The sequence below is a fragment of the Myceligenerans halotolerans genome, from assembly GCF_054782975.1.
Genome location: NZ_BAAGRL010000034.1, coordinates 115,343 through 173,013 on the forward strand (window position 1 = coordinate 115,343; position 57,671 = coordinate 173,013).

Annotated in this window: 49 protein-coding genes and 1 pseudogene (1 of these 50 cut by a window edge); 8 read left to right on the forward strand and 42 right to left on the reverse strand. The window is 70.8% G+C overall.

From position 1 onward, the window contains the following. On the reverse strand, nt 1-620 hold the 5' portion of the coding sequence (locus ACYVK5_RS20610; RefSeq protein WP_460707855.1) for a hypothetical protein. The gene continues 403 nt to the left of window position 1, outside the view; 620 of the gene's 1,023 nt are visible here — the first part of the coding sequence; it begins with the start codon at nt 618-620; its stop codon lies off the left edge, out of view. Continuing rightward, nucleotides 617-2,098: a hypothetical protein gene (locus ACYVK5_RS20615; RefSeq protein ID WP_460707856.1), complete on the reverse strand. Its 1,482-nt coding sequence runs from the start codon at nt 2,096-2,098 to the stop codon at nt 617-619. Before ACYVK5_RS20615 ends, ACYVK5_RS20610 begins: the two co-directional genes overlap by 4 nt. 262 nt (nt 2,099-2,360) lie before the next feature. On the opposite strand from ACYVK5_RS20615, the gene ACYVK5_RS20620 reads away from it, so the two are divergent. After that, the gene (locus ACYVK5_RS20620; protein ID WP_460707857.1) at nt 2,361-3,857 is read left to right on the forward strand and encodes a DivIVA domain-containing protein; all 1,497 of its coding nucleotides are present in this window, start codon (nt 2,361-2,363) and stop codon (nt 3,855-3,857) included. Between the two features lie 90 nt (nt 3,858-3,947). Here the strand turns inward: ACYVK5_RS20620 and ACYVK5_RS20625 are convergent, their stop codons facing one another. The 3 genes from ACYVK5_RS20625 to ACYVK5_RS20635 form a co-directional block, all read right to left on the reverse strand. Beyond that, nucleotides 3,948-4,754 carry an alpha/beta fold hydrolase gene (locus ACYVK5_RS20625; RefSeq protein ID WP_460707858.1) on the reverse strand — a complete coding sequence of 269 codons (807 nt, stop codon included), beginning with the start codon at nt 4,752-4,754 and terminating at the stop codon, nt 3,948-3,950. A gap of 157 nt (nt 4,755-4,911) precedes the next feature. Beyond that, nucleotides 4,912-5,673: an alpha/beta hydrolase gene (locus ACYVK5_RS20630; protein ID WP_460707859.1), complete on the reverse strand. Its 762-nt coding sequence runs from the start codon at nt 5,671-5,673 to the stop codon at nt 4,912-4,914. 79 nt (nt 5,674-5,752) lie between these two features. After that, the gene (locus ACYVK5_RS20635; protein ID WP_460707861.1) at nt 5,753-6,052 is read right to left on the reverse strand and encodes a hypothetical protein; all 300 of its coding nucleotides are present in this window, start codon (nt 6,050-6,052) and stop codon (nt 5,753-5,755) included. Between the two features lie 136 nt (nt 6,053-6,188). On the opposite strand from ACYVK5_RS20635, the gene ACYVK5_RS20640 reads away from it, so the two are divergent. After that, nucleotides 6,189-7,247: an FKBP-type peptidyl-prolyl cis-trans isomerase gene (locus ACYVK5_RS20640; RefSeq protein WP_460707862.1), complete on the forward strand. Its 1,059-nt coding sequence runs from the start codon at nt 6,189-6,191 to the stop codon at nt 7,245-7,247. 172 nt (nt 7,248-7,419) lie between these two features. On the opposite strand, the gene nrdF is transcribed toward ACYVK5_RS20640, so the two are convergent. From nrdF to ACYVK5_RS20665, 5 genes are all read right to left on the reverse strand, one after another. Further along, nucleotides 7,420-8,400, reverse strand: a complete 981-nt coding sequence (gene nrdF, locus ACYVK5_RS20645; RefSeq protein ID WP_460707863.1) for a class 1b ribonucleoside-diphosphate reductase subunit beta — start codon at nt 8,398-8,400, stop codon at nt 7,420-7,422. 99 nt (nt 8,401-8,499) lie between these two features. Then, a complete protein-coding gene (nrdE, locus tag ACYVK5_RS20650; protein ID WP_460707864.1) occupies nt 8,500-10,635 on the reverse strand; it encodes a class 1b ribonucleoside-diphosphate reductase subunit alpha in 2,136 nt (711 codons plus the stop codon). Next, nucleotides 10,632-11,084: a class Ib ribonucleoside-diphosphate reductase assembly flavoprotein NrdI gene (gene nrdI / locus ACYVK5_RS20655; RefSeq protein ID WP_460707865.1), complete on the reverse strand. Its 453-nt coding sequence runs from the start codon at nt 11,082-11,084 to the stop codon at nt 10,632-10,634. The genes nrdE and nrdI overlap by 4 nt, the downstream gene beginning before the upstream one ends. Before the next feature lie 26 nt (nt 11,085-11,110). Then, complete coding sequence (nrdH, locus tag ACYVK5_RS20660; protein WP_460707866.1) at nt 11,111-11,353, reverse strand: glutaredoxin-like protein NrdH; 243 nt, start codon at nt 11,351-11,353, stop codon at nt 11,111-11,113. Nucleotides 11,354-12,114: 761 nt separating this feature from the next. Then, nucleotides 12,115-13,563, reverse strand: coding sequence for a GH1 family beta-glucosidase (locus ACYVK5_RS20665; protein WP_460707867.1), 1,449 nt, complete (start codon nt 13,561-13,563; stop codon nt 12,115-12,117). Between the two features lie 180 nt (nt 13,564-13,743). Here ACYVK5_RS20665 and ACYVK5_RS20670 point away from each other — a divergent pair, with 180 nt between their 5' ends. After that, nucleotides 13,744-13,983 (forward strand): hypothetical protein, encoded by a 240-nt coding sequence (locus ACYVK5_RS20670; protein ID WP_460707868.1) that lies wholly within the window; start codon nt 13,744-13,746, stop codon nt 13,981-13,983. 18 nt (nt 13,984-14,001) lie between these two features. On the opposite strand, the gene yicI is transcribed toward ACYVK5_RS20670, so the two are convergent. The 5 genes from yicI to ACYVK5_RS20695 are packed head-to-tail and all read right to left on the reverse strand — an operon-like array spanning nt 14,002 to nt 21,597. Continuing rightward, nucleotides 14,002-16,308: an alpha-xylosidase gene (gene yicI, locus ACYVK5_RS20675; protein WP_460707869.1), complete on the reverse strand. Its 2,307-nt coding sequence runs from the start codon at nt 16,306-16,308 to the stop codon at nt 14,002-14,004. A gap of 55 nt (nt 16,309-16,363) precedes the next feature. Further along, nucleotides 16,364-17,248, reverse strand: coding sequence for a carbohydrate ABC transporter permease (locus ACYVK5_RS20680; protein WP_460707870.1), 885 nt, complete (start codon nt 17,246-17,248; stop codon nt 16,364-16,366). A 1-nt stretch (nt 17,249) separates the two neighbouring features. After that, the gene (locus tag ACYVK5_RS20685; RefSeq protein WP_460707871.1) at nt 17,250-18,218 is read right to left on the reverse strand and encodes a carbohydrate ABC transporter permease; all 969 of its coding nucleotides are present in this window, start codon (nt 18,216-18,218) and stop codon (nt 17,250-17,252) included. Further along, complete coding sequence (locus ACYVK5_RS20690) at nt 18,211-19,515, reverse strand: ABC transporter substrate-binding protein (RefSeq protein WP_460707872.1); 1,305 nt, start codon at nt 19,513-19,515, stop codon at nt 18,211-18,213. The genes ACYVK5_RS20685 and ACYVK5_RS20690 overlap by 8 nt, the downstream gene beginning before the upstream one ends. Nucleotides 19,516-19,551: 36 nt before the next feature. Continuing rightward, a complete protein-coding gene (locus ACYVK5_RS20695; RefSeq protein ID WP_460707873.1) occupies nt 19,552-21,597 on the reverse strand; it encodes a beta-galactosidase in 2,046 nt (681 codons plus the stop codon). A gap of 232 nt (nt 21,598-21,829) precedes the next feature. On the opposite strand from ACYVK5_RS20695, the gene ACYVK5_RS20700 reads away from it, so the two are divergent. Beyond that, on the forward strand, nt 21,830-22,843 hold the full coding sequence (locus ACYVK5_RS20700; RefSeq protein WP_460707874.1) for a LacI family DNA-binding transcriptional regulator: 1,014 nt from the start codon (nt 21,830-21,832) through the stop codon (nt 22,841-22,843). Nucleotides 22,844-22,981: 138 nt separating this feature from the next. Here the strand turns inward: ACYVK5_RS20700 and ACYVK5_RS20705 are convergent, their stop codons facing one another. The 3 genes from ACYVK5_RS20705 to ACYVK5_RS20715 are packed head-to-tail and all read right to left on the reverse strand — an operon-like array spanning nt 22,982 to nt 26,596. Further along, on the reverse strand, nt 22,982-23,914 hold the full coding sequence (locus tag ACYVK5_RS20705) for a carbohydrate ABC transporter permease (RefSeq protein ID WP_460707875.1): 933 nt from the start codon (nt 23,912-23,914) through the stop codon (nt 22,982-22,984). Next, nucleotides 23,901-24,929 carry an ABC transporter permease gene (locus ACYVK5_RS20710; protein WP_460707876.1) on the reverse strand — a complete coding sequence of 343 codons (1,029 nt, stop codon included), beginning with the start codon at nt 24,927-24,929 and terminating at the stop codon, nt 23,901-23,903. The genes ACYVK5_RS20705 and ACYVK5_RS20710 overlap by 14 nt, the downstream gene beginning before the upstream one ends. Next, on the reverse strand, nt 24,926-26,596 hold the full coding sequence (locus ACYVK5_RS20715; protein WP_460707878.1) for an extracellular solute-binding protein: 1,671 nt from the start codon (nt 26,594-26,596) through the stop codon (nt 24,926-24,928). The genes ACYVK5_RS20710 and ACYVK5_RS20715 overlap by 4 nt, the downstream gene beginning before the upstream one ends. 199 nt (nt 26,597-26,795) lie before the next feature. Between ACYVK5_RS20715 and ACYVK5_RS20720 the strand changes: the two genes are divergently transcribed. Continuing rightward, nucleotides 26,796-29,297 carry a glycoside hydrolase family 3 C-terminal domain-containing protein gene (locus ACYVK5_RS20720; RefSeq protein WP_460707879.1) on the forward strand — a complete coding sequence of 834 codons (2,502 nt, stop codon included), beginning with the start codon at nt 26,796-26,798 and terminating at the stop codon, nt 29,295-29,297. A gap of 97 nt (nt 29,298-29,394) precedes the next feature. Here the strand turns inward: ACYVK5_RS20720 and ACYVK5_RS20725 are convergent, their stop codons facing one another. The 24 genes and pseudogenes from ACYVK5_RS20725 to secA all read right to left on the reverse strand — a co-directional run. Beyond that, on the reverse strand, nt 29,395-30,012 hold the full coding sequence (locus tag ACYVK5_RS20725) for a ribonuclease FAU-1 family protein (protein WP_460707880.1): 618 nt from the start codon (nt 30,010-30,012) through the stop codon (nt 29,395-29,397). Between the two features lie 103 nt (nt 30,013-30,115). Continuing rightward, entirely contained in the window at nt 30,116-31,369 is a 1,254-nt protein-coding gene (locus tag ACYVK5_RS20730) for an N-acetylglucosamine-6-phosphate deacetylase (protein WP_460707881.1), read from the reverse strand. A 119-nt stretch (nt 31,370-31,488) separates the two neighbouring features. Then, a complete protein-coding gene (gene nucS, locus ACYVK5_RS20735) occupies nt 31,489-32,184 on the reverse strand; it encodes an endonuclease NucS (RefSeq protein ID WP_460707882.1) in 696 nt (231 codons plus the stop codon). 34 nt (nt 32,185-32,218) lie between these two features. Beyond that, nucleotides 32,219-32,629, reverse strand: coding sequence for a DUF2550 domain-containing protein (locus ACYVK5_RS20740; RefSeq protein WP_460707883.1), 411 nt, complete (start codon nt 32,627-32,629; stop codon nt 32,219-32,221). Between the two features lie 11 nt (nt 32,630-32,640). After that, nucleotides 32,641-32,901 (reverse strand): F0F1 ATP synthase subunit epsilon, encoded by a 261-nt coding sequence (locus ACYVK5_RS20745; protein ID WP_460707884.1) that lies wholly within the window; start codon nt 32,899-32,901, stop codon nt 32,641-32,643. 130 nt (nt 32,902-33,031) lie between these two features. Then, nucleotides 33,032-34,498 carry a F0F1 ATP synthase subunit beta gene (gene atpD, locus ACYVK5_RS20750; RefSeq protein WP_460707885.1) on the reverse strand — a complete coding sequence of 489 codons (1,467 nt, stop codon included), beginning with the start codon at nt 34,496-34,498 and terminating at the stop codon, nt 33,032-33,034. Between the two features lie 49 nt (nt 34,499-34,547). Next, on the reverse strand, nt 34,548-35,450 hold the full coding sequence (locus ACYVK5_RS20755; protein WP_460707886.1) for a F0F1 ATP synthase subunit gamma: 903 nt from the start codon (nt 35,448-35,450) through the stop codon (nt 34,548-34,550). Between the two features lie 3 nt (nt 35,451-35,453). Next, entirely contained in the window at nt 35,454-37,079 is a 1,626-nt protein-coding gene (gene atpA, locus ACYVK5_RS20760) for a F0F1 ATP synthase subunit alpha (RefSeq protein ID WP_460707887.1), read from the reverse strand. Between the two features lie 57 nt (nt 37,080-37,136). Continuing rightward, the gene (locus ACYVK5_RS20765; RefSeq protein ID WP_460707888.1) at nt 37,137-37,949 is read right to left on the reverse strand and encodes a F0F1 ATP synthase subunit delta; all 813 of its coding nucleotides are present in this window, start codon (nt 37,947-37,949) and stop codon (nt 37,137-37,139) included. After that, complete coding sequence (locus tag ACYVK5_RS20770; protein ID WP_460707889.1) at nt 37,949-38,554, reverse strand: F0F1 ATP synthase subunit B; 606 nt, start codon at nt 38,552-38,554, stop codon at nt 37,949-37,951. The genes ACYVK5_RS20765 and ACYVK5_RS20770 overlap by 1 nt, the downstream gene beginning before the upstream one ends. Continuing rightward, a complete protein-coding gene (locus tag ACYVK5_RS20775; protein WP_192861434.1) occupies nt 38,554-38,790 on the reverse strand; it encodes an ATP synthase F0 subunit C in 237 nt (78 codons plus the stop codon). Before ACYVK5_RS20775 ends, ACYVK5_RS20770 begins: the two co-directional genes overlap by 1 nt. Before the next feature lie 142 nt (nt 38,791-38,932). After that, nucleotides 38,933-39,739, reverse strand: a complete 807-nt coding sequence (gene atpB, locus ACYVK5_RS20780) for a F0F1 ATP synthase subunit A (RefSeq protein ID WP_460707890.1) — start codon at nt 39,737-39,739, stop codon at nt 38,933-38,935. Nucleotides 39,740-39,940: 201 nt separating this feature from the next. Continuing rightward, nucleotides 39,941-40,363, reverse strand: a complete 423-nt coding sequence (locus ACYVK5_RS20785; protein ID WP_460707891.1) for a hypothetical protein — start codon at nt 40,361-40,363, stop codon at nt 39,941-39,943. After that, on the reverse strand, nt 40,356-41,609 hold the full coding sequence (locus tag ACYVK5_RS20790) for an MraY family glycosyltransferase (protein ID WP_460707892.1): 1,254 nt from the start codon (nt 41,607-41,609) through the stop codon (nt 40,356-40,358). Before ACYVK5_RS20790 ends, ACYVK5_RS20785 begins: the two co-directional genes overlap by 8 nt. Further along, nucleotides 41,606-42,271: an L-threonylcarbamoyladenylate synthase gene (locus ACYVK5_RS20795; protein WP_460707893.1), complete on the reverse strand. Its 666-nt coding sequence runs from the start codon at nt 42,269-42,271 to the stop codon at nt 41,606-41,608. The genes ACYVK5_RS20790 and ACYVK5_RS20795 overlap by 4 nt, the downstream gene beginning before the upstream one ends. A 13-nt stretch (nt 42,272-42,284) precedes the next feature. Further along, complete coding sequence (locus tag ACYVK5_RS20800; protein ID WP_460707894.1) at nt 42,285-43,334, reverse strand: N5-glutamine methyltransferase family protein; 1,050 nt, start codon at nt 43,332-43,334, stop codon at nt 42,285-42,287. Nucleotides 43,335-43,419: 85 nt separating this feature from the next. After that, entirely contained in the window at nt 43,420-44,520 is a 1,101-nt protein-coding gene (gene prfA, locus ACYVK5_RS20805) for a peptide chain release factor 1 (protein ID WP_460707895.1), read from the reverse strand. Between the two features lie 117 nt (nt 44,521-44,637). Then, on the reverse strand, nt 44,638-44,853 hold the full coding sequence (rpmE, locus tag ACYVK5_RS20810; protein WP_123813364.1) for a 50S ribosomal protein L31: 216 nt from the start codon (nt 44,851-44,853) through the stop codon (nt 44,638-44,640). Between the two features lie 305 nt (nt 44,854-45,158). Then, a complete protein-coding gene (rho, locus tag ACYVK5_RS20815) occupies nt 45,159-47,072 on the reverse strand; it encodes a transcription termination factor Rho (RefSeq protein WP_460707896.1) in 1,914 nt (637 codons plus the stop codon). Nucleotides 47,073-47,369: 297 nt separating this feature from the next. Next, entirely contained in the window at nt 47,370-48,344 is a 975-nt protein-coding gene (gene thrB, locus ACYVK5_RS20820) for a homoserine kinase (RefSeq protein ID WP_460707929.1), read from the reverse strand. A gap of 83 nt (nt 48,345-48,427) precedes the next feature. Then, on the reverse strand, nt 48,428-49,528 hold the full coding sequence (thrC, locus tag ACYVK5_RS20825; protein WP_460707897.1) for a threonine synthase: 1,101 nt from the start codon (nt 49,526-49,528) through the stop codon (nt 48,428-48,430). A 2-nt stretch (nt 49,529-49,530) separates the two neighbouring features. Then, entirely contained in the window at nt 49,531-50,814 is a 1,284-nt protein-coding gene (locus ACYVK5_RS20830; RefSeq protein ID WP_460707898.1) for a homoserine dehydrogenase, read from the reverse strand. Between the two features lie 16 nt (nt 50,815-50,830). Beyond that, the gene (locus tag ACYVK5_RS20835) at nt 50,831-51,181 is read right to left on the reverse strand and encodes an SEC-C metal-binding domain-containing protein (protein WP_460707931.1); all 351 of its coding nucleotides are present in this window, start codon (nt 51,179-51,181) and stop codon (nt 50,831-50,833) included. Nucleotides 51,182-51,324: 143 nt separating this feature from the next. After that, a pseudogene (gene secA / locus ACYVK5_RS20840) lies at nt 51,325-53,818 on the reverse strand (preprotein translocase subunit SecA); the annotation flags it as partial. Between the two features lie 316 nt (nt 53,819-54,134). Here secA and ACYVK5_RS20845 point away from each other — a divergent pair. The 3 genes from ACYVK5_RS20845 to hpf all read left to right on the forward strand — a co-directional run bounded on the left by ACYVK5_RS20845 (nt 54,135) and on the right by hpf (nt 57,656). Then, nucleotides 54,135-55,799, forward strand: coding sequence for a cation:proton antiporter domain-containing protein (locus ACYVK5_RS20845; RefSeq protein ID WP_460707899.1), 1,665 nt, complete (start codon nt 54,135-54,137; stop codon nt 55,797-55,799). Nucleotides 55,800-55,911: 112 nt separating this feature from the next. Beyond that, complete coding sequence (locus ACYVK5_RS20850) at nt 55,912-56,802, forward strand: ComF family protein (RefSeq protein WP_460707900.1); 891 nt, start codon at nt 55,912-55,914, stop codon at nt 56,800-56,802. A 209-nt stretch (nt 56,803-57,011) separates the two neighbouring features. After that, nucleotides 57,012-57,656: a ribosome hibernation-promoting factor, HPF/YfiA family gene (gene hpf, locus ACYVK5_RS20855; protein WP_460707901.1), complete on the forward strand. Its 645-nt coding sequence runs from the start codon at nt 57,012-57,014 to the stop codon at nt 57,654-57,656. Nucleotides 57,657-57,671 lie beyond the last annotated feature (15 nt).

Here is a 57,671-nt window from a genome sequence, read left to right on the forward strand (position 1 = left end):
AACTTGGAGTCGCCTTCCTCGGACAGGACGTCCGCGTACATGGCGACGGCCTTCGTCGGGGACATCGCCAGGGACTCGCCGTCGTCGGCCGCGACCTCCTCCGTCCCGGTGTCCGTCGAGGCGAACCGCGGCAGCGTCACGCCGGGCAGCAGGCGGGCCCACGCCCACAGCTTGTAGTCGGCGCGGGCGGAGGCCTGGTTGAACGCGTAGAGCACCGGAGCCGTGAGGTCCTTCGGCTGTGTGCTCACGGCCAGGCTGGTCCGCGGCCACTCGGGGTCCGAGGGAAGCATCACGGACTGCATGCTCATCGGCAGGTTCGTGACCTGGTCGTCCTTCTTGAGCTTCTTGGCCACCTCGATCTGGCTCGTGCGCACCTCCTTGGCCGGCCCGGCCGTGCGCGCGTCGAGGGCGCCGGTCTTCCGCTCCTTCGTGGCCGTCTCCACCGACTCGGCCACCCGGCTGATGATCGTCTTCTCCTGCTCCTCGGTCACCACGGTACCGACGACGGCCGGCTCGGGCTCGGGAACGGGAAGCTCCTGCGCGCACCCTGCGAGCAGGGCGACGGCCAGCAGCGGGGCGGCCGCTGCGGACGCACGGCGTGCGGTGCGGCGGTAGGTCATCGGTTCTCTCCGTCCTTGATCCCCCAGGCCTCGCGCCACGCGGCCGCGCGACTCGAGGAGGCCTGCGGCTCGGGCTGGGGCGGCTCCGGCTGAGCCGGCTCGACCTGCTGAGGTGACACGACGGGCTGCATGCCCGTGTTCCCGCGGCGGGCGGCCTGCTCGGCCAGGCGCCGCTCGCGGCGCGTCATCAGCTTGCCCGGCGTTCCTGAGGAGCCGCTGGACACCGCGGCCTGTGGCGGGCCGGCCACGGGGGCCGGTGGTGTCGGGGCGGGCGCCGGTGGTGTCGGGGCGGGCGCCGACGGAGCGGACGGCATCGGGGCGGCCGGTCGCGTGACGCCCGGATCCGGGGCGCCCCGGCCGCGGCGGCGACGCAGGCTGCCCGGCGCGGGAGGACCGGCCGGCGCCTGCTGGGCGCCGGGATACTCGGTCGGCCCGGACGGGAACCCGGTGGGCGCGGACCCGGCGGCGCTCCAGGGTCCACCCGCGGCGGGCGCGGGCGCCGGGCGCGGAACGGTGTCGCCACCGGGCACCGACGGTGGCGGGGTCGGGGCCGAGCCCCAGGCCGGCGCGGTCGCGGGCGGTACGGGCGGCAGCGGCGCGACGCCCTGGTCGTCGTCGGTCAGCGGGATCGGCGCCTGCTCGGCCGGGCCGGGCGGGAACGGGCTGTCGGACTTCTCGCCCGGCGCGCGCGAGAACGGAGAATCCTCGGCGGACCCGGGGTGCGACGCGTCGTCCTGGTGGTCGAGCGGCTGCCGGACGGTCCTGGCGGGCTTGCGGCCCTTGCCGGACTTCTTGCCGTCTCGCCCGCCGGGCTTCCTGCGCACGCCCACCAGCAGGAAGACACCCAGCAGCACGAGGAATCCGCCGCCGATGACACCGGGCCAGAGGTACGGGGTGGTCACCGGGCGGGGCCAGGTCAGCTCGACGGTCGGGGGCTCGGCGCCCTCGCCCACCCCGGCGGCGAGAAGCACGTAGGGACCCGGCTGATCGGTGTACCGCATGCTGACGCTGGTCTCGCCGCTCACCTCGGAGATCCACAGGTCGGAGCCGGCGGGCTCAGGGCCGTCGGACGCCCTCTCCGCGGGCTCGGAGGCGTCCTCGCCTTCCTCACCCTCCTCGGCAGCCTCACCGTCGTCGCCGTCGGACACGCCCGCTCCCGGAACGACGGAGAGCTCGGTCCAGTCCGCCATCCCGGTCACCGAGTCGTAGGGATCGTCGCCGACCCAGCCGAGCACGTCCGTCTCGGTACCGATGGCGAGGGTGACCTCCTGCCCCTCGGGGACCGACGCGCGCACCGTGACGCTCTCGTCGACCATTCCCAGCACGCCGGGAACGGTGACCAGCATCGTCGCGTCGCCACTCGGGGTCGCCGTGGCGACCACCGTGTCGGACTCGCGCAGGATCGTCGCCGTCGCGACGCCGTACCCCGCCCCGCCGAGACCGGCGAGAATGAGGAGGATCGCCAGAAAGCGTTGCACCATCCGTTCCCTTCGTGGGTGCCGAGGACCGACGGTCCAGCATAGGGTGGTCGGCTGTACGGTCGTCCAGCGGGGGGCGACGGCGGGAACCGTCACGGTTCTTTCACCTGCTGTCTTCACACTCTGCCCTCGAATACCACGAAAGCCATATTTCAAGCGGGTACACATCAGGCCGCGCTGCGCGTATCCTGGGCGCCGGACAGGCCGCGAATCTGCGGCATCCCTGGCCGGGGAATCACGGTCTTGCCACGGAGGTCTGCACGTGTCAGACGAGCGATCGCTCTTCCCGACAGTCATGCGCGGTTACGACCGCGACCAGGTGCACAGCCACCTCGACCGGCTCAATGCCGCCCTGGAGGAGGCGCGACGACAGGTCGAGTCGTCCGACTCGCTCGCCTCGAAGCTCCAGTCCGACCTCAGCGACACCAAGCAGCGGCTGAAGGAGAGCGACAAGCCGTCGTACGCGGGCCTCGGGTCGCGGATCGAGATGCTGCTGCGCTCGGCGGAGGAGCAGTCGTCCGACATCCTCACCCAGGCGAACCAGCAGGCCGCCGACATCATGGCGCGCGCGAAGCTCTCGGCCGGCCAGGTCCGCTCGCGGGCCGAGTCCGAGGCCGCGGAGATGCTCGCCAGCGCCCGCCGCGAGGCCGAGGAGATCCGCACGACGATGGCCGCCGAGGCCGACGGCCACCTCGTCGCGGCACAGCGGCGCGCCGAGGAGCTCGTCGGTTCGGCCGAGCGCGAGGCCGCCCTGATCACGTCGGGCATCGCCACCGAGGAGTCCGAGCGCCGGGCCAGCCTGGAGCGAGAGCTCGGCACGCTGCGCTCGACGGTCGAGCGCGAGACCACCGAGCTGCGCGTCAACACGGAGCGGGAAGCCGCCCAGCTGCGCGCCAAGGTCGCCGCCGAGACCGCCGCCCAGCGCGAGAGCGCCGAGAAGGAGTCCACCGAGCTCACGGAGCGCGCCCGCCGCGAGGCGGAGCACCTCGTCGCCGAGGCGAAGCGCGAGGCCTCCGAGGCGGCGAACGCGGTCACCTCCGACCTCGAGGACCTGCGGGAGCAGGCGCGGAACGCGCTCGCCGAGGCGGATCTCGACATCGCCACCCGCAAGGAGCAGGTGGAGACCGAACTCTCCGAGCGGCACGCCAAGGCCAAGGAAGAGACCGACAAGCTGGTCAAGGCCGCCGAGGAGCACGCCGCCGAGGCGGAGAAGCGCGTGGCCGTGGCCCTCGAACAGGCCGAGAAGGTCCGCTCGGAGTCCGATGTCTACGTCAAGGACCTCGTCGCGGACTCGCGACGCACCGCGGACCGCATCGTCGCCGAGGCCCGCGAGTTCGCCGACCAGACCATCGCGGACGCCCGTGCCGAGGCGGAGCAGCAGCGCGCGTCGGCCCAGAACCAGCTCGAAGACCTCACGCGGCAGCACGACTCGATCAACGGCTACCTCGACGAGCTGCGCGGCATGCTCGGCGGGGGCCAGCAGGGCGGCAAGAGCGACGGCTCCGCGGCGCTCGCCACGGCGACGGGCGGCAGCCCCCTGACCCCGGCGCAGCAGGCCCGCTTCGGAGGCGTCGGCGCGGGGAAGGACGACGACGAGCAGGCCGGCAAGCCCCCCGCCGCCATCCCGCCCCGCTCGCCCAAGCCCGCCCCGTCCGCGGACGAGGTCAGCTCGGCGACCGTGGTCATCCCGCAGGTCGACGGCGGCGAGGACGATGCGGAGAACGGCAAGTCGGAGAGCAAGGCGGAGGCGAACGCCTGAGGCCACGCCGCGCCGCGCCGGAATCGGTGTGACGGACCACGGCCGCCGGACGATCCTTCGTCCGGCGGCCGTGGTTCCTTCTGCTCCGGTTCAGCGGTCCCGCACGCGCCGGTGCAGGTCCGCCAGCGTGCGGGCCACCATCTGCGGGTCCTCGACCGGCGCCATGTGACCGGCGTCGGGCACCTCGGTCAGCGTGACGTCCCCGCCGGCCATCCTCACCGCGGCGGCCATGTGCTCCGCCTCCGCACGCGGCGACAGCCTGTCCTGCTCCCCCACCACGACGGCCACCGGTGCCTCGTACTTCTCGAGCACGGCGGTCCTGTCGGGTCGCACCGCCATCGCGCGCTGCATCCACGCGACGCCCGCCGGTGACTGGGAGCGGATCCAGCTCTCCAGCACCGGGAAGAGATGACGCCGCTCGATGGCGCTGGTGTCCGACAGCAGGGCCGCCGGCATCCCGAGCACCGCATCCACGGTCTGCGTCTCCTCGACGGCGCTCGCGATCCGGCGCCGGTTCGCCTGCGCCTCGTCGGTGTCCGCGACCGACTTCGTGTCGACGAGCCCGAGCCCGGCGACGAAGCCGGGATACAGGTCGGCGAGCGCCAGGGCGACGTATCCCCCCATCGACAGTCCGACCACGATCGCGTTGCCCACACCCATCCCGCGCAGCGTGTCGTGCACGCGCTCGGCACTGTGCTCGAGCGCGGGCCGGGCGCCGTCGAGGTCGGAGTGCCCGGCCCCGGGCAGGTCGACGCCGATCGCGCGGATGCCGGGCGGCAGCGCCGTGGCGCACGCGGCCCACATGCGCAGGTCCAGCGGGAAGCCGTGCAGCAGGACGAGCGGGAGGCCGCCGCCTGTGCGCAGGTCGATCGTGTTCAGCGGAGTCGTCCGAGTCATTGCCGCGCCTCCTTGTGGGGCGACCGCGCCCCGTGCTCCGGGGCGACTTCCGCCCCCTCGTCCCAGGTTAGTGCCCGCCGGTACGACCTGGGGAGGCACACGGGCCCGACGCGAGTGGGTTCTTCCGCAGCCGGTGAACCCGTCGTGCCCGGAGGGCCTACGCGTCCGGGAGGGAGCCTTCCCAGTGCGTCGGCAGCGGGAGCGCGTGGCCGGGAAGCACATGGCCCACGATCTCGTCGAGTACGCGACGCACCGCCGTCTCGCCCACCCACAGGTGCTTCGCGCCGTCGACGCCGATCACCTCGGCCTGCGGTACCCGGGCGAACCTGCGACGCGCCTCGTCGGGGCGCAGGTAGTCGTCGAGCTCGGGGACCAGCACGACGAGCGGCTTCCCGAGTTCGGCCCAGCGGTCCAGGTCGTCGTCGGTCGCGCGGTGCAGCGGCGGGGAGAGCAGGATGGCGCCCTCGACGCTCGGGTCCGTGCCGTGCTTCAGGACCAGCTCGGTACCGAACGACCAGCCGACCAGCCAGGGGTTCGGTAGCTCGCGGAACTCCGCCAGCTCGATGGCGGCGGCGACGTCGTACCGCTCGGCCTCGCCGCCGTCGAACTCGCCCTCGCTCGTGCCGCGGGGCGAGCTGGTGCCACGCGTGTTGAACCGCAGGACGGCGAGGTCGGCCAGCGCCGGGAGCCGCCAGGCGGCCTTGCGGTACACGTGCGAGTCCATGAATCCCCCGTGCGTCGGCAGCGGGTGAAAGGTGACCAGGGTGGCCGACGGCGTCCGCGGGGTGCCGTCCGGCCCGACGGGCCGGGCGAGCTCCCCCACGAGCGTCAGGCCGTCCGCGGTGTGCAGCTCGACGTTCTCGCGCAGCGCGGGGAGGACCGTCGTGGAGCGGATCTGGTGCGAGGTCTGGGTAGTCATCGGGTCTATTCTCACAGGCGCCCGAGAGGTGAGCCGTCAGCCGATCCGGCACCTCGCACCCGGACCGGGCCGCGCGCTGTCAGTGGAGGTTGGTGCGGCGGCGCCAGCAGCTGCTGTGCCAGTGGCGGCGCTGTTCGAGGCCGGCGTCGGGGCCTCCGATGACGTCGGACCGCCAGGCGACGACGTGGGCCGTGCCGGGGGGCACGTCCTGTCGGCAGGCCGGGCAGACGTAGGTCTTCTCGGACGAGTGGACGTGCTGGATCACCCACTCGCCGTCGGACGCGGACTCGCTGCGGCGGCCGCCCGTGGCCCGGTCGAGGTCGAGCGGGCGGTGCTCGGCTCCGTAAGGTCGCTTGCTGGATCGGCGCTTGGACGGCATGTCGTCATTGTTCCAGGGCCGGGCGGCTGCGGTCGGTTCACGCCTCGTCGGGCGTTTCACCACGGTCCAGGTGTTTCCAGGCTCGGACCGTTACAGTGTGCCGGTCCGGCACTACCTACCGATCGAAGGACACAACGTGAAGCACCGCACCACAGCCGGCCTGGCGGCGTTCGCCCTGGGCTCCGCCCTCGTGCTCACCGGATGCGGTGACGGCGACGAATCCGGCGACGCGGACGCGTCGGCGAGCCCGTCAGCGGAAGCGTCGGGTGCGAGCGCGGAGCCCATCGCCGTCGGCGGCGTCTGCGAACCGGGGGCCGCTCAGCCCGAGGCGGCGCCGGAGGCCACGGAAGCGGACCTGGAGGCCGTCAAGGGCGTCGAGGTCACGGGAGAGCCCGGCGAGAAGCCTGAGGAGGTGTCCTTCGAGACGCCGCTCGCCGTCGAGGGTGTCGCCGTCAACGTGCTCGACGAGGGCGACGGTGCCGCGCTCGAGCAGGGTGGTCAGGTCACGTTCCACGACTACGGGGTCGACGGCGAGGACGCCGAGCCGTTCGAGGGTGAGGACGGCGAGCCGCGGCCCTCGACCTGGGACGAAGGGCAGTCCGCGCAGGAGTTCGCGCTCGGCGATCCGACGTACCAGATCCTCAACGACCCGCTGACCGGCCTCAACGTCGGCGCACGGGTCGTCATCGCCTGGCAGGGCATGACGGGCGCCACCGAGGTGCACGTGGTCGACGTGGTCGACGCCGAGCCCGCGGCCGATCCCGTGCGCGCGGAGGGCACCGCCGTCGAACCGGAGGCCGGCCTCCCGACCGTCGAGCTCGCCGATGACGGCGCCCCGACGGTCACCATCGCCGACGACTTCGAGGAGCCGTCCGAGCTCGTCGTCCAGACGCTCATCGAGGGTGACGGGCGCGAGGTCACGGAGGAGGACGAGGTCACCGCGCACTACCTCGGCTGCCTCGTCGACGGCACGCAGTTCGACTCGTCGTGGGCGCGGTTCGAGCCCACGCCGTTCGCCCTCACGCAGGTGATCCCGGGGTGGACCGAGGGTCTCGCGGGCCAGAAGGTCGGCAGCCAGGTGCTGCTCGTCGTGCCCGCCGACAAGGCCTACGGCGAGGACGCGAGCGCCCACCAGCTGGGCGGGAAGACGCTGATCTTCGTCGTCGACATCATCGAGGCGGAAAAGGCCGCCTGACGACGGCCGGGCTCGTTGTCACGGAGTGGCCCGGTCCGTCGCGGGCCGGGCCGTCGCGGGCCGGGCCGTCGCGGACCGGGCCACAGTCGGCACGCAAGAGGCCCCGGAACCGCAGGATGCTGCGGTTCCGGGGCCTCTCAGCCGCTACGGGCGTCTGGCTTCCGACGTGGCGTCAGAAGTCCCAGTCGTCGTCCTGGGTCTCCACGGCCTTGCCGATGACGTAGCTCGAGCCCGACCCGCTGAAGAAGTCGTGGTTCTCGTCCGCGTTCGGGCTCAGCGCCGCGAGGATGGCCGGGTTGACGTCCGTGTCCTCCTTCGGGAACAGCGCCTCGTAGCCCAGGTTCATCAGCGCCTTGTTGGCGTTGTAGCGCAGGAACGCCTTGACGTCGTCGACCAGCCCCAGCTCGCCGTACAGCGACTCGGTGTAGTCCGCCTCGTTCTCGTACAGCTCGAAGAGGAGCTCGAACGTGTACGCCTTGAGTTCGTCCTGCTCAGGCTGCGTGAGCTTCTCCAGGCCCTTCTGGTACTTGTAGCCGATGTAGTACCCGTGCACGGCCTCGTCGCGGATGATGAGGCGGATCAGGTCGGCGGTGTTGGTGAGCTTGGCCCGGCTCGACCAGTACATCGGCGCGTAGAAGCCAGAGTAGAACAGGAACGACTCCAGCATCGTGGAGGCGACCTTACGCTTCAGCGGCTCGTCGCCCCGGTAGTACTCGAGAACGATCTCGGCCTTCTTCTGCAGGTGCGGGCTGCTCTCCGACCAGGCGAAGGCGTCGTCGATCTCGCGCGTCGACAGCAGGGTCGAGAAGATCGACGAGTAACTCTTGGCGTGCACCGACTCCATGAACGCGATGTTCGTGTACACGGCCTCCTCGTGCGGCGTCAGCGCGTCCGGGATGAGCGACACCGCGCCGACGGTGCCCTGGATCGTGTCCAGCAGCGTCAGGCCCGTGAACACCCGCGTCGTCATGACCTTCTCGGGTTCCGACAACGTGTGCCACGACTGGATGTCGTTGGACACCGGCACCTTCTCGGGAAGCCAGAAGTTCCCGACCAGACGGTCCCAGACCTCGAGGTCCTTCTCGTCCTCCAGGCGGTTCCAGTTGATCGCGCTCACGCGATCGATGAGCTTGAGCTTCCCCGTGGGTGACATGGCGGTTCTTTCTTCTTCCGGTGGACGACGGCGGCTGCGGCCGGGCTGATCATGGTCGGTGCGGGTGCGCCCGGGGGACCGGGCGCACCTATCGGAGCTCTAGAGCATGCAGCTCACACAGCCGTCGATCTCCGTGCCCTCCAGCGCCAACTGACGCAGTCGGATGTAGTACAGGGTCTTGATGCCCTTCCTCCAGGCGTAGATCTGTGCCTTGTTCACGTCGCGCGTGGTGACCGTGTCCGGGAAGAACAGCGTCAGGCTGAGGCCCTGGTCCACGTGCTGCGTCGCCGCGGCGTACGTGTCGATGATCTTCTCGTAGCCGATCTCGTACGCGTCCTGGTAGTACTCCAGGTTGTCGTTCGTCATGTACGGCGCCGGGTAGTAGACGCGGCCGAGCTTGCCTTCCTTGCGGATCTCGACCTTGGCCGGCACCGGGTGGATCGACGACGTGGAGTTGTTGATGTAGCTGATCGAGCCCGTCGGCGGGACCGCCTGCAGGTTCTGGTTGTAGATGCCGTGCTCCATCACCGACGCCTTGAGGGCCTTCCAGTCCTCCTGCGTCGGGATCTCCACTCCGGCATCGGCGAACAGGCGCGCCACGCGCTCGGTCGAAGGCTTCCACACCCGGTCGGTGTACTTCTCGAAGTACTCCCCCGTGGCGTACTGGGACTCCTCGAAACCACCGAACTTCTTCCCGCGCTCCATCGCCAGACGGTTCGACGCGGCGATCGCGTGGTATGCGACCGTGTAGAAGTAGATGTTCGTGAAGTCGACGCCTTCCTCGGAGCCGTAGTAGATCCGCTCGCGCGCCAGGTAGCCGTGCAGGTTCATCTGCCCCAGCCCGATGGCGTGCCCCAGCTCGTTGGCGTGCCGCACCGACGGCACCGACTCGATGCTCGTCTGGTCGCTGACGGCCGTCAGCGCGCGGATGGCGGTGTCGATCGAGGCGCCGAGGTCGGGCGAGTCCATCGCCCTGGCGATGTTCAGCGAGCCGAGGTTGCACGAGATGTCACGGCCGATGTGGCTGTACGACAGGTCCTCGTTGAACGTGGACGCCGTCGAGACCTGCAGGATCTCGGAGCACAGGTTCGAGTGGGTGATACGGCCCGCGATCGGGTTGGCCCGGTTCACCGTGTCCTCGAACATGATGTACGGATAGCCGGACTCGAACTGCAGCTCCGCGAGCGTCTGGAAGAAGTCGCGCGCGTTGATCGTCGTCTTGCGGATGCGATCGTCCGCCACCAGTTCGTCGTACTTCTCGGAGATCGAGACGTCCGCGAACGGCTTGCCGTGGACGCGCTCGACGTCGTACGGGCTGAACAGGTACATGTCCGCGTTCTTCTTGGCGAGCTCGAACGTGATGTCCGGGATGACCACGCCGAGGGAGAGGGTCTTGATGCGGACCTTCTCGTCCGCGTTCTCCCGCTTGGTGTCGAGGAACCGCATGATGTCCGGGTGGTGCGCGTGCAGGTACACCGCCCCCGCGCCCTGGCGCGCGCCGAGCTGGTTCGCGTACGAGAACGAGTCCTCCAGCAGCTTCATCACCGGGATGACGCCCGACGACTGGTTCTGGATGTGCTTGATCGGCGCACCGTGCTCGCGGATGTTGCTGAGCAGGAGCGCCACGCCGCCGCCGCGCTTGGACAATTGCAATGCGGAATTAATTCCGCGAGCAATTGATTCCATGTTGTCTTCAATTCTTAAAAGGAAACAACTCACCGGCTCACCGCGCTGCGCTTTACCCACGTTGAGGAACGTCGGCGTGGCCGGCTGGAACCGTCCCGCGATCACCTCGTCGACGATGCGCTCGGCGAGGGCCTCGTCGCCGTCGGCCAGGCCGAGGGCGACCATGGACACGCGGTCCTCGAAACGCTCGAGGTACTTCGTCCCGTCGAACGTCTTGAGCGTGTAGGACGTGTAGTACTTGAAGGCGCCGAGGAACGTCTCGAACCGGAAGTCCTTGCTGTACGCCCGCTGGAACAAGGTCTTGACGAATGCCCGCGAGTACTTCCCGAGCACCTCGGGGTCGTAGTACTTGTTCTCGACGAGATGGTCGAGCTTCGCCTCCAGCGTCTCGAACTGGACGGTGTTCGGCAGGACGTGCTGCAGGAAGTACTGCCGGGCCGCCTCACGGTCCTTGTCGAACTGGATCTTCCCGTCCGCGCCGTACAGGTTCAGCATCGCGTTGAGCGCGTGGAAGTCGGGCTGGATGTCCTCCGGCGTCACCGCGCTCACGCCGAGAGCGGTACCTGCCGTGGCTGGTTCTGTGGTTGCTGTTGCCAAAATCGTGCCAATCCGTTGCGGACGCGTGTGACGTCCTGCGCTGTGCCCAGGAGCTCGAAGGCGTACAGGTACGGGACGTCGCACTTGGCAGCGATGATGTCCCCGGCGATGCAGTACGCAGCCCCGAAGTTGGTGTTGCCCGCGGCGATGACGCCGCGGATGAACGACCGGTTGCCCTTGTCGTTCAGGAATTTACGAACCTGCCGCGGGACCGAGCCGCCCTCGTTGCCCCCGCCGTAGGTGGGAACCACCAGGACGTACGGCTCGTCGACCCGCAGGAACCCGTCGGCCGGCCGCAGCGGGATCCGGCGCACCGGGATACCCAGCTCCTCGAGCCCGAGGCGCTGGACGAACCGGTGCGTGTTCTCCGAGACGCTGGAGAAGTAGACCAGGGATCCCATGGCTCCGACCCTGCTGTCGCGGGCTGTCAGGCGACGACCGTCCGGGCGGCGGCGAGCTCCATGATCCGGTCCGGGCGGAAGCCCGACCAGTGGGCGTCGCCCGCCACCACGACGGGTGCCTGGAGGTACCCGAGGCCGCGGACCATCTCGAGCGCGGCGGTGTCCTGTGTGATGTCGACGACCGAGTACTCGATGCCCTTGCGGTCGAGTGCGCGGTACGTTGCGTCGCACTGGACGCACGCCGGCTTGCTGTAGACGGTGACGCTCATGTCCGCCCCTCCCCTGGGATGCCGTTGACCTCGAAGAACATCGGTGGAACTACACCGATGTGGTTTACGCGGAGTCAGATCTCTCCGCTACGGAAAACACTACACCTAGTGTCTGACGCTCGCTCGACAACGACATCTTGTGGTCGACACCCGCCACGAACCCCTGCGGGGTGTACACCCGATCGCCGGATCCCGCCCGCGGACCATGCTGCCACGGGTGTCCGACAGGTCGCCGGAGGCTCGTCCGGGACACCTCGGGAGGCGCCCGTCCGCGCCCGTCACGCGCCCCCCGAAGAGCGACACGCCGGACCCTCGGCGACCCTCGCGAAGGGCCCGCGCGGACCGTCGTCGGGCAGTGTCCGGAGCGCCGGGAGCCAGCCCTCAAAAAGGACTAACCGCCCACCAACATCGCACGAACCCGAGTTGAACTCGCGGCGTGTCGCACCCCCTTGGGCGTGTCTCACGCGCCCCTGGCGCGCAGCACCGTGATCCGGCAACACCACCGCCGGCCCCCGCCGGTCCCCGCCTGCCGCCGCTGGCCCACCGCCGGTCCCCGCCGGCCCACCGCCGGTCCCCGCCTGCCGCCGCTGGTCCGCCGCCGGCGCCGACCACGTCATTTGCGCGCGACCACGCCATTCTGTGCGGTGTGAGCGTTCTCACCGCACAGAATGGCGTGGTCGCGCGCGGGCGACCGCGACTGGCCGCGGGGGGCGCAGTCTCCGCGGGGGCGGGGCGGCGCGGCGGAGGATGGGGCCGCCGCCCTACCGGGGTTCGACGTCCGTGACCGCGGGCAGCGTGCCCGTATCCACGAGGCGGCGGTACCAGTGGGCGGAGTCCTTCCAGATGCGCTCCTGGGTGTCGTAGTCGACCCGGATGATGCCGAAGCGGCGGTCGTAGCCGTAGGCCCACTCGAAGTTGTCCAGGAGCGACCACGCGAAGTAGCCGCGCACGTCCACGCCCTTGTCGCGGGCCTGCCCGAGCGCCTCGACGTGGTCGTGCAGGTACTGCACGCGAAGCGGGTCGTGCACGCGCGCGACGCCACCCGCGACGGTGACCTCGTCGTCGAACGCCGCGCCGTTCTCGGTGACCATGAGCGGCAGGCCCGGGTACCGCTCGTGCAGCTCGACGAGCAGGTCGGTGAGGCTGGCCGGCTCGATGTTCCAGCCCATCGCCGTCCACGGGCCGGGCTGGGGCAGGAACTCGACGTCCTCGGCACCGATCCACGGGCTGCCCGCGGAGTCCTTGTGCCCGTCGGCCTGCTGCCGCTCGCCCTCGCCCGACCAGGCACGCACCCGCGCGGTGGAGTAGTAGTTCACCCCGAGCAGGGTGAGAGGCTGCCGCGTGATCTCCAGGTCGCCGTCACGCACGAACGACCAGTCGGTGAGCGAGGCGGTACGCGCCCGCAGCCCGGCCGGGTAGGCACCCTCCAGGAGGGGACCGAGGAACGACTCGTTGGCGATCTCGTCCGCCTTGCGCTTGGCGTCGAGGTCGGCGTCCGACGACGGGTCGTCAGGGCGCACGACATGCAGGTTCAGCGTGATCGACACCTTCGCCGCCGCACCGAGGACGTCGCGGATCTCCCGGACCGCCAGCCCGTGGGCGAGGTTCAGGTGGTGGATCGCCGTCAGGGCCGCGACCGGGTCGCTGATGCCCGGGGCGTGGACGCCGGAGCCGTAGCCGAGGAGCGCCGTGCACCAGGGCTCGTTCAGCGTGGTCCAGACGTCGACCCGGTCGCCGAGTTCCTCGGCCATCCGGCGGGCGTAGAGGGCGAACGCCTCGGCGGTCGCGCGGTTCGTCCAGCCGCCGGCGTCCTCGAGCTCCTGCGGCAGGTCCCAGTGGTACAGGGTGACCACCGGCTTGACCCCGGCCGCCAGCAGCGCATCGATCAGGTCCGAGTAGAACCGGATCCCCTCGGGGTTGAAGTCGCCGCTGCCGCCCGGCTGGACGCGCGGCCACGCGATCGAGAGCCGGTAGGCGTCGAGGCCGAGGTCCTCGATGTGCCGCACGTCCTCGCGCCACCGGTGGAAGTGGTCGTCGGCCACGTCCCCCGTGTCGCCGTTCAGGGTCTTGCCCGGGGTGCGGGAGAACGTGTCCCAGATCGAGGGGCCGCGGCCGCCCTCCGTCGCGCCGCCCTCGATCTGGTAGGACGCCGTGGCGGATCCCCAGGTGAAGTCGTCGGGGAAGGTGCGGGCGTCGCTCGGTGTCGCCATGTTTCTCTCCGTGAAATCGATGTCGGACTACGTCGTCGGTGCCGGGTATCGCCGTCGTCGATGTCGGGCTCCCGGTCTATCGTCACCCGCGACCGCCGGGATGCGAAACCGGGTGGCGGGGATGGAGGTGTGAGGATAGAATCGAACATGCTTACGACAAAAGGTATGGAGGTGCACGGAATGTCAGCAGTGGAAGCAGCCCTGGCCGCCGCGGTCGACGCGGCGCTGACCACGGCGGAGGTCACGTATCTGCGCACGGACGCGGCGTACTCGGCGCGCACCGAGCTCGGCACCCGGTACGACGTCGTCGTGCGTCCGGCATCCTTGCACGTGCCCGCCGAGCCACCGCATCCGGCGGGCGCCCCGGCCGGCGCCGCCGTGCTGCGCGGTGGCACGGACCTGGACGCACCGGCCGGGTAGCGGACGCACGCCCGGCGGTCACGCGGCGAGGTCGATCACCACCTCGCCAGGGCCGTCGGCCCGTGCGGCGCGCCCGGCGACCTCGACGCCCCACCCCGCCGGTGCGTCGCCGGTGCTCACGCGCACCGTGTCGCCGTCCCGGCGCACCGTGAACGCCGCGGATTCCCCCGTCCCGCCGGGCACGACGACGTCGCGCTCGTACCCGTCGGGAAGCTCGAAGCAGTGCAGGGTGACGCCCTCGGCCCAGGTGTAGTCGGGCCGGTCGTCGCGAGCGCCCACCGGGATCACCGAACCCGGCCGTGCGAGCAGGGGCAGCGAGTCGAACCCGTGCTCCTCGGCGATCCACCGGGACCCGCGGACCGTTCCGTCGCTCGTCGCCTGGGTGCCGCCGACGAGGAGCGACGGGAGCAGCCTGGTCCACTCGCCCTCGGGGAGGTAGTAGCTCACCCGGCCCTCGGCGCTGAACACGGGGGCCACGAGCAGGTCGCGCCCGAGCATGTACTGGGTGTCGACGGTGGAGGCCGCGGGGTCGTGCGGGAACTCCAGGATCATCGGGCGCATGACCGGTGTGCCTGCGCTCTCCACCTCGGCAGCAGCCTGGCCGAGGTACGGCATGAGGGAGAGCTTGAGCCGGGTGAAGCGGCGCACGACGTCGACGGCCTCGTCGTCGAACGCCCAGGGCACGCGGTAGGAGCCGGAGCCGTGCAGGCGTGAGTGCGAGGAGAGCAGGCCGAACGCGGTCCAGCGCTTGAAGACCGCCGGGTCGGGTGTGCCCTCGAAGCCGCCGATGTCGTGGCTCCAGTAGCCGAACCCCGACAGCGATAGCGACAGGCCGCCGCGCAACGACTCCGCCATGGAGACGAACGTGGACTCGCTGTCGCCGCCCCAGTGCACGGGAAAGGACTGGGTGCCGGCGGTCGCCGACCGCGCGAACACGACGGCGTCCCCGTGTCCTCGTTCCTCTTCGAGCAGTTCGAAGACCGCCTTGTTGTACAGGTAGGCGTAGTAGTTGTGCATGCGCTGCGGGTCGGACCCGTCGTGCCAGACGACGTCGGTGGGGATGCGCTCGCCGAAGTCGGTCTTGAAGCAGTCGACGCCCTGGTCCAGGAGGACTCGCAGCTTGTCCTGGTACCAGGCGGTGGCCTCGGGGTTGGTGAAGTCGACCAGCCCCATGCCGGCCTGCCACTTGTCCCACTGCCAGACGTCGCCGTCGGCCGTGGTGACCAGGTAGCCCTTCTCGGCTCCCTCGCGGAACAGGTGGGAGCGCTGGGCGATGTACGGGTTGATCCAGACGCAGACCTTCAGCCCGCGGCCGTGCAGCCGGGCCAGCATGCCCTCGGGGTCGGGGAACGTTGCCGGGTCCCACACGAAGTCGCACCAGTGGAACTGGCGCATCCAGAAGCAGTCGAAGTGGAACACCGACAGCGGGATGTCCCGTTCGGCCATGCCGTCGATGAAGCTGGTGACGGTGGCCTCGTCGTAGCTCGTGGTGAACGAGGTCGAGAGCCACAGGCCCGAGGACCAGGCCGGGAGGGGGGCGGGGCGTCCCGTCAGGGCCGTGTAGCGCCGCAGGATGTCGGCGGGCGTCGGCCCGTGGATCACGTAGTACTGGAGCGTCTGACCCGCCACCGAGAACTGGGTGCGGCTGACCGCCTCGGACCCCACCTCGAACGAGACCCGCTCGGGGTGGGCCACGAACACGCCGTAGCCGCGGTCGGTGAGGTAGAACGGCACGTTCTTGTAGGCCTGCTCGCTCGAGGTGCCGCCGTCCTCGTTCCAGATGTCGACGCTCTGGCCGTTCTTCACGAACGCGCCGAACCTCTCGCCGAGCCCGTAGACGTGCTCGCCGACGCCGAGCGCGAGCTGTTCGTGCACGAAGTCGCCCTCGGGCGTGGTGGCGATTCCGATGCTGCGTGCCGTCGACGAGGTGAGGACCTCGCCGTCGGCCACGAAGTCGACCTGCCACGGGCCGTCGGTGGCGATCCGGGCGGTGAGACCGCCCGACGTGAACTCGGCGGGGCCCTCCCCGAGGGCTGCGGGCGTGGTGGCCTTGACCACGCCGGGCTCCCTGTGGAGCGCGAAGTGCGGCCCGGGGTCGCGGCGGCCCTGGTGGTGCTCGATGCGCACGCCGATCACGCCGTCGGCCGGGGCGTCGAACGTCACGGTCACGACCGGGAGGTTCAGCGTGTCGCCACGCTTGGTGATCGGCATGGTGGGCGCGTACACCGTCAGGGTGTCGTCGCCCGCCTCCACCGCGTCGATGTCCCGGGGACGGAGCATGTCGACGCCGGGTCGCAGCTGCCAGTAGCCGTCGGTGAATCTCATGCCTGATACCTCGCTTGATCCTGGTCGGGGTCGTGGTCCAGCGGGCTGAGGGCGGTCACTTGACCGCCCCAGCGGTCACGCCCCGAGTCAGAGTGCGCTGGAAGATGAGGAAGAACACCACGGCGGGCACGAGGGAGACGAGCGTCCCCGCGTTGATGGTGGGGGCGTCCATCATCCGGTCGCCCTGCAGGGAGGCCAGCGCGATCGGGATGGTCTGGGTGTCGTTGGTGGTCAGCATGACCAGGGGGATGAAGAACTCGTTCCAGGTCCAGATGAAGAAGAAGATCATCAGCACCGAGAGGGTCGGCCGCATGATCGGGAACACGACCTGCCAGAGGATGCGCCACCGGCTCGCGCCGTCGAGGGCCGCGGCCTCCAGGAGCGCCGGCGGGAACGTGCCCAGCACGGAGGAGAGCAGGTAGGTGCCGAACGCGGACTGGATGACGGTGAAGATGATGATGACCGACCACTGCGAGTTCGACAGGCCGACGGACTGCGCCATCGTGAACAGGGGGTAGATCAGGGCCTCCTGCGGCAGCATGTTCGCGAGCAGGAACAGCGTGACGATCCACATCCGGCCCTTCACCCGGCCGATGCCGATCGCGTAGGCGTTGAGCAGCGACAGCAGGGCGCCCAGCACCGCCACGACGGCCGAGATGAACACGGAGTTCCACAGCTTGACCGGGAACTCGGTGCGTTCCCAGAAGGCGAGCACCCCGTCGAGGTAGATGCTCGACGGCAGGGACAGGGGACCGTTCGCCGAGTAGTCCTGCGGCGACTTGAGCGCGTTGAGCAGCATGATGCCGAACGGCGCGAGGATCACGAGCCCCACGAGGACGGCCGCGGCCAGGACGAGCCAGCGGCCGATCCCCCGCCTGTAGCGGGAGTCGGTCCCGCCGCTGTGCGCGCGCTGCAGGCGCACGGGTGTGGCGACAGCCATGTCAGATCCCCTCTCGCTCGCGTCGTTCCGCCCGGCTCTGCAGGCCGAGGATGATCACGGCGACCACGACGATCACGAGCGTGAGCACCGTGGCGATCGCGGCCCCGTACCCGACGTGGGACTTGTCGAAGAAGTTCAGGTAGGAGTAGTAGCTCGGCACCAGGGTCGAGCTCTCCGGGCCGCCGCGCGTCAGCACGTAGATGGGCGCGAACACCTTGAGGGCCGCCACCGTGCAGGTCAGGGTGACCACGAAGGTTTCGGGCTGGATCTGGGGCACGGTGATGGCCCGGAACCGGTGCCACCAGCCGGCACCGTCGAGCTCTGCGGCCTCGTAGAGCTCCGGGTCGACGCGCTGCAGCGCGGCCATGAAGATGACCACGGGGTAGCCGATCTGGATCCAGATCAGCACGAGCATCACGGACGGCAGTGCGGTGGCGGGGTCGCCGAGCCAGTTGGGCGGCGTGCCGACGCCCATGCCGCGCAGGATCTCGTTGAGCGCACCGGTCTGGGAGTTCAGGATCCAGTTCCACAGCACGCCGGCGACGGCGACGGGCAGGATCTGCGGCAGGTAGTAGGTGGCCCGCAGCACCGACGAGACCCGCTCGCCGAAGCGTCGGCCGAGGTAGTCGAACAGCACCGCCGCGAGCAGCAGCCCGAGGAGGGTGGGCACGAGCACCATCGCGACGATCATGGCCACGGAGTTGCCGAAGGAGGTCCAGAACTGGTCGTCGCCCATCAGGTCGACGTAGTTGCCCAGCCCGTTCCAGCGCAGCGGCGCCATACCACCGCGCCAGCGGAACAGGCTGAAGTACACGTTCGTGAGCAGCGGGTAGCCGATCACCACGGCGAACGCGACCGCGCCGGGCAGCAGGTAGGGCAGGTAGCCCACCCAGGCCGCCCGGGCGCGGCGCGGTGCTCGCGGGCGCCGCTGGGCCCGCGAGCGCCGTGCCGTCAGGGTCGTGTCAGCCATCGAGCAGGTCGGCCTTGCCCTCGTCGTACGCGTTCTGCAGCCCGTCCAGCACCTCGCTCGGGGTCTTGGACCGGTTGACCAGGGACTGCAACTGGCTGACGATCACGTCGTAGTAGCCGGGCACGGGCCAGTCGGGGTAGTACGCGAGGCCGTCGTCGTCCAGGATCGCCTGGAAGTTCTCGGTGAGCTCGCGGGTGCGCTCGTCGTCGATGACGGACGCGTCGCCCGCCACGGGCAGGCCGCCTTCGGTGGCCAGCACGTTCTGGACCTCGGGGCGGAGCGTGATGTCGATGAACTCCTCGGCCAGGCTCGGGGAGTCCGCGTTCGCCGGGACGACCCAGAGGTTGCCGGACGACCCCGCGTGCAGGTCGCTGCCGGGGAAGTTGAACTGGCCCCAGTCCGCCTGGACCTCGGCCGCGAGGCGGCCGAACCACCAGGAGCCGCTGACCATGATCGGGTAGGTGCCGTCGATGAACGAGACGCCCATGTCCTCGGCGGTGAGCGCCGCGGAGTCGGACGCGATGTAGCCCTTGTCGATCCACTCGTCCAGCTTTTCGGTGGCCTGCGTCATCGCGTCGCCGTGGAAATCGACGTCGTTCGCGAAGAGCTGGTAGTCGTCCACCAGGTCCCGGTCGCCGTAGGCGAGCACGAGCTCGTACCAGAGCTGGCCCAGCGGGTACTCGGCCCCGGCCTCGGCGAGCGGCGTGATGCCCTCCTTCTCGAAGGCGGCCAGCACGTCCTCGAACTCCTCGAGGGTGGTCGGCTCCTCGAGGCCGTGCTCGGCGAACATCTCCTTGTTGTAGTAGACGCCGACGAACTCGCCGTAGTTCGGCACCCCGTACCACTCGCCGGAGCCCATGAGCCCCTGCTCGTCGTACCTGGCGGTGGTCGCCAGCGAGCCGGTCAGCGTCTCGTCCCATCCGCGCTCGGCGGCCTGGTCGGTGAGCGGGGCAAGGAGGCCCTGGGCCGCGAGCTGGCCCGCGGTCGCGTTGCCCTTGTTGAACTCCATGACGTCGGGCACGTCGTCGCCGGTGAGGACGATCTTGGCGTTCTTCTGGATCTGCTCGAACGTCTGCTTCTCGACGTCGACGGTGACGTCCGGGTTCTCCTCCTCGAAGATCCGGATGGCCTCGGCCCACGCCTGGCCCATCGCCGAGTCGTCGTTCTCGTAGTGCCAGATGGTCAGCGTGCTGTCGTCCGTGTCGCCGCCGCCTCCGGTCTGGCCGGTGCAGCCGGCCAGCACCAGGGCACCCGCCAGGGCGGTCCCCACCAGGGTCGTCGTTCGCTTGTGGTGCATGGAATTTCTCCTTGTTTCGCAGAGCCCGGGGAGGGCTCAGTGCCCGACGTCGGCCGGCAGCAGCGCCACCGCGTCGGTCGGTTCCAGGGCCAGCTCGCCCGACACGGGCGTGTCGGTGAGCAGGTCGGTCCAGGTCCCCGGTACGTCGAGGCGCACCGGTTCGCCGGAGTGGTTGAGCAGGAACAGGACGTCGCCGCGGCGCACGGCCTCGACCTCGTCGCCGGGGGCGCGGTCCGCGTTGATGTCGGCCAGGCCGGGCAGCACGGGACGGACGCCCGCCTCCTCGACGGCCGCGCGCAGGACGGCGGCGAGCGTGTCGTCGTCGGGCACGGTGCCGAGGTACCAGGCGGTGCCGGGGCGGGGCGCGCCCGCGGCCGGCAGCGTGTGCCGCGTGACGGCGGGGCCGCCCGCGAGATGGCCGGAGGCGAACGTGGCGAGCACGTCGGCGCCGTCGGCGCGGAGGCGTTCGCCCAGGACGGTGGCGTTGCCCGAGGGCTCCAGGGCCACGCCGTCGTCCGGCAGCGGTGTCCACTCCTCGCCGCTCACGCCGAGCAGGTCGGCGAGGAGCGCGGGGAAGCGGTCCGGAAGTATCTGGGCGTTCGCGTCGGCGACTCCGCTGAACGGTCCGACGACGAGGTGCGCGCCGCGTTCCACCGCTTCGGTCAGGCGGGCGGCGGCGGCCGGCTCCAGGAGGTAGAGGTTGGGGGCCAGCACGACGTCGTACCCGGTCACGTCGGTCCCGGGGCTGACGATGTCGGCCGCGACGCCGTCGGTCCACAGGACGCGGTGCCACGCGCGGAGTTGCTCGACGGGGTCGAGGCGGTCAGTCGGCCGGGCCGCCTCCGTGGCGGCCCACCAGGACGGCCAGTCCCAGAGCAGCGCCACCCGGGAGGGGACTCGCCCGCCCGTGACGGGCCGCAGGCGCGCGAGGTCGGCGCCGAGCCGGCGGATCCCTTGGTGGACCAAGGTGTCGGGGCCCGCATGGGGAAGCATCGCGGAGTGGAAGCGCTCGGCTCCGGCGCGCGAGGCTCGCCATTGGAAGAAGCAGATGCCGTCCGCGCCCCGGGCCACCGCCTGCAGCGACTCCAGCCGCGAGCGCGCGGGCGACTTGGGCAGGTTGTGCGGCCGCCAGCTCACCGCGCCGGCGGCCTGCTCCATGAGCATCCACGGCTCACCCCGGCGCAGCGAGCGCATGAGGTCCTGCTGCAGCGCCGACGACGACGGGGCGTGCGGGTCCGCCGGGTCCGGATAGGCGTCGTCGGCGACGACGTCGAGTTCGCCGGCCCAGGACGCGTAGTCCGCGAGCGGGAAGAACCCCATGAAGTTGGTCGTGACGGGGTGGGCGGCACCGGCGGTGCGGATCGCGTCGCGCTGCTCGCGGTAGATGTCCAGAAGGAGGTCGGACGAGTACCGGCGCCAGTCCAGCGACTGTGTCGGGTTGGGGTGGTAGGGCATGCGGCGCGGCGGCAGGATCTCGTCGAACGTGGCGTAGCGCTGCGACCAGAAGGTGGTGCCCCACGCGTCGTTGAGACCGTCGATGTCGCCGTACCGGGCGCGCAGCCAGGCGCGGAACCGCACCGCGGCCTCGTCCCCGTGGCAGACCTGGCCCAGCTCGTTGCCGACGTGCCACATCCGCACCGCCGGGTGGGTCGCGTACCGCTCGGCGAGATCGCGGGTGATGGCGAGCGCGGCGTCGCGGTACACCTGCGAGGCCGGGCTGAAGTGGTTCCGGGAGCCGGCCACGAGCCGCACCCCGTCGGCGTCCACGGGCAGGGTCTCGGGGTGGTGCACGCCCAGCCAGGCCGGTGGTGAGGCCGTGGGAGTGGCCAGGTCCACGCCGATCCCGTGCTCGTGGAGCACGTCGAGCACCTCGTCCATCCATCCGAACTCGCGTGCACCGGGCGTGGGCTCGTACATCGCCCAGCTGAAGACGCCGACTGTCACGAGGTTGACGCCGGCCCGCCGCATGAGGCGTGCGTCCTCGCGCCACACCTCGCGCGGCCACTGCTCCGGGTTGTAGTCCCCGCCGAAGCAGATGCCGCCCTTGGCCACCCGTGCGGCGAAACTCTGGGTAGTCGGCACCGTCACCCTCCCGTCCGGACAGCTGTGTCAGGTTCGTCGAAGCCTCGATCGTCGAAGCGATTCAACAACCTAGCGCCAGGCAGCTACTCGTGTCCAGTTCTCATCTGCGGCCGACTGAGCTACATTTCATCGAAGCGCTTCCCTAGCATGGGGCACACTGATCTCCGGCACGCGCCCACCGTGCCGCCTGCCACCCGCACCAGGTCTTGCGGACCGGACCGAGAGGAAGACCGTGGTAACGATCGACGACGTCGCCCAGGCGGCGGGGGTCTCGGCCTCGACCGTGTCCTACGTGCTGTCGGGCAAGCGGCCCATCTCCACGCCCACGCGTGCGCGCGTCGAGCGCGCGATCGAGAAGCTCGGCTACCGGCCGCACGCCGGGGCACGCGCCCTTGCCTCGGCCCGCACCAACGTCATCGCACTGATGGCGCCCCTGCGCGTCGGTGTGAACGTGCCGGTCATCATGCAGTTCGTCACCGGTGTGGTCACCCGCGCGCGCGATTTCGACCATGACGTGCTCCTGCTCACCCAGGACGACGTGAGCGGCCTCGACCGCGTGATCGGTGGTTCCATGGTCGACGCCCTGGTCATGATGGACATCGAGGCGGATGATCCCCGTGTGCCCGTGGTGGCCGCAGCCAAGCAGCCGACCGTGCTCATCGGTCTACCGGAGGATCCGGAGGGGCTCAGCTGCGTCGACCTCGACTTCGAAAGCGCCGGCCGGCTCGCCGTCCGGCACCTCGCGGCGACGGGACACACCGATGCCGCGCTCATCGGCTCCCCTCCGGAGGTGCTGCGGCGACACACGTCGTACGCCGACCGGCTGATGCGCGGGCTGCGGAGCCAGGCCAAGGCCTCCGACGTGACCGTCACGGTGGAGGCGTGCGACTCCTCGCCGTCGGGAGCCGCGTCCGCCGTGGACACCCTGCTGGCGACCGCGCCCGACACCTCGGGAATCATCGTGCACAATGAGGGCGCGCTCCCCCACGTGCTGTCCCGCCTCGCCGATCGCGGTATCACCGTCGGTGCCGACCTCTCCGTGATCGCCGTGTGCCCCACGGACGTGGCTCTCTCCCAGCGCATTCCCATGACCAGCATCGACCTGCCTGCCGAGGACATCGGCAGGGTGGCCGTCGACATGGTGATGGCCCGGCTCGGGGGTGAGCAGCCGTCCGAGACACGGCTGCTCGCCCCCGTGCTCACCGAGCGGGAGAGTTCGGCACCCGGCCCCGCCGCCGACGTCTGACGGCGAGCCACGGCGCGCTCCACCCGCCGCCGTGAGACGCGTCCGAGCGTTCACGACGGAACGTCCGAACATCCCGGCCCGGAGGCAGACGGACGGCATGCGCACCTCCCGGCGTCCCGCCCGGCCACACATCGCCGTCTACCCCTTGATCGCGCCCAGGATCACCCCCTTCGTGAAGTGCCGCTGCACGAACGGGTACACGATCAGCACCGGGATCACGGCCAGCACCAGTACGGCCATCTTCACGGGCAGGCCCGTCACGGCGCCGTCGTCGACGTCGATCTGACCGGTCCCGCTGCCGGGCAGCGTCACGCCCTGCAGCACGTAGGAGCGCAGCACGAGCTGCAGCGGCCACTTGGCGTTGTCGTTGATGTACAGCATCGCGTTGAAGAACGCGTTCCAGTACGCCACCCCGTAGAACAGGGCGATGACGGCGACCGCCGCCTTCGACATCGGCAGCACGATCTTCCCCAGGACCAGCCAGTCGCTCGCCCCGTCGACGCGCGCGGCGTCGAGGATCTCGCGGTCGATCCCCATGAAGAACGCCCGCAGGATCAGCACGTTGAACGCCGAGACCGCCGTCGGCAGGATCAGCGACCACAACGAGTCGATCAATCCGAGACCGCTCACCAGCAGATACGTAGGGATCATCCCGGCGCCGAAGAACATCGTGATGAGGAAGACGAACAGGATCTGCCGGTGCCACAGCGACCCCGGCCGGCTCATCCCGTAGGCCGCGAGGATCGAGACCGCGGTCGACAGCACCGTGCCGACCGTCGTCACCCCGATGGACACCATCGTCGCCTGCGTCACGATCCCCCCGGACAGGATCTGCTCGTACGCGGCCAGGGACAGCGTCCCGGGCACGGTCACGAGCCCGCCGGACCGCGTGACGTCGGCCTGTGACGACAAGCTCGTCAGCACGATCGTGTACAGCGGGAACAGCACGGCCGCGACGACGGCCAGCAGCACCAGAGCCTTGACCACGAGCCCCGCCGGGTTCGGGCCCTCCTCCCAGACGGGCCGGTTCTTGCCCCGCAGGATCTTCCGGTACGAACTAGCGCTCAGCACGCTGATACACCCCCGATTCCCCGAAAACATGCGCCACCCGGTTCGCGGCCAGCACCAGCACCAGCGACACGATGCCCTTGACCAGACCGGCCGCCGCCGCGAACGCCCAGTCGCCGTTGACGACGCCCTGGTAGTAGACGAAGGTGTCGAGCACCTCCGACACGCCCACGCCCACCGCGTTGCGCTGCAGGATGAGCTGTTCGAAGCCCACCGTGAGCGAGTCGCCCAGCCGCAGGATGAGCAGCAGCACGATCACCGGTCGCAGTGCGGGCAGCGTGACATGCCACATGCGCCGCCACCGTCCGGCGCCGTCGACCACCGCCGCCTCGTACAGGTTCGGGTTCACCGTGCTGAGGGCCGCGAGGAAGATGATGATCCCCCACCCGGCGTCCTTCCAGACCGCCTGGGCGGTGATCAGCAGATAGAAGGTGTCGGGATTCGTCATGAGGTCGAACCCGGTGAGCCCCGCCTCCCGCAGCTGTCCGGCCACGAACCCCGCGCCGCCGAAGATCTGCTGGAAGATCGTCACGACGATCACCCAGGAGAAGAAGTGCGGCAGGTACACGATCGACTGGATCGTGGTCCGCACGGCCGGCGACAGCACGCTGTGCAGCAGCAGGGCCAGCACGATCGGGACCGGGAAGAACAGCACGATCTGGAACGCCGAGATGATCAGCGTGTTGGCGACCGCGTCGAGGAACAACGGGTTGGTGAACACCCGCTCGAAGTTCCACCAGCCCACGAACGGGCTGTTCAGGAACCCCGTGTAGGGCGAGTAGTCCTGCCACGCGATGATGTTGCCGAGCATCGGCACGTACGCGAACACCGCGAGCAGGCCCACCGCCGGCAGCACCATCAGCAGCAGCGCCCCGTCGCGGCGCAGCCGCGTGCGGAGGGTGAGCTTCCGGCGCTTTCCCGGGGCCGACGACGGCGGGGCGGGTGGCCTGCGCGATCCGCGCCCGCCGTCCGCCGTCGTCCCCGGAGGTCCCTCGCGGGACTCCACGTGCACGCTCATTGCTCGTCCAGGATGTCCTGGTAGAACGCGCGCAGTTCCTCACCGCCGGACGACCGCCAGGTCTCGATGGCCTCGTCGAGGTCGGCGAGGGTCTTGCGGCCGCGCGCGATGTCCTTCTCCAGGTCCTCGAACGGCGTCTTCAGCGACGCGTACTGCTGCGGCTCGGAGATCTGTGTGCCGAAGAACAAGGGCTCCTCGACGTACTGCGCCGCGTCGGCCATCCACGTGCAGTAGTCCTCGACGTAGCCCGGGTACTGCACCTTGGTGTTCACCACGGGCGGGTCCACGAGGAAGATGTACGACTGCGCCACCTCGGTGGCGGCGGCCTCGGTGGCCACCGGGAGGCCGTTCTCGTCCAGGGTGTAGTGGTCGCCCTCGACGCCGTAGTTGATGAGCTGGTACTCCGCGGTACCGAACGGCGAGGCGAGGAAGTCGGCAGCGGCGAGCAGCTCCTCGATCTCGGCCTTGTTCTCGCGCTTCTTGAGGAAGGAGAAGATGCTCGCCGGTGAGCCCTTCCACAGCCGCGGGGTGCCGCCGTCGTGCGCGATCGGGGCGAACGGCTGCGGGTCGAAGTCCGGGTTGCTGGGGAGCACCCGGCCCAGCGACTCGTGCCAGCCGCCGACGCCGTCCGTGCTGATCACGATCTGGCCGGACTCGAACAGGGGCTTGATCTGCTCGGGCTTGTCGGCCACGGCGTCGGGATGCACCGCGCCCGACTTGTACAACCGCGTCTGCCAGTCCAGCGCCGCGCGGTACTCCTCGGACTCCATCCGGCTGATCAGCGAGCCGTCGTCGGCGAGCTTCCAGTTGTCCGTCGGCGGCACCGCGAACATCATGTTCGCCGCGATCCACTGGTCGGCCGAGCCCCAGCGGTTCTTGTCCGGGTCCGTCAGTTCCTTGGCGAGCTCGATGAACTCGTCGGCGTCCCTGGGCTGCTCGGTGATACCGAGCTCGGCGAAGATGTCGGCCCGGTGGAAGGTCGCGTTGGCGATCAGCCCGCCGGGGAAGGGCAGGCCGTAGAGCTTGTCGTTGAAGACGGAGTACCGCCAGGCGTCCGTGGGGAGGTTCGCCAGGTTCTTGTACTTCGTGATGTTGTCGCCGGACAGGTACGGCGTGAGGTCCTCGAACAGCGCGTCGACGGCCTGGCTGAACCGCGGGGGGACGTTCCAGGTCGGAATGCAGACCCAGTCGGGCACGTCCCTCTCCGAGGCGAGAACGGCGGCGAGCTTGTCGCCGTAGGTGTTGCCGTCCGAGATCTGGAAGTCGATGGTGGTGCCCATCGCCGCGCTGACCGCCTCGAAGTACGGGTTGCCGTCGATCTTGGGGATCGCGCTCCACAGCGGGGTCATCGCCGTGTAGGTCCCGCCTGCCCCCGGTGGCGTCTCGAACGCGGTGACGAGCTCCTGCGGGATCGAGGTGTAGCCCGCGGTCGAGCCGTTCACGCCCGGGAAGTCCGGCGTCACGTACTCGACCGGGACGTAGGTGGGCAGAACACCGGAACTCACGACACCTCCGCCCTCGGTCGGCCCTGCCGGTCCGGTCGAGCAGGCCGTGAGCAAGGACGGGACGCCAACGGCGCCCGCTCCCAACGCGACGAGGCCGAGGAAGGACCGGCGGTTCACGGGGACGACGGCGGTCGATGCCGCGGTCAGGGGGTTATGGGACATGGAATTCACTCCTTCGTGAGCGACGCACTGCACTGTGGCCGGCGCCCGACGACAGTAGCGGCAACCGTTTCCCGCTACCATGTCGTCGAAGCGCTTCAACGAGTCGTTATCGCTGACGATAGGGCAATGGGGCGTGACATATCAATGCTTGCGAGTATCCTCGCCGTTGAACCGATTCGAGTGGAAGGAACACGACGTCGTGTCTGCCTCGCCCCTGTTCCGCGACCCCCGTCCTGCCCTCCCCGACCGCGCACGCGACCTGCTGGACCGGCTCACGCCCGACGAGCGCCTCGCGCTCCTGCACCAGCACCAGCCGCCTGTCGACCGGCTCGGGATCCCTGCCTTCCACACCGGCACCGAGGCCCTGCACGGCCTGGCGTGGCTGGGCACCGCGACCGTGTTCCCCCAGCCCGTGGGCCTCGGTGCCACGTGGGATGCCGACCTGCTCCGGCGGATCGGCGACGCGGTGTCGACCGAGGTCCGGGCGAAGCACGCCGCGGACCCGGCGGTGAGCCTCAACGTCTGGGCGCCCGTGGTGAACCCGCTGCGCCATCCCGCCTGGGGACGCGGAGAGGAGGGGTACGGCGAGGAGCCGTGGCTCGTCGCGGCGCTGGCCACGTCGTACTGCGAGGGCCTGCGGGGCGACGACGAACGCGTCTGGAAGACGGTGCCGACGCTGAAGCACTTCCTGGGCTACGGGAACGAGACGGACCGCACGGCGACGTCGTCGAACCTCGATCCGCGCAGCCTGCACGAGTACGAGCTGCCCTGCTACCTCGGGCCGCTCGAGGCAGGTGCGGCCGGGGCCGTGATGCCGTCGTACAACCGCGTCAACGGGGTGCCCGCGCACGTCTGTGCGGGCCTGATCGCGCGGCTGCGGGAGGCGGCGCCGGGGTCGCTCGCCGTCGTGTCCGATGCCGGCGCCCCGACCTTCCTCGTGACCGTGCAGCGCGCGTTCCCGGACCATCCCGCGGGGCACGCCGCGATGGTGCGGGCCGGGGTGGACTCCTTCACCGACAACGACCGGGATACCTCCGTGACGCTGGGGCGGCTGCGCACCGCCCTGGAGACCGGCCTGCTGACGCGGGACGACGTCGACGCCGCCGCGCTGCGGCTCCTCGAGATGCGGATCCGGACCGGTGAGCTGGACGATCCGGAACTCCCCGGCGCCGACCCGTACCGGGTGATCGGGCCCGAGGCGATCGATCTGCCGGAGCACCGGGCACTCGCCCGCGAGGGAGCGGCGAAGTCCGTGGTGGTGCTGCGCAACGACGGGCTGCTCCCCCTGAGCTCGCCCGCGTCCGAGGCCGCGCGCGACGGAGCGGCACCCGGCAGGTCCGAGGACCCGGAGGCCTCCCCGCGGATCGCCGTCGTCGGCCCGCACGCCGATCAGGTCCTCACGGACTGGTACTCCGGGACGCCGCCGTACGCGGTCACGCTCGCCGAGGCCGTCCGGGAGCGCTGGCCTGGCACCCGGGTCGACGTGGTCACCGGCGCCGACCGCGTGGCCCTGCGGGCACTCGGCCCGGAGGCGTGGATCTCCGTGGACGACGACGGGACAGTGACCGCCCGGGCCTCCGAGGCGACGTTCGACACCTGGTTCGACGTGACCGGCTGGGGTGACGGCCTGCTCACGCTGCGGTCCGTGGCGTCAGGCAGGCTGCTGACGGCCGCCGGCTGGGTCGTGACCGCCGACGCGGACCGGGTGGGCGGCTGGGTGGTGCAGGAGTCGTTCCGGCGGCTCGACGTCGGCGGTGCGTGGGTGCTCCAGCACGTCGGGAGCGGGCGCTGGCTGCGCGTCCAGCGCGACGTGGGCGTGGTCGTCGCCGACGCAACGCGGCCCGAGGACGCCACCCGCTTCGCGTGGCGGACCCTGTACACCGGGGCCGACGACGTCGCGCGGGCGGCGAACGGAGCGGACGCCGTGTTCGTCGCCGTCGGGAGCGACCCGCACCTGCTGGGGCGCGAGACGGAGGACCGCCCGTCGCTGGTGCTGCCTGCGCCGATGCGGGCGCTGTGGCGGGCAGCGCGGGACACGAACGCGGCATCGGTGCTGGTGGTGGTCTCGTCGTACCCCTACGTGCTGGACGAGGCGTACGACGACGCGCGGGCCGTGGTGTGGACGTGCCACGCCGGCCAGGAGCTCGGGCACGGGCTGGTGGACGTGCTGTCCGGGGACACCGAACCGTACGGGCGGCTGGCGCAGACCTGGCCCGCGACGAGTGAGCAGGCGGGCGACCTGTTCGACTACGACGTGCGGGCCCAGGGGCAGACGTACCGATGGCAGGAGGGCGAGCCGGCGTTCTGGCTGGGGCACGGCCTGGGGTACGCGGACGTCGCGTACGTGGCGTTCGACGTCTCCGGCCCCCAGGGGCTCGGCGCCGGGGAGCCGCGGTCGGCGACAGTCACCGTACGCAACGACTCCGACCGGGCGGCCGAGGAACTGGTCCAGGTGTACTCGCTGGGCCTGCCCGAGGCGCCGATCGAGACCCCGCGCCGGATGCTGCTGGGCCATGCGCGGGTACGGCTCTCCCCGGGCGAGACCCGCGACGTCGTCGTCCCGCTGCACCTGGACCGGCTCGCGGTCTGGGACGAGACAGCGGACGAGCTCCGGATCCAGCTGGGAACCTACGACGTGGCGGCCGGCCCGTCGGCGGGCGCGCCGCTGCTGCGCGACACGTTCAAGGTTCCGCCGAGCTGAGCGTGGCCGGGCCATGAGCCTGCTTGCGTCACAGGGGTCCGGAACGCAAGCAGGCTCATGGCTCGTCGGCGTCCGGCGCCAGGCAGGCGGACCGGGGTCAGCGCGCCTCGAACGGGACCGTGGTCCAGTCCGAGGGGAGGGCGCGCGGGCGCCACGCCGGGTCCGGGGTCCAGTCCGCCCAGGACTTGTCCCACCAGTGGTCGCCCGCGTCCAGCAGGCCGGCGATGCGATCCGCCTCGGCCCGGATCCCGGCCATCCGGCCGGGGTAGCGCGCGGGCCCCGTCGCCTCGAACTCCTCGACGTCCTTGAACTCGTAGGTCTCCGCGTCCGCCGCCCACCACACGTCGAGCTCGTGGTCCAGCGTGTCGAACCCGATCGGCGTGCGCCGCGGGGCGTCCTCCAGGTTGAAGTACCAGCCCTGGAACTCGCGCTCGTCGCCCGCCCAGAACAGGAAGATCGAGTGCTCGACGCCCGTCCAGTGCAGTTCGAGACGGCCGTGTCCCCGCCAGTGCGTGGCGCCGCCGAGCAGCCACGGATGCCGGCCGACGGGAAACGTCCCCGATTCCGGATACCCGAAGGGTGAGCCGCCCGGCGTGTAGGTCACGAGCAGGTCGCCGTCGTCGTGCACGCAGACCTGCGGAATCGCGATCCACGGCTCGCCGCGCATGATCTCGCGGCGTACCACGGTGGCGCCCGGCTCGAAGCGTGTCGTCATGGCCCGCACCGTAACAGCGGCGTGTTACCGCGAGGTGGCACGCGCGTGGCGGCGCCCGCGAGGCCGCGCCCGCCAGGGGCAGGCACGCCGCCGCCCGCGAGCGTTACCGCTCGACCTCGGCGCCGCCGCGCAGGACTCGTCGTGGCCGCAGTCCCTCGTCCGCCACGAGCACGTCCGCGCGTCTCCCGCGGGCGAGCGTGCCGAGTTCCCGGTCCAGCCCGAGCACCCGGGCCGGCACCGCCGACGCGGACCGCACTGCGTCCAGGAGCGGGACTCCCGCAGCGACGGTGTGGCGCACGACGTCGATCAGGTGAGCCGTACCGCCGGCGATCGCACCGCCGGCGGGGTCGTCGGGGTCGCTGAGGCGGGCGACGCCGTCACGCACCGTGACCGACATCGGGCCCAGGTCGTAGGAACCGTCCGCCATCCCGGCGGCCGCCATCGCGTCCGTGACGAGGGCCACCTGGTCCGCGCCCACCGTCCCGAACACCGTGCGCACCGTGGCCGGATCGAGATGGACGCCGTCCGCGATGAGCTCGACGACGAGGTCGCCGCGCGCCGCCGCCGCGAAGCAGGCCGCCACGGGGCCCGGAGCCCGGTGGTGCAGCGGGCGCATGCCGTTGAAGAGGTGCGTGGCCGTCATCTCGCGGTGCCCGAGCGTCCCCGCGACCTCCGCGGCCAGGCGCAGACCCGCGGCGACCTGGGAGATCAGCGTCTCCGCCGCTTCCGTCGTGCCGTCCGTGTGGCCGAGCGACGGGATGGCCCCCATCTCGATGAGGGCCGTCGCGGCGCCGCCCGGGCCCGCGACGCCCGGGATCTCCGGCGCCACCGTCATCGTCGCCAGGTGCCCCCGCGCGGCCTTCGCCAGGTCCCGCACCAGCGCGGCGTCGCCGTCGCGCAGGTCCGCGGGGTTGTGCGCGCCGCGACGTTCGTACGAGAGGAACGGCCCTTCGGCATGGATCCCCGCGATCTCCCCGGCATCGGCGAGATCCGCGAGCATCGCCGCCCGTGCCGCGAGGGTGTCCGGGTCGGCCGTGACGAGGGAGGCCAGCATCGTCGTCGTACCGTGCCGCCGGTGTTCGAGGACGGCGTGCAGCGCCTCGGCGGCGCTGGTCGCGTCAGGGAATCCGACGCCTCCCCCGCCGTGGTTGTGCAGGTCGACGAGCCCCGGCAGCAGGTAGTCGTACGACGGCGGTACCTGGCCGAGCTGCGCGTCGAGGCCGGCCTCGCGGGCTTCGGCGGCCGATCCGACGAACGCCAGCCGATCTCCCCGGGTGACCACGACGCCGTCGTCGATCATCGCCTCGGGCAGGAGCACTCGCCCTCGCAGGACGACCATGGAAGTCTTCTCCGGCATGCCCCCATCCTGCCGTACGAGCCGGTGGACCATGCCGCCCTTTGCGCTCGTCCCGCGCTGGAGCGGCGGGAACGGCACGGGGGCGCAAGGAACCGCACGGCGCGGTCGGGGGCGCTCGCTCAGAACAGGCGGGAGTCCGGGTCGTCGACGCCCCGCATGGCGTCGTAGTCCAGCGTCAGGCAGGTGATGCCGCGATCCGTGGCGAGCACGCGCGCCTGCGGCTTGATCTCCTGGGCGGCGAAGATACCGCGGACCGGCGAGAGCAGCGGGTCGCGGTTCAGGAGTTCCAGGTAGCGCGTGAGCTGCTCGACGCCGTCGATCTCACCGCGGCGCTTGATCTCGACCGCCACGGTGGCTCCCGCGGGATCGCGGGCCAGGATGTCGACCGGGCCGATCGCCGTCATGTACTCACGCCGGATCAGGGTGCTGCCGTCGCCGAGCAGGCCGATCTGCTCCGCGAGCAGCTCCTGGAGATGCGCCTCGACGCCGTCCTTGACCAGGCCGGGATCGATACCGAGGTCGTGGGCGGAGTCGTGGTGCACGGTGTGCAGGTCGATCTCCAGGCGGTCGTCGGACTTCTTGTGCTGCACCGTCCAGACCTGCGCGACGCCGCGTTCCGCCGCGTCCGCCCCGGGAACGGCCTCCGTCATCGTGCACGGCGGGCTCATCCAGTTCAGCGGCTTGTACGAACCGCCGTCGGAGTGCAGCAGCACGCTCCCGTCGGCCTTGACCACGATCAGCCGTGTCGCGAGAGGCAGGTGAGCGGTGAGTCGCCCGGTGTAGCGGGCGGAACAGTCGGCGACGACGAGACGCAAGGATTCTCCTTAGAGGTCGAGGGTGCGCACCCTCTTACAGGACCAGGTCGCGGCGACCTGGCGGGGCGGCCTCGAGCCACGAGGCAAACCCGAAGTAGTCACCCGAGTCCAGGTCCAGCTCGAAGTCCAGGCCGTCGTAGCGGCACCGGACGAGGTAGTGCTCGGGGCCGTCGTCGTCGAACTCCTCCCGGCCGACCAGCTCGAGCCGTTCGCGGTGCCAGGTGCGGGCCGGCCGGGGCGAGAGCGACCAGCAGCGCCACCACTCGATACGGCCGACCGCGTACTGCGCGATCCCGGCGGTCCAGGAGTCCTGCCCGGTCGCGCGCGCGTTGCAGGAGAAGGAACCGACCCGGCGCGACAAGGTGTGCAGGCGAGAAGCGCCCACGCCGAGGACCAGTGCGATCGCGGCAACGATCGCCAGCGCGATCCAGACGACGCCTGGCACGGCCGCCTCCCTCAGACCTGCTCGATCTCGTCGACGACGATCGTGACCAGGTTCTCGTCGACGGAGACGAACCCGCCGTCGACCTGGGCCTCCACCGCCACGCCGTCGTCCGTGCGTACGGTGACCCTACCGGGCCGCAGCACGGCGAGCAGCGGCTGGTGGCCCGCCAGGATGCCGACCTCGCCCTCCGCCGACGGCGCGACGACCATCCTGGCCGTGCCGGACCAGACCTTGCGGTCCGTGGCCACGAGGTCCACGTTCAGCTCAGCCACTCAGGGCCTCCCTCTCGATTAGTACGGGCGGGGCGCCGCCGGGCCGGTGTCCCGGCCGGCGGCGTCCCCGGTGACGGATCTGGAGCCGCCACACTCCAACTGGGGAAAGATCCAGCAGGAGTACGGTGCCTCAGGCGCCGTACTCCTTCTGGATCCTGGCCCACTCGCGCTCGAGGTCCTCGAGGCCACCGATGTTGTAGAACGCCTGCTCCGCGATGTGGTCGAACTCGCCGGCCGCGATCTTCTTGAACGCCTCGATGGTCTCGCTCAGCGGCACGGTCGAGCCGACCACACCGGTGAACTTCTCGGCCATGTAGGTGTTCTGCGAGAGGAACTGCTGGATCCGGCGTGCACGCGCGACCAGCGTCTTGTCCTCCTCGGAGAGCTCGTCCACACCGAGGATCGCGATGATGTCCTGCAGCTCCTTGTTGCGCTGCAGGATCGACTTCACCTCGGTGGCCACGTCGTAGTGCTCCTGGCCCACGTACCGCGGGTCGAGGATGCGGGAGGTCGACGCCAGCGGGTCGATCGCCGGGTACAGACCCTTCGACGCGATCTCACGGGAGAGCTCGGTCGTCGCGTCCAGGTGGGCGAACGTGGTGGCCGGGGCCGGGTCGGTGTAGTCGTCCGCGGGCACGTAGATGGCCTGCAGCGACGTGATGGAGTGACCACGCGTCGAGGTGATGCGCTCCTGGAGGAGGCCCATCTCGTCGGCGAGGTTCGGCTGGTAGCCCACGGCGGACGGCATACGGCCGAGCAGCGTGGAGACCTCGGAACCCGCCTGCGTGAAGCGGAAGATGTTGTCGATGAACAGCAGCACGTCCTGCTTCTGCACGTCGCGGAAGTACTCCGCCATCGTCAGCGCCGACAGCGCCACCCGCAGACGCGTGCCCGGCGGCTCGTCCATCTGGCCGAACACCAGGGCCGTCTTGTCGAAGACACCGGCCTCGTCCATCTCGTGGATGAGGTCGTTGCCCTCACGGGTGCGCTCGCCGACGCCGGCGAACACGGACACACCGCCGTGGTCCTGCGCCACGCGCTGGATCATCTCCTGGATGAGGACCGTCTTGCCTACGCCCGCACCGCCGAAGAGACCGATCTTCCCGCCCTGCACGTACGGGGTGAGCAGGTCGATCGACTTGATGCCCGTCTCGAACATCGTCGTCTTGGACTCGAGCTGGTCGAAGGGCGGAGCCGTCCGGTGGATCGGCCAGCGCTCGGTCACCTCGAACTTCTCGCCCTCGGCGAGGTTGAGCACGTCGCCGGTGACGTTGAAGACCTTGCCCTTGGTGATGTCACCGACGGGCACGCTGATCGGCGCGCCGGTGTCGGTCACGGTGGCACCGCGCACGAGGCCGTCGGTCGGCTTCAGCGCGATGGCGCGCACGAGCGAGTCACCGAGGTGCTGGGCGACCTCGAGCGTGAGCGTGAGGGAATCCTCACCCAGGTCGATCTCGGTGGTGAGCGCGTTGTAGATGTCGGGGATCGCGTCCTCGGGGAACTCGATGTCCACGACAGGGCCGGTCACACGGGAGACCCGGCCGGTGCCGGCGCCGCTCGTGTGATCGACCGTGGCTTCCACGGTGGTGGCGGTCATTGCTTGCCTCGCTTCGGTGGGCCGGAGGGTCCTCCGGCGGGGGTCGGATTCAGGCGGATGCCAGGGCGTCAGCACCCGAGACGATCTCGCTGATCTCCTGGGTGATGTCGGCCTGTCGCGCCTGGTTCGCCAGGCGCGTGTACGTACGGATGAGGTCTTCCGCGTTGTCGGTCGCCGTGTGCATCGCACGCTGGCGCGCCGCCAGCTCGGACGCCGCGGCGTCGAGCAGGACCGCGAAGATCCGGGACCGGACGTACCGGGGCAGCAGGGCGTCGAGCACGGCGTCCGGGGACGGCTCGAAGTCGTACAGCGGCATGGCCTCGCCCTCGCCGGGGACGCTGACGCCCTCGACGATCTCGAGCGGCAGCATCCGCACGACACGCGGGCGTTGCGTCACCATGTTCACGAACTGCGTGGACACCACGTGCAGCTCGTCGACGCCACCCTCCTCGGCGGGCGCCAGGAAGGCGCCCAGGAGGCTGTCGGCGATCTCGTCCGAGACCTCCGACGTCGGGGCGTCCGAACCGTACGACCACTCGCCCGCGAGTTCACGACCACGGAACGTGTAGTAGGCGATGGCACGGCGGCCGGCCGCGTACAGCTGGACCTCCTTGCCCTCGGCCTGGAGCTGATCGATCAGGCGCTCGGTCTCACGGATGATCGACGCCGAGTACGACCCCGCCATGCCGCGGTCCGACGCGGCCACGAACACCGCGGCGCGGCCCGTGGGCTGCTTCCGCTCGGTCGTCAGCGGGTGGTCGATGCTCGCGTGCGCCGCCACGGCCGACACGGCACGCGTGACGGCGGTGGCGTAGGGAGCCGCCGCGGCGGTCCGCGCACGGGCCTTGCCGATGCGCGACGCCGCGATGAGCTCCTGCGCGCGGAACATCTTCTTCAGCGACTGTGTCGACTTGATCCGCGCCTTGTAGATGCGCTGGGAGCCTCCGGCCATGTCTCAGGCCTTCTTCGAGACGACGATCTGCTCCTGCTCGACGTCGACGGGCTCGCCGTCTCCGCCACCGACCAGGGCCGCACCGTCACTCTTGACGAAGCCCGCGCGGAACTCGTCGACACCGGACTGCAGGGCGGCCTCGGTCTCGTCGGTCCACTTGCCCGTCTCGGCGATCTTCTGCAGGACGTCGGACTTGCGCCGCAGGTGGTCCAGCATCTCCGCCTCGAAGCGCTTGATGTCCTCGATCGGGACGTCGTCCAGCTTGCCCTTCGTGCCGGCCCACACGGAGGCCACCTGGTCCTCGACCGCGTACGGCGAGTACTGGGGCTGCTTGAGCAGCTCCATGAGCGCCGCACCACGCCGCAGCTGGCCGCGGGACGCCGCGTCGAGGTCGGACGCGAACATCGCGAACGCCTCGAGCGAGCGGTACTGCGCCAGCTCCAGCTTCAGGGTTCCGGAGACCTTCTTCATGGCCTTGACCTGGGCGTCGCCGCCGACTCGGGAGACCGAGATACCGACGTCGACCGCCGGGCGCTGGTCGGCGTTGAACAGGTCGGACTGCAGGAAGATCTGGCCGTCCGTGATGGAGATGACGTTCGTCGGGATGTACGCCGAGACGTCGTTCGCCTTGGTCTCGATGATCGGCAGGCCGGTCATCGAGCCCGCGCCCAGGTCGTCGCTGAGCTTGGCACAACGCTCGAGCAGACGGGAGTGCAGGTAGAAGACGTCACCGGGGTACGCCTCGCGACCCGGCGGGCGGCGCAGCAGCAGCGACACGGCGCGGTAGGCCTCGGCCTGCTTCGACAGGTCGTCGAAGATGATCAGGACGTGCTTGCCCTGGTACATCCAGTGCTGGCCGATGGCCGAGCCGGTGTACGGGGCGAGGTACTTGAAGCCCGCCGGGTCCGACGCCGGAGCCGCGACGATCGTCGTGTACTCCAGGGCACCGGCCTCCTCGAGCGCACCACGCACGGAGGCGATGGTCGAGCCCTTCTGGCCGATGGCGACGTAGATGCAGCGGACCTGCTTCGCGGGGTCGCCCGACTCCCAGTTGGTCTTCTGGTTGATGATCGTGTCGACCGCGATCGCCGTCTTGCCGGTCTGGCGGTCACCGATGATCAGCTGACGCTGACCACGGCCGATCGGGATCATCGAGTCGATCGCCTTGATACCGGTCTGCAGCGGCTCGTGCACCGACTTGCGCTGCATGACGCCGGGCGCCTGCAGCTCCAGGGCGCGGCGGCCGTCCGTCTCGATCTCGCCGAGACCGTCGATCGGCTTGCCCAGCGGGTCAACGACGCGGCCGAGGTAGCCCTCGCCCACCGGGACCGAGAGGACCTCACCCGTGCGGCGGACCTCCTGGCCCTCCTCGATACCGGTGAACTCACCGAGGATGACCACACCGATCTCGCGGACGTCCAGGTTCAGCGCGAGGCCGAGCGTGCCGTCCTCGAAACGCAGCAGCTCGTTGGCCATCGCGCCGGGCAGACCCTCGACGCGGGCGATGCCGTCGGCGGCGAAGACGACGCGGCCCACCTCCTCGGCCGCCGCGGCGTCGGGCTCGTAGGACTTCACGAAGCTGTCCAGCGCGGCACGGATCTCGTCCGGCCGGATCGTCAGCTCAGCCATTGCTCTTCTCCTGTCGTGCCGCGGTCGGGCGCGGCGGAAGGGTTGTACTCACGTGATTCAGCCGGCCAGGCGACGCTGCGCGTCGGCCAGGCGCGACAGGACGGTGGAGTCGACGACGTCGGCGCCGACCTGGATGCGCAGGCCGCCGACGACCGCGGGGTCGACGGCGACGTTCAGCTGCACGGCGCGCCCGTAGGACCGCTCGAGGATCGTGCCGAGACGCTCCTGCTGGACCTGGGTCAGCACTGTCGCCGAGGTCACCATGGCGACGAGACGCCGACGGCGCTCCGCCGCGACCTCGCCGTACCAGGTGAGCGCCGCCACGAAGCGACGGCCACGCGGATGTGCCGTCGCCCGCTGCGCGAGCTCCTGCGTCACCGGGTCGACCTTGCCGCCCAGCAGCGCGTCGACCAGGGCACGCCGACGTGCGACGTCCGTCCTGGTGTCCGACAGCGCCTGGCGTGCCTCACGCTGCCCGACGAGCACCCGGGTCACCCGGAACAGCTCGTCCTCGACGGTCTCGAGCGCGCGGCGCGACTCGGCAGCGGCGAGCGTCGCGTCCACCGCGAGTCGCTCGATGCCGTCCACCAGGTCGGTCTCGCTGGACCAGCGCGACCGGACCATGCCGGAGAGCAGGTCGATCACGCGTCCGTCGAATCGGCCCAGGAGTCCGGCCACCAGGCCGGCCTTGTCCTCACCGGCGCGGGACGGGTCGGAGAGCGAGCGGCGCAGCGCGCCCGACTCGTCCAGCGCCTCGACGACGGCGAACAGCTGCTCGCCGAGCGTGAGGGCGTCCGCACCCGCGGCCCGCAGGATCGGCTCGAACCTCTCCTGCGCCGCCGCCAGCGATGCTCCGCTCGTTCCCCGCATCACGCCTCCTTGGAGCTTCCGGCCGGCACCGAGTTCCCGGCGGCCACAGTGCCCTCGGCCGCCTCGAGCTCGTCGAGGAAGCGGTCCACGACGCGCGACTGACGCGCGGAGTCCTCGAGCGACTCGCCGACGATCCTGGACGCGAGGTCCGTCGCCAGCGCGCCGACCTCGGACCGCAACGACACCGACGCCGCCTGGCGCTCGGCCTCGATCTGACGGTGTGCGGTCTCGGTGATCCGAGCCGCTTCCTCGCTCGCCTTGACCTTGAGGTCCTTGATGATCGCGGAGCCCTCGGCGCGAGCCTCCTCGCGCACCTGCGCGGCCTCCGTACGAGCCTCGACGAGCAGACGTTCCTGCTCCTCGAGGGCCTTGTCGGCCTGGGCCTGCGCCTCCTCGGCCTTCTTGATCCCACCCTCGATCAGTGCGGCGCGCTCGTCGAGCACCTTGTTCATCGGGGGCAGCACGTACCTGTAGAACGCGACCGCGATGATGACCAGCACCACCGCCGACCAGAGCAGGTCGTAGCCGGCGGGCAGGAACAGGTCGATACCTTCCGGTTCTTCCGTCGCCGCCACGATGTTGGCGGCGCTCGCGCGCGCCGACATCACGCGGCCGGGAAGAGGAAGCCGGCGACGAGCCCGAGCAGGGCGAGCACCTCGACGAACGCGACACCGAGGAACATGGTGGCGCGAAGCTGACCGGCCACCTCGGGCTGGCGAGCCATGCCCTCGATCGTCTTGCCGATGAGGATACCGAGACCGATACCCGGGCCGGTGGCGGCCAGGCCGTAGCCGACCGCGTTCAGGTTACCGGTGACCTCGGCGAGAGTGATGGCGTCCACTTGCGTCTTCCTTCCGTTGGGCGCCGCGACCGATCGGTCCGACGTCGCGTGGTTGCGAACGAGCGCACTGTGCGCCCATCGCCATGGGTTCGTTCAGTTGAAGAGTTCAGGTGCCGTTCGACGAGCAGGCCGGCCGAGGCCGTCAGTGCTCCTCCTCGAGCGACATGTTGATGTACACCGCGGCCAGCAGGGCGAAGATGTACGCCTGCAGGAACCCGACCAGGATCTCGAACAGCGTCACGAAGATGCCGGCGGGGAGCGTCAGCACACCGAAGGCCATCAGCCCGGTCCCCGCGGAGTCGATCAGGAAGAACTGCGTCGCCGCGAAGCAGAGCACCAGCATGATGTGACCGGCGACCATGTTGGCCACGAGCCGGACCATCAGGGAGCCGGGCCGGATGATCAGGATCTGCAGCAGCTCGATCGGCGTCAGGATGAAGTAGATCGGCCACGGGACCCCGGGCGGGAACAGGTTCGCCTTGAGGTAGCCGCCCAGGCCGTGCTTCTGGATGCCGGCGTACCAGTAGGTCACGAACACCCAGAGCGCCAGGAGCAGCGGCACCCCGATCCGCGAGGTCGCGGCGAGGTTCAGGCCGGGGATGACCCCCGTGAGGTTGAACGCGAGGATCGTGAAGAAGATCGTGGTCAGCATGGGCACGTAGCGCTTGGCGCGCTCCTTGCCCATGATCTCCTCGCCGATCTGCACCCGCACGAAGCTGAGGAGGTACTCGACGGCCGCCTGGAAGCGGCCGGGCACCACCTTCGCGCGGCGTGCGGCGACGATGAAGACCGTCAGGAGCACGATCGTCGCGACGATGCGGATGATCCAGATCCGGTCGATCTGGAAGAGGGTTTCGCCGAATGCGATGGCGGACGGGAAGAAGTCCGACAACGACGGCGTGTGGAAGCCGCCCGCGTCCTCGTGGCCTTCTGCGGCGGCAAGGATCATGGACGTCGCTAACGTGGACAGGAGGACTCCCAGGTGGTCAGAGGCCCGGCGCGCATTCACCGACTGGCGGAACGGGCGCACCGTCGGGCCTGGCCGTCATGGATTCGCGAGTAGCCTAACCCATGTTTGCCACGTTCAGAGCCTTCGAAGGCAGTCTGCAGGCCGCTTGTGACGAATTGCGCAACGGGGTGTCAGGTTGCCTCACGCATCGGTGTACGGCACCCGGCCCGTACGCACCGCGCGGTAGTCGAGGAGCGCCGAGCCGACCGCGCCGATGAGGAGCACCACGAACAGCACGACGCGGTCGTAGAAGTCCTGCCCGCGCAGCAGGACGAGTGCCACCACCAGCACGAGCATCTTGCCGAGCCAGCTGCCCATCACGACGGCGCCCATCGTCGCCGGCGGCTTGCCGATGGTCTGCGCCATCGACCACACGGTCACACCCGAGAAGAACGCCGCCAGGGCGGCCCCGAGGAGCGCGCCCCACACGCCGGCCGGCCCGGCCACGAGGAAACCGACCGCCGAGCCGACCACGGCCAGGCCCGCCACCAGCAGGCCGCCGTCGCGCAGGGCCGTGCGCAGGACGGCGCGCTCGGTACGGTGGACATCGGGGGTCTCAGACATTGGTCTCCTCGTTCTCCGCGGTGCGCCTGATGGCCACCGCCTGTGCCGCCACGACGGGCCCTGTCACAACCGCCGCGACCTGCGGCACCGAGCCGGTGCCCGGCTCCGCCGAGCGGTCCTGTCCCGCCCGCTGCAGCGCGGCGTCGTCGTCCAGGAAGCGTCCGCGGTGCCGCAACGGGCCCATCGTCACCACGACCGCGAGCAGGACCGCCGCCGCCGTGCACGACATCACGATCCGCCAGTTCCACTCCACGAGCGCGGCGGCGCCGAACGCGAACACCGCCGTCCACACGTACAGGATGAGCACCGCGCGGCGGTGCGAGTGGCCGAGCGCGAGCATCCGGTGGTGCAGGTGCAGGCGGTCGGGCGCCATCGGCGACTTCCCGGCGGCGAGCCGCCGCACCACCGCCATGGCCATGTCGGTCAGCGGGAGCATGATCACCGCGACCGGCAGGAGCAGCGGGAACAGAGCGGGGATCGCGGCGGCGCCGGTCATGACGTCGGGCTTGATGTTGCCGGTGACGGTGATCGCCGCGCCGGCCATCACGAGCCCGAGCACCATCGAGCCGGAGTCCCCCATGAAGATCCGGGACGGGAAGAAGTTGTGCGGCAGGAAGCCGACGCACACGCCCACCAGCACGGCCATCATCAGTGCGGCGAGCGACGCGTAGTTGTCGGGCGTGGCCTCGGCCGTGAGGCGGTAGGTGTACAGGAAGAAGGCCGTGCCGCCGATGGCGACGATCCCGGCGGCCAGTCCGTCCAGCCCGTCCACGAAGTTCACGGCGTTCATCGCGATCACGACCACGAGCACCGTGGCGATCAGCGACAGGCGCGACGACGGGATCGTCAGGCCCCCGGGCGTGGGGAGGGTGACGAGCTGGACCTGGTTCAGCGCCATGAAGCCGCCCGCGAGGATCTGCCCGGCGAGCTTGGTCAGCCAGTCCAGGTCCCACACGTCGTCGGCCCAGCCGAGCAGGCACACGATGAGAGCCCCGCCGACGATGCCGAAGACCTGGCGGTCCGCGAACACTCCCTCGAGGAACGGCATCCGCGACGCCAGCAGCACCGCCACGATGATCCCGAGCATGATCGCCAGGCCCCCCGCCCGCGGCGTCGGCACCGAGTGCACGTCGCGCGCGCGGACGGCCGAGATCGCCGAGGTCCGCAGTGCCACCCACCGGGCGGCGGGCGTCGTCAGGAACGTGACCGCGGCGGCCACGAGCATCAGCAGCAGGTACACCCTCACGCGTCTTCCTCCAGGCCCAGCACGGGCGCCACCTCGCGTAACGCCTCCGGCCCGACGGCCCCGGACCGTACGACGCGCAGTCGCTGGCCCGTGGCGTCGACGATGGTCGACGCCGTGCCACCGGGCGCCGCACCGCCGTCCAGGTAGACCGACACCGAGTCGCCGAGCTGCTCCTGCGCCTCGTGGACGTCGATCGCCGCGGGCCGGCCCGAGAGGTTCGCGCTCGACACCGCGAGCGGTCCCGTACGGCGCAGCAGCGCGAGCGCCACCGGGTGGTCCGGCATGCGCAGCGCCACCGTGCCGCGCGTCTCCCCCAGGTCCCACTGCAGGGACGGCTGCGCTCGCAGGATGATGGTGAAGCCGCCGGGCCAGAACGCCTCGGCGAGGTCGCGGGCGTCCTCGGGCACGTCGGTGGCGAGTCCGTCGAGCGTGGCGACGTCGCCGATCAGCACCGGCGGCGGTATCTGGCGGCCGCGGCCCTTGGCCGCGAGGAGGGCGGCGACGGCGGCGGAGTCGAAGGCGTCGGCCGCGATCCCGTAGACGGTGTCGGTGGGCATGACCACGAGGCTGCCGCGTGAGATCGCGTTGACCGCCTCGTCGATCGCCGGCCCCCAGGTCTGCGGGTCCGTGGCATCGAGCGCGGGACGTACAGGTACGGTCACGGGTCCCAGTCTTTCACGAGCCGGAGGTGGATTCGTCCCGAGAGGTCCGCCGGGCCACGACCATGCGCGGACGTCGCGTGAGGTCGTCCCGCGTGGTGGCCGGACCGAACGCGCCCGTGCGGTCCGCGGTCGCGCGGGCCGCGGCGGCCTGCACCTCGGCGTGCTCCATGACGAACAGGCCACCGGGCCGGAGCAGGCGCGCGGCCGCGGCGGCGATCCCGCGGGGGACCTCGAGCCCGTCCGCACCGAGGCCGTAGAGCGCGACGGGCGGGTCGTGCTCGGCCACCTCGGTATCGCGCGGCACGGCGTCGGGCGGCACGTACGGCGGATTGGAGACGACGACGTCGACCGCGCCGTCCAGCTCGCGCAGCGCGGTCCGCGCATCGCCGCGGACGAGCCGCACCAGCGCGGGGGCACTCCGGCGGGCGTCCGGCGGAGTGCCGCGATCCTCGTGCGATTCCGCGTCGCGGTCCGGTGCGGGTCTGGCGCCCGCGTCCGGCGTCGGCGACCCGGTGTCGGCGGGAGCAGCGGCAGCGGCAGCGGCGCTGGTGGCAGCCCTCACGGCGGCGATGTTGCGGGCCGCCCATCCGTGGGCGCGGGCGTCCAGTTCCACGGCGTACACCGAGCTCCCGGGCACCTCGGTCGCGACGGCGAGCGCGATCGCCCCGGACCCCGTGCAGAGGTCGACCACGACGGGCTCGTGGCGCTCTCCCGCGCGAACGAGGCGGAGGGCCTCGTCGATCGCTACCTGGGCGACCTGTTCGGTCTCCGGCCGGGGGACGAACACACCCGGGCCGACCGCCAGCTCCAGGTGGCGGAAGTGCGCGACGCCGGTCAGGTGCTGCAGCGGCTCGCGGGCCGCCCGGCGCGCGACGAGCTCCTCGAAAGGAGACCGGAAGTCGTCGGGCACCGCGGCACCGAGGATCGCGCGGCGGCGCACCTCACCGGGGTCGACGCCGAGAACGTGGGCCAGGAGCAGCTCGGCGTCGACGCGCGGGGAACCCACACCGGCGTCGGACAGGATGCGAGTGGCACCTGCGATCAGCTGGTCGGTCGTGCTCATCGGACCGGGCGCCTGCGTGCGCGGCACGAGGTTGCTTGCGTTTCGGGCGCCGAGGCGAAAGGAACCTCGTGCCACGACGGCGAGCTCATACCTCCCCGGCCTCCGCGAGCCGGGCGGACTCGTCCGCCTCGATCGCCGAGCGGACCACCGGCTCCAGGTCCCCGCCCAGGACCTGGTCGAGGTTGTAGGCCTTGTAGCCGGTGCGATGGTCCGCGATCCGGTTCTCCGGGAAGTTGTACGTGCGGATCCGCTCGGACCGGTCCACGGTCCGGATCTGGGAACGACGCAGGTCGGCGGCTTCGGCGGCGGCAGCCTCCTGCCGCGCGGCGAGCAGGCGGGCCCGGAGGACGCGCATCGCCGCCTCGCGGTTCTGCAGCTGCGACTTCTCGTTCTGCATCGACACGACGATGCCGCTGGGCTCGTGCGTGATGCGGACCGCGGAGTCGGTGGTGTTGACGGACTGCCCGCCCGGGCCCGAGGACCGGTACACGTCGATGCGCAGGTCGTTCTGGTCGATCTCGAGCTCGCCCGGGTCGTCCACCTCGGGGAAGACCAGCACTCCCGCCGCCGACGTGTGGATGCGCCCCTGCGACTCGGTGACCGGGACACGCTGCACGCGATGTACCCCGCCCTCGTACTTCAGGTTGGCCCACACGCCCTCGGAGGGGTCCTCGACGGCCCTGGCCTTGATGGCCACCTGCACGTCCTTGTAGCCGCCGAGCTCGGTGCGGTTCTCGTCGAGCACCTGGGTGGACCAGCCGCGCCGCTCGGCGAAGCGGAGGTACATGCGCAACAGGTCGCCGGCGAACAGGGCGGACTCGTCGCCGCCCTCGCCGGCCTTGATCTCGAGGATGACGTCCCGGCCGTCGTCGGGGTCGCGCGGGATCAGGACACGGCGCAGCCGTGCCGCGGCTTCCTCCTCGGCGGCCCGGAGGGCGGGAAGCGCCTCGGTGAACTCGGGGTCGCCGCCGTCCTCGAGCGCGGCGAGCTCCTCGGCGGTCTCGCGGTCCTCCCGTGCCCGCCGGAAGGCACGGTGCGCCGACACCACCTGATTGAGCTCGGCGTACCGCCGCCCCAGACTCCGCGCGCGCCCCTGGTCGGCGTGCACGCCGGGGTCGGCCAGCGCCCGCTCGATCTCGGCATGCTCCTCGAGCAGCGGTCCGACGGCGGAGAACTGCTCGGTCATCGTGGGGCTCCTAGGCCTGGTCGCATCTCGTCGGAACGAACGGCAGCGCCGGCGGTCCCGCGGTCCGACTGCCCCTGGAGAGGTTGTCGGCGCGGGTCCGCCGGCGCTGCTTGGGTGCTACTTGGCGGTCTTCTTGCCGTAGCGCGCCTGGAACCGGGCCACGCGGCCACCGGTGTCGAGGATCTTCTGCTTGCCCGTGTAGAACGGGTGGCAGGCGCTGCACACGTCGGCGTTGATCTTGCCGGACGTCTCGGTGCTGCGCGTCACGAAGGTGTTCCCGCAGGTGCAGGTCACCTCGGTGACGACGTATTCGGGGTGGATACCGGACTTCATGGATGCTCCTTGATCAGAGGCTGCCGGGTCGTCCCGCTGACTGCGGGCCGTGAAGCGGCAGGCCGAGGATCTATTCTGCCAGACCGCGGCGGCCTCTGTGGAGACCACCGCGGTGTGAGTTACGACGCGAGACCGGCTCAGCCGGTCCCCGGCCGCCGGAACGGTCGCGAAGACCGAGGACGCGAACCGCCGCCGCCGGAAACCGGTAGCGACGACGGCCGACGCCGAGGAACGAGGCGTCGCGTCGACGGAGCCCGGCGGCGGCAATGCCCGGCGCCCACAGGGCTGAGCCCGGCGGCTCGGGACTACACGGTCTCGCCGGGCTGCTCGTCGGTCAGCTTGCCCGGCGTCGTCTTCTGCACCTCCATGAGGAACTCGACGTTGGACCGGTGCTCCTTGAGCTTGCCCAGCAGCAGCTCGGTGGCCTGCTGCGTGTCGAGAGCGCCCATGACACGGCGCAGCTTGTAGACGATCGAGAGCTCCTCCTTCGACATGAGGATCTCCTCACGCCGGGTGCTCGACGCGTTGACGTCGATCGCCGGGAAGATGCGCTTCTCCGCCAGGGAACGCGAGAGCCGCAGCTCCATGTTCCCGGTGCCCTTGAACTCCTCGAAGATGACCTCGTCCATCTTGGAGCCGGTCTCGACCAGGGCAGTGGCGAGGATCGTCAGCGAGCCGCCGTTCTCGATGTTGCGCGCCGCGCCGAAGAACTTCTTGGGCGGGTACAGCGCCGCGGCGTCCACACCACCGGAGAGGATGCGTCCCGACGCGGGGGCCGCCAGGTTGTACGCGCGGCTCAGGCGGGTGATCCCGTCCAGCAGCACGACGACGTCCTGGCCCAGCTCCACGAGGCGCTTCGCCCGCTCGATGGCGAGCTCCGCGACCAGCGTGTGGTCCGAGGCGTGGCGGTCGAACGTCGAGGAGATGACCTCACCCTGCACGGACCGCGAGAAGTCGGTGACCTCTTCCGGCCGCTCGTCCACGAGCACCACCATGAGGTGGACCTCGGGGTTGTTCTTCGTGATCGAGTTGGCGATCTGCTGCATCATCAGCGTCTTGCCGGCCTTGGGCGGCGCGACGATGAGGCCGCGCTGGCCCTTGCCGATCGGGGCGACGATGTCGATCACGCGCGGCGTGAGCTTCGTGGCCTCGGGGTTCTCCAGGCGCAGGCGCTCCTGCGGGTACAGCGGCGTCAGGCTGCCGAACTCGGGACGGCCCTTCGCGTCGTCCGGCGTCATGCCGTTGATCGTGTCGAGCCGGACGAGCGCGTTGAACTTGTTCCGCGCGTTCTTCCCTCCCGCCGGCGGCTCCTCGCCCTCGCGGGGCTGGCGCACCGCACCGGTGATCGCGTCACCACGGCGCAGGCCGGACTTCTTCACCTGGTTCAGCGACACGTACACGTCGTTGGGACCGGCCAGGTAGCCCGACGTCCGGACGAACGCGTAGTTGTCGAGGATGTCGAGGATGCCGGCCACGGGCAGCAGCACGTCGCTCTCGGTGACCTCGACATTGTCGAACTCCACGTCCGGGCCCTGGCCACGGCCGCGACGCTTGCGGTCCCGCCCGCGGTCGCGACCCCGGCGGCGGCGCGAGCCCCGCTCGTCGTCCCGGTTGGCGTCGGCGCGCGGACCCTCGCTGCGCGGTCCGCTGTCCCGCTGGCGGGTGTCACGGCGCGCCTCGCCGCGACCGGTGCCGCCGTCCCGCCCGGTAGCGGTGCCCGAGCGGTCCTGCTTGCCCTGCCGGCTCTGGCCCTGGCGGCCGTCGGCGGTGTCGCCGTCGGGCTGGCTCTCCTCGGCGGGCGCGCCCTGATCACGACCCGCGCGCCGCGAACGCGGCTGCGCGACGGCCTCGGCGAGTTCGGCGAGCCGAGCGGCGCGGTCCTCGCTGGACGGGGCCGAGTCGGTGTCGGTGGTCGCGCTCGCCGTGGCGGGTGCGACGGCGGTCGCCACGGGGGCGGCGGACGCAGCCGCGACGGGAGCCGCGGGCTCCGCCGACTGCGGTGCGCTCGTCTTCTTCTGCGTGGGCCGGCGACGCGACGCTGCGCCGCCGCCGGAGACGGGCTCACCAGTGGTGGTTCGAATGGCCTCGACGAGATCGCTCTTGCGCATCTTCGAGATGCCCTTGACGCCGAGCTCGGAGGCGAGCGACTGGAGCTCCGCCAGGCGCATGGCGCTGAGCGCGCCGCTTGCCGGCTTGGCGTTATCGGTGGTGTCTGTCACGAAGGACCCTTCCCCCTCGGAACTGCGGCCTGCTCTTCTGGGAGGCCACATCGGCGGTGCGCCCACATGAGAACGGGCGCTGAAAACCTCGCATCAGTGGTACGACGTCGGCTGACGGGGGCAGTTGTCGGCCTGAGATGCGGCGGCCGAACGAACTCGCGCACACGAACACAGTGTGGGCGGTGGTGGTTCGGCCTTGCTCACGGGTTCGCGGCGTGATGACTCACATGATGCCGCTTTCAATCCCGAAAGGCTCACTGCATCCTACCACCTCGTCAAGGCTTGGTATCCGGAAACTCAGGCCCTTTTTTCCCGAGTCGCCGGCACGGACGATAACGCATCCGGGTGACCCGAAAGTCTCCTCGCCCGTGCGCCCGCGGTGTCGATCCCGGGCCGCAGCACCCGCCAGCCCGGCGCGTCGTCGACGAGCGACGCGAGAACGGCGTCCCGCCGCGCGACGTCCTGGCCCGCCGCAAGGACGAGCACCGAAGGGCCCGCGCCAGAGATGGTCGCCGCGAGTCCTTCCGCGCGTAGCGAACGCAGGAGCTCGCTCGATGCGCCGAGCACCGCGCCCCGGTAGGACTGGTGCAGCCGGTCCTCGGTCGCCTCCAGGAGCAGTTCCGGCCGGCGTGCCAGCGCCTCGACGAGCAGCGCGGCGCGGCCCGCGGTGAAGGCCGCGTCGGCGTGGCTGACGCGCGCCGGCAGAGCCGCCCGTGCTCGCGAGGTCTCCAGGCGCGTCTCCGGCACGATCACTGTCGCCTCGATCGCCGGATCGACCTCCAGGTCGACGGCGCGCGGCCCGTCGTCTCCCGTCCAGGCCACGGTGGCGCCCCCGGCGATGGCCGGCGCGGCGTTGTCGGGGTGGCCCTCGAACTCCGTGGCGAGCCGCAGCACGGTCGCGGCGTCGATGGCCCGGGGATCGGCCAGCAGGGCGCGCGCCGCCACGATCCCGGCGACGACCGCCGCCGACGACGACCCCATGCCCCGCCCGTGCGGGATCACGTTGCGGCACGTCATGTGGATCCCGGTGGGCGTGGCCCCCGCGAGGTCCAGCGTCCGGCGCAGGGCGCGCACCACGAGATGATCCTCACCGAGCGGCACCTCACCGGCGCCCTCACCCTCGACCTGGACGATCACCTCGTCGGCCGCGACGAGGCGCACCTCCACCTCGTCATGGACCGCGAGAGCGAGCCCCAGGGCGTCGTACCCCGGGCCGAGGTTGGCACTCGTCGCGGGCACCCGGACCACCACGTGGTCGGCACCGAGCTGCATCTGGTCTGCCTTCTGGATCATTCCGGTCCGTCGTTCTCGCGCCGATGGTGCTCGCGGGAGCTCCGGGGCCGATCGTCGTTTCCTCAGTCGAGTCCGAGCGCCGCGGCGATCGTGACGACGTCCGCGCCCACCTTGGTGGGCGTCACCTCGCCGCCGTCGGGTGTGCGCAGCGCCCAGCCCGGGTCCTTGAGCCCGTGCCCCGTCACGGTGATCACGATGCGCGCACCGGCCGGCACCAGCCCGCGCCCGGAACGCGCCAGCAGGCCGGCGACGCCCGCGGCGGACGCGGGCTCGACGAACACGCCGACCTCGGCGGACAGGATCCGGTGAGCGACGAGGATCTCCTCGTCGGACACGGCCTCGATCACGCCGCCGGACTCGTCCCGCGCGTCGATCGCCTGCTGCCAGGACGCCGGGTTGCCGATCCGGATGGCGGTCGCCACCGTCTCCGGCTGGTCCACCGGGTGGCCCTTGACGATAGGCGCGGCGCCGGCCGCCTGGAAGCCCCACATCGCCGGGGTGTGCGACGCCCGCACGGGCCCGGCCTCCGGGTCCGCGTACTCGGTGTAGCCCTTCCAGTAGGCCGTGATGTTCCCCGCGTTCCCGACCGGCAGGACATGCACGTCCGGCGCGTCACCGAGGGCGTCGACCACCTCGAACGCGGCCGTCTTCTGGCCCTGGATGCGGTCCGGGTTCACCGAGTTCACGAGCTCGACCGGGTAGGCCTCGGCCAGCTTCCGGGCAGCCACCAGGCAGTCGTCGAAGTTCCCGTCCACCTGCAGCAGCTGCGCACCGTGCGCGATCGCCTGGCTGAGCTTGCCCATCGCGATCTTGCCGTCCGGCACGAGCACCGCGCAGGTCATCCCCGCGCGTGTGGCGTAGGCCGCGGCCGACGCGGACGTGTTGCCCGTCGATGCGCACACGACGGCCTTCGCCCCCCGGGCGGCCGCAGCCGAGATCGCCGTCGTCATCCCCCGGTCCTTGAACGAGCCCGTCGGGTTCATGCCCTCGAACTTGACGTAGACCTCGGCGCCCACGCGATCGCCGATCGCCGGAGCGGGGATGAGCGGCGTGCCGCCCTCACCGAGCGTCACGACGTGGCGCGTGAGGTGCTCGGGAAGGCGGTCGGCGTACTCGTGGATCACACCGCGCCACTGGTGGGCGGTGGGTGCAGCGACGGTCATCTTCATCCCTCGACTCGCAGGACCGACATGATCCGGCGGACGGACTCGAGCCCGTCCACCGCGGCGACCGTGGCCGCCAGGGAAGCCTCGCGCGCGGCGTGCGTCGTGAGGACGAGCGTGGCGCTGCCGCTGGTGGCGGCCGTCTGGCTCACGGTCTCGATCGAGACGCCGTGGTCGCCGAGCACGCCGGCCACCTCGGCCAGGCCACCGGGACGGTCGGCCACCTCGAGGCGGACCTGGTAGCGGGTGACCGCCGCGTCCTGCGGCAGCACGGGCAGGGCCGCGTAGGTGGACTCCTGCGGCCCCTTGCCACCAAGCACGCGGTGCCGGCCCGCGGAGACGATGTCGCCCAGCACGGCCGACGACGTCGGGCGTCCGCCCGCGCCCTGCCCGTAGAACATGAGCGGGCCGGCCGCGTCGGCCTCGACGAACACCGCGTTGAACGCACCGCGGACGTTCGCCAGGGGGTGGTCCTTCGGCACGAGCGCCGGGTGCACGCGCGCGGAGACGCCCTCGGACGTCCGCTCGGCGATCGCCAGCAGCTTCACGCAGTACCCGGTGCGATCGGCCCACTCCACGTCCTCCGCCGTGACGCCGGAGATGCCCTCGCACGCGACGTCCTTCATCCGGACCCGGGTGTGGAAGGCGAGGCTCGCGAGGATGGCGGCCTTGGCGGCGGCGTCGTACCCCTCGACGTCGGCGGTGGGGTCGGCCTCCGCGTAGCCCAGCTCCTGTGCCTGCTTCAGGGCGACCTCGAGCTCCAGGCCCTGCGTCGTCATCTGGTCGAGCACGTAGTTCGTGGTGCCGTTGACGATGCCGACGACGCGCGTGATGTCGTCGCCGGCGAGGGACTCGCGCAGCGGCCGGACGATCGGGATCGCGCCGGCGACGGCCGCCTCGCCGTGGATGTCGACGCCCCCGGCGTCGGCCGCCTCGTAGAGCGACGGGCCGTCGTCGGCCAGGAGCGCCTTGTTCGCGGTGACGACGGCGGCCCCGCCCTCGATCGCCCGCAGCAGCAACGACCGCGCGGGCTCCAGCCCGCCCATCAGCTCGACGACGACGTCGGCCTGGTCGACCAGTGCCTCGGCGTCCTTGGTGAACAGTTCGCGGGGGATCGCGATGTCGCGCGGCGCGTCGACGTTGCGCACGGCGATGCCGACGATCTCCAGCGGCGCTCCGACGCGCGCCGAGAGGTCCTCCTGGTCGTACAGGAGCGTCTTGGCGACCTGGGTGCCGACGACTCCGCAACCGAGCAGGGCGACGCGCAACGGTCGGGGTGCGGTCATCGGTACTCGTGTCTCCTCACGCGTCGTTCAGGCCGTGACAGGCCTTGTACTTCTTTCCCGAACCGCAGGGGCACTGCGCGTTGCGCGGCGTGCCCGGGAAGGTCCGTGTGTCCCCGGGGCCCGACGCCGCCTGCTCGGTCGCCCCGGTGGCGGCGCGGCGGGCGCGACGGGTGCCCGGCCCCTGGACGAAGGCGGAACCGCTGCCGTCGTCGCTGGGCGCACTGTACGTCAACGGCGTCGGGCGCGGCCCTTCGAGTCCACGAGCCTGCAGCACGGGCATCGGCTGGGTCTCGGTCGGTTCCGGCTGGCCGGTGCCAAGGCGGCCGCCACGCGGCGGCACCTTCTCGTCGCGGCCCACCGTGGCCATCACGCTCGCCGGGCCCGCACCGGGCACGGGCGCCGCGCCCTGGCCGGGCACCGAGGGTCCGCCCGCCGGAACGCCGTCGGCGACGGCACCCGCGACGGCGCCGGCGACCGCGGCTTCCTGCTGTTCGCCCCCTGACTGCTGCACCGTCACCTCGAGGTTGAACAGGAACCCGACGGACTGCTCCCGGATCGCGTCCTTCATCGCCTCGAACAGCTGGAATCCCTCGCGCTGGTACTCCACCAGGGGATCGCGCTGCGCCATGGCGCGCAGGCCGATGCCCTCCTTGAGGTAGTCCATCTCGTAGAGGTGCTCGCGCCAGTTGCGGTCGGTCACCGACAGCACCACCCGGCGCTCCAGCTCGCGCATCGCGGTCGAGCCGAGCTCCTCCTCACGCGCGGCGTACGCGACACGCGCGTCGGAGAGGATCTCCTCGAGCAGCAGCTCGCGGCTGACGCTGCCGACACCGCCCGCCTCGGAGACCACGTCGTCGACGGTGATCGACACCGGGTAGACGTTGCGCAGCGCCGTCCACAGTCCCTCGAGGTCCCACTCCTCGGGCGCGCCCTCGGCCGTCGCCGCCGTCACGTACTCCGTGATGATGTCCGTGATGAAGTGCTGCACCTGTTCGTGCAGATCCTCGCCGTCGAGGACCTTGCGCCGCTCGGCGTAGATGATGTCGCGCTGGCGGGACAGGACGTCGTCGTACTTCAGCACGTTCTTGCGGATCTCGAAGTTGCGCGACTCCACCTGGCCCTGCGCGGACTGGATGCCGCGCGTGACCATCTTCGACTCCAGCGGCATGTCGTCCGGGAAGCCCGCCCGGTGCATCATCGCCTCGGCCAGGCCGGAGTTGAACAACCGCATGAGGTCGTCCTGCATGGACAGGTAGAACCGCGACTCGCCCGGGTCACCCTGGCGGCCGGAACGACCGCGGAGCTGGTTGTCGATGCGCCGCGACTCGTGGCGTTCGGTGCCCAGCACGTAGAGGCCGCCGAGCCGCGTGACCTCGTCGTGCTCGGCCGCCACGGCCTGTTGCGCCTGTTCCAGCGCCTGCGGCCACGCGGCCTCGTACTCGTCCGGCGTCTCGGCCGGGTCGAGGCCCTTGTCGGCGAGCTCCGTGACCGCGATGTGCTCGGCGTTGCCCCCGAGCATGATGTCGGTACCGCGGCCGGCCATGTTCGTGGCGACGGTGACCGCGCCCTTGCGACCCGCCATCGCGATGATCGAGGCCTCGCGCTCGTGCTCCTTCGCGTTCAGGACGCTGTGCGGCACGCCGGCCTTCTTCAGCAGCCCGGACAGGAGCTCGGACTTCTCGACGCTCGTCGTGCCGACCAGCACCGGCTGACCGGCCGCGTGGCGCTCGACGATGTCGTCCACGACGGCGTTGAACTTGCCCTCCTCGTTCTTGTACACGAGGTCGGGCTCGTCGAGGCGCTGGGGCGGGTTGTTCGTGGGGATGGGGACGACGCCGATGCTGTAGGTGCCCTGGAACTCGGCGGCCTCGGTCTCGGCCGTACCGGTCATGCCCGCGAGCTTGTCGTAGCGGCGGAAGTAGTTCTGCAGCGTGATCGTGGCGAGCGTCTGGTTCTCGGCCTTGATCTCGACGCCTTCCTTGGCCTCGATCGCCTGGTGCATGCCCTCGTTGTAGCGGCGGCCGGCGAGGATTCGGCCGGTGTGCTCGTCGACGATCATGACCTCGCCGTTCAGCACGACGTAGTCCTTGTCGCGCTTGAACAGTTCCTTGGCCTTGATCGCGTTGTTGAGGAAGCCGATCAGCGGGGTGTTCAGCGACTCGTAGAGGTTGTCGATGCCGAGGTAGTCCTCGATCTTCGCGATGCCTGGTTCCAGCACGCCGACGGTGCGCTTCTTCTCGTCCACCTCGTAGTCCTGGGTGGGCACCAGGCGGCGCACCACCTTGGCGAACTCGACGTACCAGCGGTTGGCGTCGCCGGAACCGGGGCCCGAGATGATCAGCGGCGTCCGCGCCTCGTCGATGAGGATCGAGTCCACCTCGTCGACGATCGCGAAGTGGTGGCCGCGCTGGACGAGATCGCCGGGCGACCACGCCATGTTGTCGCGCAGGAAGTCGAAGCCGAACTCGTTGTTGGTGCCGTAGGTGATGTCGGCGGCGTACTGCTCGCGGCGGACGGCGGGGGTCTGGCCCGACACGATGACGCCGGTGGACATCCCGAGGAAGCGGAAGACGCGGCCCATCAGCTCGCCCTGGTACTTGGCGAGGTAGTCGTTCGTGGTGACGATGTGGACGCCCTTGCCCTCGAGGGCGTTGAAGTACGCGGCCGTGGTGGCCACCAGCGTCTTGCCCTCGCCGGTGCGCATCTCGGCGATGTTGCCCAGGTCGAGCGCGGCGCCGCCCATGATCTGCACGTCGAAGTGGCGCTGGCCGAGCGTGCGCTGGGCGGCCTCGCGGACGGCGGCGAACGCCTCGGCCCGGATCTCGTCACGCGGGGTCCCTGCGGCGAGCCGCTCCTTGAAGCGCTCGGTCTCCTCACGGAGCTCGGCGTCGCTCAGCTCGTGGAAGCTGGGTTCGAGCCGGTTCACCTGCTCCGCGATGGAGTGCAGCTTCTTGAGCGTCCGGCCCTCGCCGAAGCGCAGGACCTTCTCGAGAATCGAGGGCACGCGGGTTCTCCCGGATCGGTCGGTGTGATACGGCCCACGAGTGGGCAAGGCCCATCGTAGGCCGTAAGGCTGGATGTTCGACACAACGTTGTCAGCCGGGGAAAGGTTGCGCCGCCCGGTTCGCTCAGGGGAGAACGGCGCGCGGTCCCCGGATCCGTGCGGTGTTCCGCGGTGGGGCGGCGACAGGGCGGGGCGGGGCAGGACCGGTGGGCCGGGCCGATGTCAGGAGCCCGCCGACGCCGGCCGTCGCGTCACCCCTATCGTCGCGACATCGCGACGACCACCCCACGAAACGTTTCCCCCTTACGATCGGCCCATGGTGACCGCGGCAACGTTCCTGCTCGTCACGACCGCGCTGGGCCTGGGCGCCTACCTGCTCCGCCTCCCGCCGCTCGTGGGCTTCCTGATCGCCGGTTTCGTGCTGCACGCGGCGGGGTTCGCCGAGCCCGCCTACCTGGGGACGATCGCCGAGCTCGGGGTCACGCTGCTGCTGTTCGGCATCGGGCTCAAGCTGGACCTGCGTTCCCTGCTGCGCAAGGAGGTGTGGCTCACCACGGCCGCCCACCTGGTCGTGAGCGTCGCCATCGCCGTCGGCTTCCTCGGGGCACTCAGCAGCGTCGGCCTGTCGCTCCTGGTGGACAAGGATCTGCGCACCCTCGCGCTCATCGGTCTCGCGCTCTCATTCTCTTCGACCGTCTTCGTCGTGAAGGTGCTCGACGGCCGTTCCGACCAGCGCGCCCTGTACGGACGCATCGCCATCGGCGTGCTGATCATGCAGGACCTCATCGCGGTCGTCTTCGTGTCCGTCACCGCCGACGAGCCGCCGAGCCCCTGGGCCTTCGCCCTGGTGCTGCTCGTCCCGGGCGCGTGGCTGCTGCGCAAGGCCTGGTCCCACATGGGTCACGGCGAGCTGCAGGCGCTGTTCGGCATCGCCGTCGCACTCGGCCCGGGCTACGCGCTGTTCGAGCTCGTCGGGCTCAAGGGCGATCTCGGCGCGCTGGTCATGGGTGCCCTCCTCGCCGGGCACGCGAGCAGCACCGAGCTCAGCCGCAACCTCTTCACCCTCAAGGAGCTGCTGCTCGTCGGCTTCTTCGTGTCCATCGGCTTCGCGGGCGAGCCCAGCGGCACGACGATCGTCGTCGGACTCCTCGTGCTGCTCATGCTCCCGCTGCAGGGGCTCGCCACCGCACTGCTGCTACGCCTCATGCACCTGCGCAAGCGCACGGCGATCCTCACCGGACTCGTCCTGACCAACTACTCCGAGTTCGGGCTCATCGTCGTGGCGGTCGGCGCGGAGGCCGGGCTCCTGGACGAGGACTGGGTGGTCGTCCTCGCGGTGGCCGTCGCGATCAGCTTCGTCCTCGCCTCCGCCATGAACACCCGCGGCAACGAGATCGCCATCGCACTCGCCAGCCGGTTCCCCTCCAAGCCGAACGACTGGTTGCACCGTGAGGAGCGCCTCATCGACGTGTCGGGCGCGGAGGCGCTCGTGCTCGGCATGGGACGCATCGGCCGGGGGGCGTTCCGACAGCTCGCCGACGACTACGGCATGAACGTGGTCGGCGTCGAGCACGACCCCGAACGCGTCGCCGCACTGCGGGCCGATGGCTACACCGTGGTCCAGGCCGACGCCACGGACATCGAGTTCTGGGGACGCGTGCGCAGTACCGGCAACGTCCGCCTGGCGATCCTGGCCATGCCCTTCCACCAGGCCAACCTCATCGCCCTCGGCCAGCTGCGGGCCGGTGAGTTCGACGGCACGGTCGCGGCCGTGGCCAGGTACGACGACGACGTCGCCGAGCTGGAGCGACACGGCGCCGACGCAGTCTTCCATCTCTACGGCACGGCCGGGCTGGCCCTCGCGGACCACGCGGCCGAGGCGGCGCTCGGCTACGGAGCGGCCGAGGAGCGGCGTGACGCGCAGGCCGAGGCGCGCCGCGAGCCCGACGACGACGGGGCCGGCCGGCGCACGGGGGCGTAGGAGGAGGTCGCGCGGGTAGGCGGGCCTACCGGCGCGGCCTCCGCGAGGTCGCGGTCTCGTTCACCCTGTGGACAACCGGCGCGCCGGCATGCGCCGGTGCAGGCTGGTCGCCATGCCCCCGTCCAGCTCCGCGCCCCGCGGCGCGACCGCCACGTCGCCGCCCGCCGCACTCCGCCCGTTCGCCGATCTCACCCGGCTGCTGCTCCCGGTCGCCTGCCCGTGCGGCGACCCCGACGTGCGGTGGTGCGCGCGATGCGCGGAGCGGTTCGCCGGGCCCCCGGTCCGGGCCGAGCACGGAGCAGGGCGTCTCGACCGCCTCGACGGCGTGCCGCCGCTCCCGGTCTGGGCGCTGACGGAGTACACCGGGCCGGTCCGGGACGTCGTCGTGCACTGGAAGGATCGCGGACGGGCGGACCTGGACGTCCTGCTCGCCGGGGCACTGCGCCGGGCCGCACGAGACCTCGCCCCGCTGTCGGCTCCGGCGGTCGGCGCCGCACGTTCCGACGGCGCCGTGCGGGCCGCCGCGCCCGTCGGCGGAGACCTTGTCACGGCTCTCCGGCTCCCTGCCGGCGCCCGGGACGCGTCGCCTCGCACCGCGTCGACGCGTCGGGCGATCGCCGTCGTCCCCGTGCCGACGTCCGGTCCGGCCCGACGACGGCGCGGGCGTGATCCCGTCCGCGCACTGGCCGCCGCCGTCGCGCACGGGCTGCGCGACGGTGGGACGCCGGCCCGGCTCTCCCCCGTCCTGCGCCGCCGCGCCACCCGCGACCAGGTCGGACTCGGCTCCCGGGCGCGCGGACGGAATCTCGCGTCGGCGCTGCGACCGGCCCGGCGGCTCGACGGACATGTCTGCATGGTGGTCGACGACGTTCTCACGTCCGGGGCGACTCTCGCTGCGAGCGAACGCGCACTCGAAGCGGCCGGAGCGGACGTGCTCGGAGCAATTGTGCTGGCAGCGACCCCGCCACCGGATCGGGACCCGGGACGTGCGGGGGCATGCTGACGACCGGTCAGTACATGTCGTGTTGTTTACCTGCCATTGGGGCTGTCGCAAACTCAGGGTCCGGGGTTAGCCTGAGTTTCCCCGAGGGGTGCAGCAGCCCCTCGACACCGCGACGGGGGGTGATCCATCCCGGCACCGCGACAAGGTGCCCCACTCAAGGCGGAATCTGGGCGCGCAAGGCGCCCTCGACCCGAAGCGGAGATAGCAACATGGAGATCGTCGTCGTCGGCAGGCACACGGTGGTGGCGGACAAGTTCCGTCAGCAGGTGGAGGACAAGCTCTCCAAGGTCGAGCTCCTCTCTCCCACGGCCAGGCGGGTGGACGTGGAGGTCACCCACGAGAACAACCCGCGGATGGCCGAGCAGCGCGAGCGCGTGGAGCTCACGGTGCGGGCGAAGGGGCCCGTGATCAGGGCGGAGGCCGCGGCTGACGACCGCTTCGGCGCGCTCGACCTCGCGATCGACAAGCTCAACGAACGACTGCGCAGGGCACGCGACCGGCGCAAGCACCACCGGAACCACAGGCCGAACCCGCACACGACGACCCCCCGTCCGCTCGACGACGACATCCTCACGCCCCGCGACCGCCCGGAGCCGCAGGTCACGACGCCCGCGGCGCTCGCCGAACCCGGAGACTCCGTGGAGACCACGATGGGCGACTCGCCCGTCGTCATCCGGCAGAAGCTGCACCACGCCGAGGCCATGACCCTCGACGACGCCGTCTACGAGATGGAGATGGTGGGCCACGACTTCTACCTCTTCATCGACAAGGAGACCGCGCGCCCGTCCGTCCTCTACAAGCGCAAGGGGTGGTCGTTCGGCGTGATCCAGCTCGACGACGCCTGCATCGGGTAACCGGACGTGAGGCCG

Coding starts and splice junctions, on each gene's coding strand:
- atpA (WP_460707887.1), bottom strand. CDS start 37,079: ATGGCTGAGCTGACGATCCGGCCGGACGAGATCCGTGCCGCGCTGGAC.
- atpB (WP_460707890.1), bottom strand. CDS start 39,739: ATGATCCTTGCCGCCGCAGAAGGCCACGAGGACGCGGGCGGCTTCCAC.
- thrB (WP_460707929.1), bottom strand. CDS start 48,344: ATGCAGCTCGGTGCCGACCACGTGGTGGTCCGGGTGCCCGCGACGAGT.
- ACYVK5_RS20665 (WP_460707867.1), bottom strand. CDS start 13,563: ATGGCGACACCGAGCGACGCCCGCACCTTCCCCGACGACTTCACCTGG.
- ACYVK5_RS20835 (WP_460707931.1), bottom strand. CDS start 51,181: ATGGCCACGGTGGGCCGCGACGAGAAGGTGCCGCCGCGTGGCGGCCGC.
- rpmE (WP_123813364.1), bottom strand. CDS start 44,853: ATGAAGTCCGGTATCCACCCCGAATACGTCGTCACCGAGGTGACCTGC.
- atpD (WP_460707885.1), bottom strand. CDS start 34,498: ATGACCGCCACCACCGTGGAAGCCACGGTCGATCACACGAGCGGCGCC.
- ACYVK5_RS20630 (WP_460707859.1), bottom strand. CDS start 5,673: ATGACTACCCAGACCTCGCACCAGATCCGCTCCACGACGGTCCTCCCC.
- prfA (WP_460707895.1), bottom strand. CDS start 44,520: ATGACCGAGCAGTTCTCCGCCGTCGGACCGCTGCTCGAGGAGCATGCC.
- thrC (WP_460707897.1), bottom strand. CDS start 49,528: ATGACCGTCGCTGCACCCACCGCCCACCAGTGGCGCGGTGTGATCCAC.
- ACYVK5_RS20670 (WP_460707868.1), top strand. CDS start 13,744: ATGTCAGCAGTGGAAGCAGCCCTGGCCGCCGCGGTCGACGCGGCGCTG.
- nrdF (WP_460707863.1), bottom strand. CDS start 8,400: ATGTCACCCACGGGGAAGCTCAAGCTCATCGATCGCGTGAGCGCGATC.
- nrdH (WP_460707866.1), bottom strand. CDS start 11,353: ATGAGCGTCACCGTCTACAGCAAGCCGGCGTGCGTCCAGTGCGACGCA.
- ACYVK5_RS20730 (WP_460707881.1), bottom strand. CDS start 31,369: ATGCCGGAGAAGACTTCCATGGTCGTCCTGCGAGGGCGAGTGCTCCTG.
- ACYVK5_RS20680 (WP_460707870.1), bottom strand. CDS start 17,248: ATGGCTGTCGCCACACCCGTGCGCCTGCAGCGCGCGCACAGCGGCGGG.
- ACYVK5_RS20765 (WP_460707888.1), bottom strand. CDS start 37,949: ATGCGGGGAACGAGCGGAGCATCGCTGGCGGCGGCGCAGGAGAGGTTC.
- nrdI (WP_460707865.1), bottom strand. CDS start 11,084: ATGGGATCCCTGGTCTACTTCTCCAGCGTCTCGGAGAACACGCACCGG.
- yicI (WP_460707869.1), bottom strand. CDS start 16,308: ATGAGATTCACCGACGGCTACTGGCAGCTGCGACCCGGCGTCGACATG.
- hpf (WP_460707901.1), top strand. CDS start 57,012: ATGGAGATCGTCGTCGTCGGCAGGCACACGGTGGTGGCGGACAAGTTC.
- ACYVK5_RS20755 (WP_460707886.1), bottom strand. CDS start 35,450: ATGGCCGGAGGCTCCCAGCGCATCTACAAGGCGCGGATCAAGTCGACA.
- ACYVK5_RS20770 (WP_460707889.1), bottom strand. CDS start 38,554: ATGTCGGCGCGCGCGAGCGCCGCCAACATCGTGGCGGCGACGGAAGAA.
- ACYVK5_RS20635 (WP_460707861.1), bottom strand. CDS start 6,052: ATGCCGTCCAAGCGCCGATCCAGCAAGCGACCTTACGGAGCCGAGCAC.
- ACYVK5_RS20710 (WP_460707876.1), bottom strand. CDS start 24,929: ATGAGCGTGCACGTGGAGTCCCGCGAGGGACCTCCGGGGACGACGGCG.
- ACYVK5_RS20845 (WP_460707899.1), top strand. CDS start 54,135: ATGGTGACCGCGGCAACGTTCCTGCTCGTCACGACCGCGCTGGGCCTG.
- ACYVK5_RS20715 (WP_460707878.1), bottom strand. CDS start 26,596: ATGTCCCATAACCCCCTGACCGCGGCATCGACCGCCGTCGTCCCCGTG.
- ACYVK5_RS20785 (WP_460707891.1), bottom strand. CDS start 40,363: ATGTCTGAGACCCCCGATGTCCACCGTACCGAGCGCGCCGTCCTGCGC.
- ACYVK5_RS20725 (WP_460707880.1), bottom strand. CDS start 30,012: ATGACGACACGCTTCGAGCCGGGCGCCACCGTGGTACGCCGCGAGATC.
- ACYVK5_RS20850 (WP_460707900.1), top strand. CDS start 55,912: ATGCCCCCGTCCAGCTCCGCGCCCCGCGGCGCGACCGCCACGTCGCCG.
- ACYVK5_RS20800 (WP_460707894.1), bottom strand. CDS start 43,334: ATGAGCACGACCGACCAGCTGATCGCAGGTGCCACTCGCATCCTGTCC.
- ACYVK5_RS20690 (WP_460707872.1), bottom strand. CDS start 19,515: ATGCACCACAAGCGAACGACGACCCTGGTGGGGACCGCCCTGGCGGGT.
- ACYVK5_RS20830 (WP_460707898.1), bottom strand. CDS start 50,814: ATGACCGCACCCCGACCGTTGCGCGTCGCCCTGCTCGGTTGCGGAGTC.
- ACYVK5_RS20625 (WP_460707858.1), bottom strand. CDS start 4,754: ATGACTCGGACGACTCCGCTGAACACGATCGACCTGCGCACAGGCGGC.
- ACYVK5_RS20685 (WP_460707871.1), bottom strand. CDS start 18,218: ATGGCTGACACGACCCTGACGGCACGGCGCTCGCGGGCCCAGCGGCGC.